This is a genomic window from Bradyrhizobium sp. CCGE-LA001 (assembly GCF_000296215.2).
Taxonomy (GTDB): domain Bacteria; phylum Pseudomonadota; class Alphaproteobacteria; order Rhizobiales; family Xanthobacteraceae; genus Bradyrhizobium.
This window is the reverse complement of the sequence record NZ_CP013949.1, coordinates 1325944-1380511: the sequence shown is the minus strand read 5'-3', so window position 1 is coordinate 1380511 and position 54568 is coordinate 1325944. Positions and strand designations below refer to the sequence as shown.

58 protein-coding genes (2 of these 58 running past the window's edge) are annotated in these 54568 nt (G+C 64.1%); 38 read left to right on the top strand and 20 right to left on the bottom strand.

The features are described from left to right. Together proC and BCCGELA001_RS06650 are read left to right on the top strand one after the other, a co-directional pair. Positions 1 to 3 carry the 3' end of a pyrroline-5-carboxylate reductase gene (proC, locus tag BCCGELA001_RS06655; RefSeq protein ID WP_236840823.1) on the top strand. It extends 825 nt beyond the left edge of the window, so the window shows 3 of its 828 coding nt (coding positions 826–828); its start codon lies off the left edge, out of view; it ends in the stop codon at positions 1 to 3. A 77-nt stretch (positions 4 to 80) separates the two neighbouring features. After that, the gene (locus BCCGELA001_RS06650) at positions 81 to 1517 is read left to right on the top strand and encodes an NAD(P)H-dependent oxidoreductase (protein ID WP_236840822.1); all 1437 of its coding nucleotides are present in this window, start codon (positions 81 to 83) and stop codon (positions 1515 to 1517) included. Here BCCGELA001_RS06650 and BCCGELA001_RS06645 read toward each other — a convergent pair. From BCCGELA001_RS06645 to BCCGELA001_RS06625, 5 genes are all read right to left on the bottom strand, one after another. Continuing rightward, positions 1463 to 1855 carry a thioesterase family protein gene (locus tag BCCGELA001_RS06645; RefSeq protein ID WP_008544451.1) on the bottom strand — a complete coding sequence of 131 codons (393 nt, stop codon included), beginning with the start codon at positions 1853 to 1855 and terminating at the stop codon, positions 1463 to 1465. The two genes, BCCGELA001_RS06650 and BCCGELA001_RS06645, sit on opposite strands and share 55 nt — an antisense overlap. Before the next feature lie 185 nt (positions 1856 to 2040). Continuing rightward, positions 2041 to 2244: a tautomerase family protein gene (locus BCCGELA001_RS06640; RefSeq protein ID WP_008144861.1), complete on the bottom strand. Its 204-nt coding sequence runs from the start codon at positions 2242 to 2244 to the stop codon at positions 2041 to 2043. A 100-nt stretch (positions 2245 to 2344) separates the two neighbouring features. Beyond that, positions 2345 to 3865 carry a histidine--tRNA ligase gene (gene hisS / locus BCCGELA001_RS06635; RefSeq protein ID WP_060734892.1) on the bottom strand — a complete coding sequence of 507 codons (1521 nt, stop codon included), beginning with the start codon at positions 3863 to 3865 and terminating at the stop codon, positions 2345 to 2347. Between the two features lie 204 nt (positions 3866 to 4069). Continuing rightward, positions 4070 to 4594 (bottom strand): YegJ family protein, encoded by a 525-nt coding sequence (locus BCCGELA001_RS06630; RefSeq protein WP_060734891.1) that lies wholly within the window; start codon positions 4592 to 4594, stop codon positions 4070 to 4072. 252 nt (positions 4595 to 4846) lie between these two features. Continuing rightward, the gene (locus BCCGELA001_RS06625; protein ID WP_060734890.1) at positions 4847 to 5929 is read right to left on the bottom strand and encodes a branched-chain amino acid aminotransferase; all 1083 of its coding nucleotides are present in this window, start codon (positions 5927 to 5929) and stop codon (positions 4847 to 4849) included. Between the two features lie 339 nt (positions 5930 to 6268). Here BCCGELA001_RS06625 and BCCGELA001_RS06620 point away from each other — a divergent pair, with 339 nt between their 5' ends. The 3 genes from BCCGELA001_RS06620 to BCCGELA001_RS06610 are packed head-to-tail and all read left to right on the top strand — an operon-like array spanning position 6269 to position 8948. After that, on the top strand, positions 6269 to 6811 hold the full coding sequence (locus tag BCCGELA001_RS06620) for a MarR family winged helix-turn-helix transcriptional regulator (RefSeq protein ID WP_060734889.1): 543 nt from the start codon (positions 6269 to 6271) through the stop codon (positions 6809 to 6811). After that, positions 6808 to 7539, top strand: coding sequence for a response regulator (locus BCCGELA001_RS06615; RefSeq protein ID WP_008544428.1), 732 nt, complete (start codon positions 6808 to 6810; stop codon positions 7537 to 7539). The genes BCCGELA001_RS06620 and BCCGELA001_RS06615 overlap by 4 nt, the downstream gene beginning before the upstream one ends. A 20-nt stretch (positions 7540 to 7559) precedes the next feature. Continuing rightward, on the top strand, positions 7560 to 8948 hold the full coding sequence (locus BCCGELA001_RS06610) for an ATP-binding protein (protein WP_008544426.1): 1389 nt from the start codon (positions 7560 to 7562) through the stop codon (positions 8946 to 8948). A 10-nt stretch (positions 8949 to 8958) separates the two neighbouring features. Here BCCGELA001_RS06610 and BCCGELA001_RS06605 read toward each other — a convergent pair whose 3' ends face one another. The 3 genes from BCCGELA001_RS06605 to BCCGELA001_RS06595 form a co-directional block, all read right to left on the bottom strand. Further along, complete coding sequence (locus tag BCCGELA001_RS06605; RefSeq protein WP_008544424.1) at positions 8959 to 9489, bottom strand: DUF3617 domain-containing protein; 531 nt, start codon at positions 9487 to 9489, stop codon at positions 8959 to 8961. A gap of 43 nt (positions 9490 to 9532) precedes the next feature. Continuing rightward, positions 9533 to 9832 (bottom strand): hypothetical protein, encoded by a 300-nt coding sequence (locus BCCGELA001_RS06600; RefSeq protein ID WP_060734888.1) that lies wholly within the window; start codon positions 9830 to 9832, stop codon positions 9533 to 9535. Positions 9833 to 9993: 161 nt separating this feature from the next. Next, positions 9994 to 10383, bottom strand: coding sequence for a hypothetical protein (locus BCCGELA001_RS06595; protein ID WP_008544419.1), 390 nt, complete (start codon positions 10381 to 10383; stop codon positions 9994 to 9996). Positions 10384 to 10466: 83 nt separating this feature from the next. Here BCCGELA001_RS06595 and BCCGELA001_RS06590 point away from each other — a divergent pair, with 83 nt between their 5' ends. The 11 genes from BCCGELA001_RS06590 to BCCGELA001_RS06540 all read left to right on the top strand — a co-directional run bounded on the left by BCCGELA001_RS06590 (position 10467) and on the right by BCCGELA001_RS06540 (position 19872). Beyond that, positions 10467 to 11108, top strand: coding sequence for a recombinase family protein (locus tag BCCGELA001_RS06590; protein WP_008544417.1), 642 nt, complete (start codon positions 10467 to 10469; stop codon positions 11106 to 11108). A 408-nt stretch (positions 11109 to 11516) separates the two neighbouring features. Continuing rightward, on the top strand, positions 11517 to 11816 hold the full coding sequence (locus BCCGELA001_RS06585) for a hypothetical protein (protein ID WP_008544416.1): 300 nt from the start codon (positions 11517 to 11519) through the stop codon (positions 11814 to 11816). Then, positions 11806 to 12099 carry a hypothetical protein gene (locus BCCGELA001_RS06580; RefSeq protein ID WP_008544415.1) on the top strand — a complete coding sequence of 98 codons (294 nt, stop codon included), beginning with the start codon at positions 11806 to 11808 and terminating at the stop codon, positions 12097 to 12099. Before BCCGELA001_RS06585 ends, BCCGELA001_RS06580 begins: the two co-directional genes overlap by 11 nt. 92 nt (positions 12100 to 12191) lie before the next feature. After that, positions 12192 to 12485, top strand: coding sequence for a hypothetical protein (locus BCCGELA001_RS06575; RefSeq protein ID WP_060734886.1), 294 nt, complete (start codon positions 12192 to 12194; stop codon positions 12483 to 12485). A 260-nt stretch (positions 12486 to 12745) separates the two neighbouring features. Continuing rightward, positions 12746 to 13636 (top strand): DUF1353 domain-containing protein, encoded by an 891-nt coding sequence (locus BCCGELA001_RS06570; RefSeq protein WP_008544410.1) that lies wholly within the window; start codon positions 12746 to 12748, stop codon positions 13634 to 13636. Next, the gene (locus tag BCCGELA001_RS06565) at positions 13602 to 15212 is read left to right on the top strand and encodes a caspase family protein (protein WP_083543308.1); all 1611 of its coding nucleotides are present in this window, start codon (positions 13602 to 13604) and stop codon (positions 15210 to 15212) included. Before BCCGELA001_RS06570 ends, BCCGELA001_RS06565 begins: the two co-directional genes overlap by 35 nt. Positions 15213 to 16179: 967 nt before the next feature. Further along, positions 16180 to 16920, top strand: coding sequence for a hypothetical protein (locus BCCGELA001_RS06560; protein WP_060734883.1), 741 nt, complete (start codon positions 16180 to 16182; stop codon positions 16918 to 16920). A gap of 168 nt (positions 16921 to 17088) precedes the next feature. Further along, positions 17089 to 17550, top strand: a complete 462-nt coding sequence (locus BCCGELA001_RS06555; RefSeq protein ID WP_008544399.1) for a hypothetical protein — start codon at positions 17089 to 17091, stop codon at positions 17548 to 17550. Between the two features lie 103 nt (positions 17551 to 17653). Then, positions 17654 to 18358, top strand: coding sequence for a ribonuclease T2 family protein (locus BCCGELA001_RS06550; RefSeq protein ID WP_060734882.1), 705 nt, complete (start codon positions 17654 to 17656; stop codon positions 18356 to 18358). A 157-nt stretch (positions 18359 to 18515) separates the two neighbouring features. Continuing rightward, positions 18516 to 19376, top strand: a complete 861-nt coding sequence (locus BCCGELA001_RS06545; RefSeq protein WP_060734881.1) for a 23S rRNA (adenine(2030)-N(6))-methyltransferase RlmJ — start codon at positions 18516 to 18518, stop codon at positions 19374 to 19376. Positions 19377 to 19656: 280 nt separating this feature from the next. Continuing rightward, positions 19657 to 19872: a cold-shock protein gene (locus BCCGELA001_RS06540; RefSeq protein WP_008544396.1), complete on the top strand. Its 216-nt coding sequence runs from the start codon at positions 19657 to 19659 to the stop codon at positions 19870 to 19872. 65 nt (positions 19873 to 19937) lie between these two features. Here BCCGELA001_RS06540 and BCCGELA001_RS06535 read toward each other — a convergent pair whose 3' ends face one another. Beyond that, positions 19938 to 20558 carry an outer membrane protein gene (locus BCCGELA001_RS06535; RefSeq protein WP_060734880.1) on the bottom strand — a complete coding sequence of 207 codons (621 nt, stop codon included), beginning with the start codon at positions 20556 to 20558 and terminating at the stop codon, positions 19938 to 19940. A 247-nt stretch (positions 20559 to 20805) separates the two neighbouring features. Here BCCGELA001_RS06535 and uvrC point away from each other — a divergent pair, with 247 nt between their 5' ends. The 7 genes from uvrC to BCCGELA001_RS06500 all read left to right on the top strand — a co-directional run bounded on the left by uvrC (position 20806) and on the right by BCCGELA001_RS06500 (position 27078). Beyond that, entirely contained in the window at positions 20806 to 22863 is a 2058-nt protein-coding gene (gene uvrC / locus BCCGELA001_RS06530) for an excinuclease ABC subunit UvrC (RefSeq protein ID WP_008544387.1), read from the top strand. 97 nt (positions 22864 to 22960) lie between these two features. Next, on the top strand, positions 22961 to 23578 hold the full coding sequence (pgsA, locus tag BCCGELA001_RS06525; RefSeq protein ID WP_060734879.1) for a CDP-diacylglycerol--glycerol-3-phosphate 3-phosphatidyltransferase: 618 nt from the start codon (positions 22961 to 22963) through the stop codon (positions 23576 to 23578). Further along, positions 23575 to 23826 carry a molybdopterin converting factor subunit 1 gene (moaD, locus tag BCCGELA001_RS06520; RefSeq protein WP_008544384.1) on the top strand — a complete coding sequence of 84 codons (252 nt, stop codon included), beginning with the start codon at positions 23575 to 23577 and terminating at the stop codon, positions 23824 to 23826. The genes pgsA and moaD overlap by 4 nt, the downstream gene beginning before the upstream one ends. 3 nt (positions 23827 to 23829) lie before the next feature. Further along, entirely contained in the window at positions 23830 to 24312 is a 483-nt protein-coding gene (locus tag BCCGELA001_RS06515; RefSeq protein WP_008544383.1) for a molybdenum cofactor biosynthesis protein MoaE, read from the top strand. Continuing rightward, positions 24312 to 25271, top strand: a complete 960-nt coding sequence (prmB, locus tag BCCGELA001_RS06510; protein ID WP_060734878.1) for a 50S ribosomal protein L3 N(5)-glutamine methyltransferase — start codon at positions 24312 to 24314, stop codon at positions 25269 to 25271. Before BCCGELA001_RS06515 ends, prmB begins: the two co-directional genes overlap by 1 nt. 88 nt (positions 25272 to 25359) lie before the next feature. Beyond that, positions 25360 to 25947 (top strand): phage holin family protein, encoded by a 588-nt coding sequence (locus tag BCCGELA001_RS06505; protein ID WP_060734877.1) that lies wholly within the window; start codon positions 25360 to 25362, stop codon positions 25945 to 25947. Beyond that, positions 25948 to 27078, top strand: a complete 1131-nt coding sequence (locus BCCGELA001_RS06500) for a YihY/virulence factor BrkB family protein (RefSeq protein ID WP_060734876.1) — start codon at positions 25948 to 25950, stop codon at positions 27076 to 27078. It abuts the gene before it with no gap. A gap of 44 nt (positions 27079 to 27122) precedes the next feature. On the opposite strand, the gene BCCGELA001_RS06495 is transcribed toward BCCGELA001_RS06500, so the two are convergent. Further along, positions 27123 to 27962: a class I SAM-dependent methyltransferase gene (locus BCCGELA001_RS06495; protein WP_060734875.1), complete on the bottom strand. Its 840-nt coding sequence runs from the start codon at positions 27960 to 27962 to the stop codon at positions 27123 to 27125. A 329-nt stretch (positions 27963 to 28291) separates the two neighbouring features. Here BCCGELA001_RS06495 and BCCGELA001_RS06490 point away from each other — a divergent pair, with 329 nt between their 5' ends. Further along, positions 28292 to 29788, top strand: coding sequence for an EAL domain-containing protein (locus tag BCCGELA001_RS06490; protein WP_060734874.1), 1497 nt, complete (start codon positions 28292 to 28294; stop codon positions 29786 to 29788). A gap of 15 nt (positions 29789 to 29803) precedes the next feature. Then, positions 29804 to 30658, top strand: a complete 855-nt coding sequence (locus BCCGELA001_RS06485; protein WP_008544339.1) for a TIGR01459 family HAD-type hydrolase — start codon at positions 29804 to 29806, stop codon at positions 30656 to 30658. A 19-nt stretch (positions 30659 to 30677) separates the two neighbouring features. Here the strand turns inward: BCCGELA001_RS06485 and BCCGELA001_RS37855 are convergent, their stop codons facing one another. Both BCCGELA001_RS37855 and BCCGELA001_RS06480 read right to left on the bottom strand, forming a co-directional pair. Next, positions 30678 to 30827 carry a hypothetical protein gene (locus BCCGELA001_RS37855; protein ID WP_158511608.1) on the bottom strand — a complete coding sequence of 50 codons (150 nt, stop codon included), beginning with the start codon at positions 30825 to 30827 and terminating at the stop codon, positions 30678 to 30680. Between the two features lie 41 nt (positions 30828 to 30868). Further along, positions 30869 to 31264: a response regulator gene (locus tag BCCGELA001_RS06480; RefSeq protein WP_008567674.1), complete on the bottom strand. Its 396-nt coding sequence runs from the start codon at positions 31262 to 31264 to the stop codon at positions 30869 to 30871. Between the two features lie 228 nt (positions 31265 to 31492). On the opposite strand from BCCGELA001_RS06480, the gene BCCGELA001_RS06475 reads away from it, so the two are divergent. From BCCGELA001_RS06475 to arfB, 7 genes are all read left to right on the top strand, one after another. Further along, entirely contained in the window at positions 31493 to 32464 is a 972-nt protein-coding gene (locus BCCGELA001_RS06475) for a bifunctional riboflavin kinase/FAD synthetase (protein ID WP_060734873.1), read from the top strand. A gap of 205 nt (positions 32465 to 32669) precedes the next feature. Continuing rightward, positions 32670 to 35678: an isoleucine--tRNA ligase gene (ileS, locus tag BCCGELA001_RS06470; protein WP_008544319.1), complete on the top strand. Its 3009-nt coding sequence runs from the start codon at positions 32670 to 32672 to the stop codon at positions 35676 to 35678. Between the two features lie 7 nt (positions 35679 to 35685). Continuing rightward, the gene (gene lspA / locus BCCGELA001_RS06465; protein WP_060734872.1) at positions 35686 to 36180 is read left to right on the top strand and encodes a signal peptidase II; all 495 of its coding nucleotides are present in this window, start codon (positions 35686 to 35688) and stop codon (positions 36178 to 36180) included. A 94-nt stretch (positions 36181 to 36274) separates the two neighbouring features. Beyond that, positions 36275 to 37000, top strand: coding sequence for a hypothetical protein (locus BCCGELA001_RS06460; protein ID WP_060734871.1), 726 nt, complete (start codon positions 36275 to 36277; stop codon positions 36998 to 37000). A 202-nt stretch (positions 37001 to 37202) separates the two neighbouring features. After that, positions 37203 to 38594, top strand: a complete 1392-nt coding sequence (locus tag BCCGELA001_RS06455; RefSeq protein ID WP_442855173.1) for a M16 family metallopeptidase — start codon at positions 37203 to 37205, stop codon at positions 38592 to 38594. After that, positions 38591 to 39958 (top strand): M16 family metallopeptidase, encoded by a 1368-nt coding sequence (locus BCCGELA001_RS06450; protein WP_060734870.1) that lies wholly within the window; start codon positions 38591 to 38593, stop codon positions 39956 to 39958. The genes BCCGELA001_RS06455 and BCCGELA001_RS06450 overlap by 4 nt, the downstream gene beginning before the upstream one ends. Before the next feature lie 121 nt (positions 39959 to 40079). Then, positions 40080 to 40496: an alternative ribosome rescue aminoacyl-tRNA hydrolase ArfB gene (arfB, locus tag BCCGELA001_RS06445; RefSeq protein WP_008544296.1), complete on the top strand. Its 417-nt coding sequence runs from the start codon at positions 40080 to 40082 to the stop codon at positions 40494 to 40496. A gap of 60 nt (positions 40497 to 40556) precedes the next feature. Here the strand turns inward: arfB and BCCGELA001_RS06440 are convergent, their stop codons facing one another. Further along, positions 40557 to 40865, bottom strand: a complete 309-nt coding sequence (locus tag BCCGELA001_RS06440) for a hypothetical protein (RefSeq protein WP_008544294.1) — start codon at positions 40863 to 40865, stop codon at positions 40557 to 40559. A gap of 308 nt (positions 40866 to 41173) precedes the next feature. On the opposite strand from BCCGELA001_RS06440, the gene BCCGELA001_RS06435 reads away from it, so the two are divergent. The 4 genes from BCCGELA001_RS06435 to BCCGELA001_RS06420 are packed head-to-tail and all read left to right on the top strand — an operon-like array spanning position 41174 to position 44145. Next, the gene (locus tag BCCGELA001_RS06435) at positions 41174 to 41560 is read left to right on the top strand and encodes a c-type cytochrome (RefSeq protein ID WP_083543497.1); all 387 of its coding nucleotides are present in this window, start codon (positions 41174 to 41176) and stop codon (positions 41558 to 41560) included. Further along, entirely contained in the window at positions 41561 to 41956 is a 396-nt protein-coding gene (locus BCCGELA001_RS06430; RefSeq protein WP_008544290.1) for a VOC family protein, read from the top strand. A 43-nt stretch (positions 41957 to 41999) separates the two neighbouring features. Next, positions 42000 to 42548: a Twin-arginine translocation pathway signal gene (locus tag BCCGELA001_RS06425; RefSeq protein ID WP_060734869.1), complete on the top strand. Its 549-nt coding sequence runs from the start codon at positions 42000 to 42002 to the stop codon at positions 42546 to 42548. A 28-nt stretch (positions 42549 to 42576) separates the two neighbouring features. Further along, positions 42577 to 44145: a GMC family oxidoreductase gene (locus BCCGELA001_RS06420; RefSeq protein ID WP_008544276.1), complete on the top strand. Its 1569-nt coding sequence runs from the start codon at positions 42577 to 42579 to the stop codon at positions 44143 to 44145. A 234-nt stretch (positions 44146 to 44379) separates the two neighbouring features. Here the strand turns inward: BCCGELA001_RS06420 and BCCGELA001_RS06415 are convergent, their stop codons facing one another. Beyond that, the gene (locus BCCGELA001_RS06415; RefSeq protein ID WP_008544274.1) at positions 44380 to 44697 is read right to left on the bottom strand and encodes a ribbon-helix-helix domain-containing protein; all 318 of its coding nucleotides are present in this window, start codon (positions 44695 to 44697) and stop codon (positions 44380 to 44382) included. Between the two features lie 250 nt (positions 44698 to 44947). On the opposite strand from BCCGELA001_RS06415, the gene mutL reads away from it, so the two are divergent. After that, positions 44948 to 46762 carry a DNA mismatch repair endonuclease MutL gene (gene mutL / locus BCCGELA001_RS06410; RefSeq protein WP_060734868.1) on the top strand — a complete coding sequence of 605 codons (1815 nt, stop codon included), beginning with the start codon at positions 44948 to 44950 and terminating at the stop codon, positions 46760 to 46762. A gap of 76 nt (positions 46763 to 46838) precedes the next feature. Here the strand turns inward: mutL and rsmD are convergent, their stop codons facing one another. Next, positions 46839 to 47396: a 16S rRNA (guanine(966)-N(2))-methyltransferase RsmD gene (rsmD, locus tag BCCGELA001_RS06405; RefSeq protein ID WP_060734867.1), complete on the bottom strand. Its 558-nt coding sequence runs from the start codon at positions 47394 to 47396 to the stop codon at positions 46839 to 46841. Between the two features lie 140 nt (positions 47397 to 47536). Further along, positions 47537 to 49594: a pseudouridine synthase gene (locus BCCGELA001_RS06400; protein ID WP_060734866.1), complete on the bottom strand. Its 2058-nt coding sequence runs from the start codon at positions 49592 to 49594 to the stop codon at positions 47537 to 47539. Positions 49595 to 49714: 120 nt separating this feature from the next. Here BCCGELA001_RS06400 and BCCGELA001_RS06395 point away from each other — a divergent pair, with 120 nt between their 5' ends. Next, entirely contained in the window at positions 49715 to 50173 is a 459-nt protein-coding gene (locus BCCGELA001_RS06395; RefSeq protein WP_060734865.1) for a nucleoside deaminase, read from the top strand. A 147-nt stretch (positions 50174 to 50320) separates the two neighbouring features. On the opposite strand, the gene BCCGELA001_RS06390 is transcribed toward BCCGELA001_RS06395, so the two are convergent. The 4 genes from BCCGELA001_RS06390 to BCCGELA001_RS06375 form a co-directional block, all read right to left on the bottom strand. After that, on the bottom strand, positions 50321 to 51223 hold the full coding sequence (locus BCCGELA001_RS06390) for an alpha/beta fold hydrolase (protein ID WP_008544246.1): 903 nt from the start codon (positions 51221 to 51223) through the stop codon (positions 50321 to 50323). Between the two features lie 206 nt (positions 51224 to 51429). Next, complete coding sequence (gene purD / locus BCCGELA001_RS06385) at positions 51430 to 52713, bottom strand: phosphoribosylamine--glycine ligase (RefSeq protein WP_060734864.1); 1284 nt, start codon at positions 52711 to 52713, stop codon at positions 51430 to 51432. Positions 52714 to 53113: 400 nt separating this feature from the next. After that, on the bottom strand, positions 53114 to 53887 hold the full coding sequence (locus BCCGELA001_RS06380; protein ID WP_060734863.1) for a hypothetical protein: 774 nt from the start codon (positions 53885 to 53887) through the stop codon (positions 53114 to 53116). Between the two features lie 125 nt (positions 53888 to 54012). After that, on the bottom strand, positions 54013 to 54568 hold the 3' portion of the coding sequence (locus tag BCCGELA001_RS06375) for a hypothetical protein (RefSeq protein ID WP_144441174.1). It continues 464 nt past the right edge of the window; 556 of the gene's 1020 nt are visible here — the last part of the coding sequence; its start codon lies beyond the right edge, outside the window; its stop codon occupies positions 54013 to 54015.

Genomic DNA, 54568 nt, shown 5'->3' with positions numbered 1-54568 from the left:
TAGACAGATCAAGAGCGCTTCGGCCTCCCGGGCGGCCGGATGCGAGGCGGTCCAGGCTGTTGCCGGCAGGGAGAGCGATCGTGAACCTCTACGCGAAACTTCTCGAACGACAGGCCGAGGGTCGCCCCATCAGGATCGGGCTGATCGGGGCGGGCAAGTTCGGTGCAATGTACCTGCATCAGGTTCTGCGCACCCCGGGCGTCCATCTCGTCGGAATTGCGGACCTGTCACCGTCGCGTGCCCGTGAAAACCTCGACCGGGTCGGCTGGCGCCCGGAGCAATTCGCAGCAAGCTCGCTCGAGGATGCGCGCAAGACCGGCACGACCTTCCTGACCGACGACTGGCAAGCGCTGGTGACGTGCGATGGCATCGAGGTGATCGCCGAATGCACCGGCAATCCCGTCGCGGCGGTCGAGCATTGCCTTGGTGCCTTTGCTGCGGGCAAGGCCGTCATCAACGTGACCGTCGAGGCCGACGCCTTCTGCGGGCCGATCCTGGCGCAAAGAGCCAGGCAGGCCGGCGTGATCTATAGCCTCGCCTATGGCGATCAGCCGGCTCTGGCCTGCGACCTCGTCGATTGGGCAAGGGCCTGCGGTTTCCCGGTCGTGGCGGCCGGCCGCGGCCACAAATGGCTGCCGCATTATCGGGAATCGACGCCCGAAACGGTCTGGGATCATTGGGGACTCACCGCCGAGCAGGCCGCGCGCGGCGGCATGAATCCAAAAATGTTCAACGCGTTCCTCGACGGCTCCAAGCCGGCGATCGAATCTGCCGCGATCGCGAACGCAACCGGGCTGGCTGCGCCTTCGCAAGGCCTCGCATTCCCGCCGGGATCGGTCGACGACATCCCGACGCTGATGCGCCCCCGTTCCGAGGGCGGCATTTTGGAAGCCAAGGGCCAGGTCGAAGTCGTGTCCTGCTTGACGACCGAAGGCAAACCGATCCCCAACGACATCCGCAAGGGTGTCTGGGTCTGTTTCGAAGGCGACAGCGATTACATCCGTAACTGCTTCCAGGAATACAGCGTCGTCACCGATCCAAGCGGGCGTTACATGAGCTCGTACAAGAAGTGGCATCTCATAGGTCTGGAGCTTGGAATCTCGGTGGCCTCGATCGCTCTGCGCAAGGAGGCGACAGGAGTCGCAACGACGTTCAACGCCGATGTTGCCGCGACAGCCAAGAAGAACCTGCGCGAGGGAGATACGCTCGACGGAGAGGGCGGCTACACCGTCTTCGGCAAGTTGACGCCGGCCAGCACGTCGCTTGCAGAGGGCTATCTGCCGCTCGGGCTTGCACACAATGTAAGATTGACCAGGGCGGTCGCCAAGGACTCCTGCATCACCTGGGCCGATGTGGCGATTGACGAGACGCTGCCTGCCGTACGTGTCCGCCGGGAGCAGGAAGCGTTCTATCATCGCCGGCACGCAGTTAGGTTAGGCGAAGTCGCGCCGAACCGGCTGCACTACGCCCCCAACCGCTTGTTGAACATCTCGACGTTGACGAGGCCGCGGGCGTGACGCCCCTCGCCGAGCTTGCGCGTGCCCTCGAACGCTTCGACCTCGAAGCGGATGACGCGGCGCTCGACCGCGACCACCTGCGCGGTGGTCCGCACCGTGGCTCCCACGAGCGCGGCTGCGAGATGGCGGATGTCGACCTCGGTGCCAACGGTGACCCAGCCCGGCTGAAGCGCGGCGCGGATCGCATCGCCCGCCGTCATCTCCATCTCCAGGATCATCATCGGCGTCGCATAGACCATGGGCATGCCGAACACGAAATGCCCGACCGTGCGCTCCGTCGGGACCACCAGCGTGCGGTCTGCGTTCATGCCGATCGTGATGAAATCGCGTGCGTCCATGGGGCCTCGAACTCCGCTGTCGTCCCGGACAAGCGAGCGTAGCGAGCGCTGATCCGGGACCCATAACCACAGGATTGAGTTTGGCGAAGACTCGGAGTTACCAGCTTGCCTCCACAGCTACTTCCTGTGGTTATGGGTCCCCGCTTTCGCGGGGACGACGCCTGTATCTGCCGAAGCGGCCTTGACTACTTCTTCGCCGCCGCCGCGCGCTCAACGAAGGTCTTGCCGCCCTTCATCTTGTGGCGGAGCGGGGCTTCGTTGATCTGGATGACGACGGCATCGGCGTCGACGCCGAGGTTCTTCACGAGCGCCTGGGTGATGTCGCGCATCATGCCGGCCTTCTGCTCGTCGGTGCGGCCTTCGGCCATGCTGACAGTGATCTCAGGCATTTTTCTCTCCCTTGCGGCCGGACGCCGGCCATTGACGGTCGCCATCAAACAAGACGTGGATGCCCGGGACAAGCCCGGGCATGACGGCTTGGCGGAATGGCTATCCCCACTTTACGTCATGGCGCGCCAGGACCTCGCGCACCTTGGCGACGAGATCGGCTTCACTGCACGAGAACTGCGCCGGCCGGGTCTCACGCCATTCCTGGTTGGAGGCGATCGCAGCCGCGGCCTTAGCACCCTCGATCAGGTCCTTGATCTGCACTTCGCCGCGCGTCTTTTCATCCGAACCCTGGATGATGACGCAAGGTGAGTTGCGGCGGTCGGCATATTTGAGCTGGTTGCCCATGTTCTTGGGATTGCCCAGATAGAGCTCGGCGCGGATGCCGGCGCTGCGCAGGGATGCGACCATCTTCTGATAGTCGGCGACGCGGTCGCGGTCGAACACGGTGACGACGACGGGTCCGAATTCGGGCCGCGTGTCGAGCTTGCCGAGCAGCGTCAGCGCGGCCTGTAGCCGGGACACGCCGATCGAGAAACCGGTCGCCGGCACCGGCTCGCCGCGGAAGCGCGAGACGAGGCCGTCATAGCGGCCACCACCGCCGACCGAGCCGAACCGCACGGGGCGGCCTTTGTCGTCCTTGGTCTCGAGCAGCAGTTCGACCTCGTAGACGGGGCCGGTGTAATATTCGAGGCCGCGCACGACGGACGGATCGATCTTGATGCGATCCGCACCGTAGCCCGACGCGGTGACCAGCTTTGCAATCTCTTCCAGCTCGCTGACACCGGCCTGCCCGACCGCGCTCTTGGCGAGGTAAGTTTCTCCCGCGGCGATGGCTTCCTTCCAATCCTCTCGCGCCTTGGTGATGGCGAGAACGACATCGGCCTCAGCTTCGCTGAGATTGGCGCCTTTGGTGAAGTCGCCCTTGCCTTCCTCGCCGCCGTCCCATCGTCCCGGACCGAGCAGCTTGCGCACTTCATCGGCGGAAAACTTGTCGAGCTTGTCGATCGCGCGCAGCACGGTCAGCCTGCGGGCGGCGTTCTCTTCGCCGCCGAGCCCGATGGCTTCCAGCACACCGTCGAGCACTTTGCGGTTGTTCACCTTCACGACATAGGAGCCGCGCGCAATGCCAAGCGCCTCCATGGTGTCCGCGGCCATCATGCAGATCTCGGCATCCGCGGCCGGTGTTGCCGAACCGACGGTGTCGGCATCGAACTGCATGAACTGGCGGAAGCGGCCGGGGCCGGGCTTTTCGTTGCGGAAGACATAGCCCACGCGATAGCTGCGATAGGGCAAAACCAGGCCGTCGGTGCCGTAACGCTCGCCGACATAGCGCGCCAGCGGCGCGGTCAGATCGTAGCGCAGGCTGATCCACTGCTCGTCGTCGTCCTGGAACGAGAACACACCTTCGTTGGGACGGTCCTGATCGGGCAGGAACTTGCCGAGCGCGTCGGTGTATTCCATCGCCGGCGTTTCCACCGGCTCGAACCCGTAGAGCTCGTAGACGGCGCGGATCTTCTCGACCATCTCGCGCGTCGCCCGGATCGCGGCGGGATCGCGATCCTCGAGCCCGCGCGGCAGGCGAGCCTTCAGTTTCTGGGGTTTTTTGGATTTCTCGGCCATGCGCAGCGTTTACCAGCCGGGGCGCAAGGCGGCAACCGGCCTATCCGCAGAACCCGTCATGGCCGGGCTCGTCCCGGCCATCCACGTAGCAGGCCAACGGCAGCAAAGACGTGGATGCCCGGGCCTACGCCTCGCCGAAGCGGCTTCGGCCGCGCAGGCGGGACAAGCTGGCATGACGGAGTGTGCGACAAAGGGTTGAGCCGCCTATGGCTGCTCCATCCGGGCCCGGATGGCATCCGCATCCGCCTTTGGCAGTGACTTCAGGGTCGGCTTGATGGTTTCGCCGCCGACGATCTTGCCGTTGCGCGTGAACATCCAGTCCGAGATGTCAGCCTCGCCGAACGCGACTTTGTCGCCGGCCCGCTTGCCCGGCAGGTCGCGGGGCTCGTTGGCCAAGAGTCCGCTAAAGGTCCCATCGGGTTGCTTCTTCACGTCGCCAACCCAGATGTGCTCGCCGCCCTTGCGGGTCGAGAAGCGGACCTTCAGGGCGTGTCCGGCTTCCGACGGCTTTGGCGATCCATAAGAGCTCCAGAAGGTCGACAGCGTAGCGCGGCCCCGCTCGATCGCCGCATTCATCTCCGCATCGGCGGTCGGCACTGTCACGATCGGCGAGCGGTCTTGCGCGACAACCTCGTGCGTGGGGCCGATGGTCAGGATGCCGATGACGCAGACGCCGGTGATCGCGGCGAGAGCGATCCATTTCATGGGGTGGGAGAGCTTTGCGGCCATGATCGCGATGTCCTGATGTCTGATGTGTCCAGACTTTGTCGCATGTCGGCAACGGCACGTTCAGTGCGCAAAAAACCACAAGCGATGCGCGTTTCCCCTCTCCCCTTGTGGGAGAGGGTGGCTCGCCGCGAAAGCGGCGAGACGGGTGAGGGGTTCTATCCGCGAGTCCAACTCACATTCGAGCTCGTGGAGCCAACCCCTCATCCGGCGCTTCGCGCCACCTTCTCCCACAAGGGGAGAAGGAAGAAAGCCTCAAAGCACCTTGCGGATCCAGTTGTGCGGATCGTTGGTGCGGCCGTACTGGATGTCGACGAGCTGCTTGCGCAGGCCCATGGCGACCGGGCCGGCGGCTCCGCCGCCGATCTCGAAATCGCCGCTGACCGAACGCACCTTGCCGATCGGCGAGATCACAGCCGCGGTGCCGCAGGCGAACGCTTCCTTGAGCTTGCCGGAGGCCGCATCCTTGCGCCATTGGTCGAGCGTATACGGCTCCTCGCGCACGGTCTTTCCGGCATCGCGCGCGAGCGCGATGATGGAATCGCGGGTGATGCCGGGCAGGATGGTGCCGAGCGGCGGCGTCGAGAGCGAGCCGTCATCGAACACGAAGAAGACGTTCATGCCGCCGAGCTCCTCGATGTAGCGGCGCTCGACCGCGTCGAGGAAGACGACCTGGTCGCAACCGTGCTGGATCGCTTCGGCCTGCGCACGCAGGCTCGCGGCATAATTGCCGCCGCATTTGACGGCGCCGGTGCCGCCGATTGCGGCGCGCGTGTAGTTCTCCGACACCCAGATCGAGACCGGCGCAGGCCCGCCCTTGAAATAGGAGCCCACCGGCGAGGCGATGACTGCGAAGATGTATTCGGACGACGGCTTGACGCCGAGGAAGGTCTCGCTCGCGATCATGAAGGGGCGCAAGTAGAGGCTGCCTTCGCCGCCCGGCATCCAGGCGCGGTCGATGCGCACGACCTGCTCGACCGCCTCAATGAAGACGTCTTCGGGGAGCTGGGCCATCGCCATGCGATCCGCCGAGTCCTTGAAGCGTCGTGCATTGGCGTCGGGGCGGAACAGGTTCACGCCGCCGTCGTCGCGCTTGTAGGCCTTGAGGCCTTCAAAGATCTCCTGGGCGTAGTGCAGCACGGCGCCGGCCGGATCGAGCTGGAAGTTGGCGCGCGCCTCGATCCGCGCGTCATACCAGCCGCCCTTGGCCTGGTTGTAGCGGACGATCGCCATGTGGTCGGTGAAGACCCGTCCGAAGCCGGGATCGACCAGCTTGGCGACGCGGTCCTTCTCCGGCGTCGGATTGGATGCGGGCTGGATGTCGAATGTCATGGTCATGTCCTTGGCTCCCGCTGCCGGTATCGGCGCTGTTCTGGCGCCGGCCCGCCCTGTTTCGGGCCGGCTGGCTTCATTAGGTGTCTGGCCGAACAACCGCCAGCCTTGTTACGGCCGGTTTCCCGTGGCCAGCATGTCGCCGAGGACATGCTTTTGCGGAAGGCGGAAGTCCAGTATGTTTTGCCGAAATGCCGCTCGACAATCGCACGGTAGACCTGCTTCGGCCGTCGTCGCCTGTCCGGCTCCTTCCGCCGTCCCTGCTTCGACGCCGCCCGTCACGAAACGATCTAAAATTTCGTGCGGGCTGATCGTTTTGTAACATTGAACCCAAGATACGTCAATATGCCTGACATAAATTTCACAAGCTCTTCACACGACGCCGTCGAGCCCAGGGCGGCGGCAGGTGATGGAGGCAATTTGCGCTGGGATATCATTGAGCTGCTGTTCTTCGCCTATCGCGATTTCGTGGGCGATCCCGACCAGGAGCTTGAGGCGTTCGGCTTCGGCCGGGCCCATCACCGCGTCATGCACTTCGTCTACCGTTATCCCGGGCTCAAGGTCGCCGACCTCCTCGACGTCCTGCGCATCACAAAACAGTCGCTCGGCCGCGTGCTCAAGCAGCTCCTGGACGAGGGCTACATCGTGCAGAAGACTGGCGACAATGACCGCCGTCAGCGCCTGCTCTATGCGACGCCGAAAGGCGAGACGCTCGTGCAGAAGCTCGCCGGCCTTCAGACCACGCGCATCACCAAAGCGCTCGCTGAGATGGCGCCGCAGGATGCCGAGACCGTCAAGCGCTTCCTGCGCGCGATGATCGACCGCGACGATCCGGACAAGGTGCTCGAGACGATCTTCGCTTCCGTCAACAAGGACGCCAAGGAGTGAACGTGCCGCTCGCTGCCACTCTCGCTCGCCCGCCGGCGCGCCCGGCCGACGACGCCCCGCACCTGTTGCTGGTCGATGACGACCGCCGCATCCGCGACCTGCTCTCGCGCTTCCTCGCCAGCGAAGGCTACCGCGTCTCGACCGCCGCCAGCGCCAGCGATGCACGCGCCAAGCTGATGGGCCTGCACTTCGACCTCCTGATCCTCGACGTCATGATGCCGGGCGAGACCGGCTTCGACCTCGCCCGCTTCATCCGCACTTCGTCCTCGGTGCCGATCGTGATGCTGACGGCGCGGCACGAGGCGGAAGCGCGCATCGAGGGTTTGCAGATCGGCGCCGACGATTACGTGGCAAAACCGTTCGAGCCGCGCGAGCTCGCGCTGCGCATCAACAACATCCTCAAGCGCGCCGCGCCGCCGCCGCAGGCGGCCACCGTGGACAAGATCGCGTTCGGCCCCTACGTCTACCATCTCGATCGCGGCGAGCTGCGCCAGGGCGAGGAAGTCATTCACCTCACCGATCGCGAGCGCGAGATGCTGCGCATCCTGTCGGAGACGCCGGGCGAGACCGTGCCGCGCAGCGCGCTGACCGGCAACGGCAGCGTCAACGAACGCGCTGTCGACGTGCAGATCAACCGCCTCCGGCGCAAGATCGAGACCGATCCCGCCAACCCGCTGTTCCTCCAGGCAGTACGCGGCATCGGCTACCGGCTGGTGGCCTCGCCCTAAACCGCAATGAAGCGCGACCGATGAGCACGATCGATTCCGGCCTGACGCTTCTGAAGAGCGCCGCCGGCCGCGTCTCCGCCGCCAATGGCTGGATGGGCAATGCGTTCAAGGGCTGGATGCCGACCGGCCTCTATGCCCGCGCGCTGCTGATCATGATCGTGCCGATGGTGATCCTGCAATCGGTCGTCGCCTTCGTGTTCATGGAGCGGCACTGGAACACGGTCACCCGCCGCCTGTCGGCCGCTGTGGTGCAGGACATCGCCGCGTTGATCGACGTCTACAAGGGCTATCCGCAGGACAAGGACCGCGACCAGATCCGCCGCATCGCGCAGCAGCGGCTCGGCCTCGTCGTCGATTTTCTTCCCGCCGGCGACATGCCGCCGCCGGGACCGAAGCCGTTCTTCTCGCTGCTCGACCAGACGCTGTCGGTGCAGCTCGGCCGCCAGATCGGCCGCTCATTCTGGATCGACACGGTCGGCCGCTCCAACCTGGTCGAGATCCGCATCCAGCTCGACGACGCCGTGATGCGCGTGTTCGCGCAGCGCAGCGCCGCCTACGCCTCGAACTCGGAGATCTTCCTGTTCTGGATGGTCGGCACGTCCTCGATCCTGCTGATCGTCGCCGTGCTGTTCCTGCGCAACCAGATCAAGCCGATCCTTCGGCTCGCGGATGCCGCCGAGAGTTTTGGCAAGGGCCGCGAGGCGCCGAACTTCCGCCCACGAGGCGCGCGCGAGGTGCGGCGCGCCTCGGTCGCTTTCCTCGAAATGAAATCGCGCATCGAGCGCACGATGGAGCAACGCACCGCGATGCTCGCAGGCGTCAGCCACGATCTGCGCACCATCCTGACCCGCTTCAAGCTCGAGCTGGCGCTGATCGGCGACAGCCCCGAGCTCGAGGGCATGCGCAAGGACGTCGACGAGATGTCGATGATGCTGGAGGATTACCTCGCCTTTGCCCGCGGCGATTCCGGCGAGCAGTCGCAGCCGACCGACATGGCACAGGCCCTGGAAGAATTGCGCAGCGATGCCGAGCGGCACGGCCACACAGCGACCGTGGCGTTCCACGGCCTGCCGGTAGTGACCGTGAAGCCGGCCTCGTTCAAGCGCTGCCTCGCCAACCTCGTCACCAATGCCGCGCGCTACGGCAAGGCCATCGCCATCACCGGCCAGCGCGATCACCGTTACCTCACCGTCACGATCGATGACGACGGCCCGGGTATCCCGGCGCATTTGCGCGAGGAGGTGTTCAAGCCGTTTCTGCGGCTGGACAATGCCCGCAACCAGGACGAAGGCGGCACCGGCCTTGGCCTCGCGATCGCCCGCGACATCGCCCGCTCGCATGGCGGCGACATCACGCTCGGCGACAGCCCGATGGGTGGACTGAGGGCGAGTGTGCGGATTCCGGTGTAGGCGCCGTAGCCTACTTCGGCAGCAGCGCCTTCAGCTTGTCCATGTCGCGCACGTTCATCTTGAAGCCGCCGGGCATCACGATGTCGCCGGGCTTTTGGTCCGGCTTGCAGGCCCCGAGCCATTTGGCTTGCAGCGTTACGGTGGTATCGCGGCCGGCCGCACCGGCCACGCCGCCTTTTGCATGCGATGAGGACTTCACCGTGTAGGCCGAATTGAAGTCCCCGGTGATCTCGGCATGCGAGGTCGTGTTGACGCCGGCGACGCTGCACTCGGAATCGCTGACATAGCCGGTCGCGGTCTTCTTGATCTCCTGCTTGGCGCAGATCTGCTTGGCCATCGGGGAGACGTTGTTGCTCATCTCCTTGTCGACGGTCTCGTCGGTGCAATGTTGCATGGTCATCTCGGGCACGGGCGAGCCTGATGTGACCAGCTTCATTTCCCACAGGCCGGGCTTGCGCACCGGAAGATCGTCGGCGCTGGCGCTGCCTGCCGACAATACGAGACAAGCGGCCGAGCCGAGCAAAGCGAGTTTGCGCGTCATGGAGAAGGCTCCCGGCTGAGTGTTGCGGCGTACCGACGGCGCGTCAGTACAGCGTGCGGATCGGCCGCTCGGCGGCACCATAGGGCACCCAGCGGCAGGAGAACGAGATGTAGCCGCCCTCATAGGCCTGCACGCCGAGGAATTTCACGACCTTGCCGTAGCGCGCGCAGTGATCGACCGCGACCTGCCGCGCATCGACCTGGGTCGCCATGGAATAGGCGATGATGCCGCCGGTGTCGTTGCCCTTGAACGGCGGCACGTAATCGGCGCGCGCCGACTGGCTCGCCGTCAGACCCGAGACAACCAGGCTGGCGAGAAGACCCGCGGCCGCAATGATTCGCATTACCGTCACTCCAATTGGCTGGTCCGCAGTTTACGGTGCCGTGATTGCCATGAAAAGAACTGAAGTCCCCTCGGCAGGGACGTTGCGGTCAACTCCTGGCGAAGTGTTGCCGCGCTGCACTTGACCTCTCCTGTTTGTCGTTATCGCTGCAAGTAACCCCTTCAGATGAAAGGATTTTTTTCCTGAGAGCGCTGGGGCGGGAAAAGATAGACGCCCCCAATGGCAGCGAATTTCGCATAGGGCGTGATCTCATACGGCTGGCGATAACCCGTCGAATGCACCACGATCGTGTCAATTACGTTCCGGAACGCCATGCGGGTCTCGACATCGCCATGGCCGTCCAGAAGGCGCTGATGCAGCCGCTCGATGTTCTGCTGATAGACCGCAAGGGCCTTCGGATGGAGTTCAACGACGTTGTTGGCTCCGAGCATGCGGATGCGTTCTTCTAGGGCAACGCGCTCCGCCTCCTTGCTCTTGAGCGCATCGGCCAGCAGCCCCACGGGTTCATCGCTGTCAGTGATTGCATCAACCAGTCGCCCGATCTGCACCACAAGGCGATTGCGCTGCTTTTCAGCGGCAGCCCTTTCGGCGCCATTCTTCCTCGCCTCGGTTGCGATGTTTCAGGGAGTCGACGATGAAGCCCGCTATTGCCTACATCCGCGTCAGCACTCAGAGGCAAGGCAAGTCTGGCCTTGGTCTCGAAGCTCAACAGGCCGCCATTGCGCGCTTTGCAGAGGCGGAAGGCTTCAAGATCGTCGAGACGTTTACCGAAGTCCAATCCGGCAAGGACGACGACAAGCGCAGGCCGCAGCTCAAGGCGGCCCTGGGAGCCGCCGCCAAGGCCAAAGCACCTGTCATCGTTGCCAAGCTCGATCGCCTGTCTCGCGATGTCGCCTTTATCGCGGGCCTGATGAAGCACAAGGTGCGCTTCATCGTCTCGGAGCTTGGCCCGGATGTTGATCCGTTCATGCTCCACGTCTACGCGGCTGTTGCCGAGAAAGAGCGTGCGATGATCTCGGAGCGCACCAAGGCCGCGCTGGCCTCGGCCAAGGACCGAGGCCAGAAGCTCGGCGGCCTCCGCGAGCACGGGCGGCAGGAGAAGGAAGCCGCAGTCGAGAGGGCAAAAGAATTGGTGCCGCACTTCGAGGAGCTTGAGGGCGAGTCAGCTCGCGCCATCGCGCGCGCTCTCAACGAACGCAACGTCAAGACCCCGACCGGCAAGCCGTGGTCGGCGGTGACGGTGCTGCGCGCGAAAACGCGGCTGGCAAAGGGCTGACGATCCGCCCTCCGGGAGGGGAGCCGTCCCCCCTAGGGGGCCGCTAATGGTTCGAGCTTTGAAGAAAAAGGGACCTCACCTCCCTCCGCCTCCGCATCTCCATTTCCCAACAATTATTTTCAGTATTTTGCGAGCATGGTTCTGCGTCTTGCAGCGCCTCCAAGCGGTCGAGATGTCCTTGGGGTGCCAGTCGTCGACGAACAGCCCGTCAGATCGCGCCGCGTGGCGCCTGCCTGCATGATCCGGAGTGCAGGCCCACCACGGCGCACACGCGGATGGCCTCCCTACGGCCTCCCGCTGGCCCGGGAATGGCGAGGCAACACTGGACATGCTCCAAAGGGCTGGCATGGTAGAGCCTCGCCCACCATTTCAACTGTGGTACTGTCGGTAAGCTCGAAAGGAAACAGGATGCCCGCAATCCATAACTTGGAGGCCGCTCCGCTCGTTGTCGGCTCTTCTACCGCGTTGAGGGAGGTGCTGACTCGGGACTTGAACGCACAGAAGCAGGCGGCGGAGGAGGCACTTGCGCAGGCGCGAAAGATAGATGAGGCCCTGAAGAAATCGTCGGATACCAATCCGGAGCTGAAGGAAGCGAAGGAAGCCTTGCTCAAGGTTGCGCAGATGCTTGCCTCGAACACAGCTCACACGTCGAGCGCGGTATTGGAGATCGTCTCGTCGTCTCGTCCGGCAGGCCCAAATGAATCCTGATGAAATCGAAGCCCAATTGCAAAGGGTGAATGACTTCCCCCGGGATTTTAACACGGCCGTGCGTGCTTTGGAGGTTCAACGGCAGGGCAAAGATCGGTCGTTCATCGTCTACGCTGTAGTCGGGCTCTATGTGGCCTCGATCGCACTCACGGTTATGTATCTCGTTTTCTTTGTTGGCATGTACGAGGGCGAGCCGATCTTCAATGATCTATCGGAGGTCGTAAAGGTGGCTATCCTGCCGATCTTGACTTTGGTCATCGGCTACTATTTCGGCAGCAAATGAGCCGAGGGCGAAGGCAGACTGTCGAATACTGGCCGCACTTACGTCTTGTCGCCTTCAATTGAACCATGCGCCGACTGACACCCGGGGGAACAATGAACGCACTTGAGAAAAATATTGCGGTAGCGCGCGGCGAAGCTTTGGCTGCGAGCCTTCTGGCAAGGGCGGCGTTGCAGGCCGTGTTTATGTTTGTACCGCCGCCGAAGCGGGAAGACTTGATTTCGGTTATGAATGAATTTGTTGACGACGCGTTGAACAACGCCGGACCAGCCACAGGGGACTCGCATGACGAGCCCAATACCATGATGCGGGAGGTGGCCCGGTTTCAGGCCATGCAGCATCTGGATCACATGGCGGCGGCGTTCAAAGGTCCACCGGCACAAAGTTGAGACTATGGGGCCGCCGGAGATGATCACTCCGGCGGTGTTTCCGATTTGTCTGGAGTGGCGGCTACGGCCTGCCGCGCACGATCGCGCCGCGTGGTTCAGCTTGCGTTGAATCGTTGTCGGCGTTGGAAAAGGACAGGCCGCCTGCCGTTTGGCGCAGGATAGCGCGCCGCCGAGCCTTAAGCGGCATCGTGTCTCCTTGTCTCCTGCACAACCCCAGATCATAGTAGAGATCAATGCCTCTCTATTGCGGGAGATATTCCGTGAATGAGAAGGACCTCGCTCGCGCTGTTGCAGCCGACCTCGGACCAGAAGTGCTGGCATCGCTTGATGGACCGGCTTCAGACGGTCGTACCCGCACCTTCGGCATCACCGAGGCAATGGCAATCGGTGGATTTCTTGTACAGTGCGCGCAATTGGCGCTCGAAATCTGGCGTGCCCGAGAGGATCGCGCAGTTCTACCGGCGACCCTCGTCAACAACGACGAGTTGATGTCCGCGTATCCTCGCCTTGATCCCGAGAAGCGGCTAGGGCTCATCGCGCGCGTGCTGAACAAGCTATTGCCCGATAGCTTCGGTAGGCCAACTCACGATCGCAGTGGCGATGGTAGCAGCGACAAACGCCAATGGGTGGCGTCGTACTCAGCAAACCGGGGCGGTCCCACCAACCCGAGCGCCCGCACCTTTCATGGTGGCGCAACTATCCTGCTTCCGTTTGGCGATCAGAACTGGTGGGTCGTGTATAGGGCAATCGGCTGGTTGCCAGATGCATCTGATGGACCTGGCGTCGTGCGCGTGGATGTGCCCCAAGGCTTTGTGACAGACCTTGCCTCAGTCCCCAACTACCTCTGGGCCGTGCTCCAAAAGACTGGCCGCTATGGCAACGCCGCCATCTATCACGATTACCTCTATTGGGAACAACAATGCAGCCGCGAGGTGGCAGATCGCGTGTTTGATCGAGCCATGGTTGAAATGGATGTCGATTCTATCACGCGCAATTTGATCTGGGCCGGCGTGCGTGTGTTTGGTAGCAGCGCTTGGAAAGAGAACGCCGCTGAGAAGGCTAGAGGAGGAAAGCGCGTTGTGAAGCGGTTCCCTAATGGCCCGACTATGACATGGGATGAATGGCGGAAGCAGCCGGACGTATTTGCCTGACAACTTGATTGCAACTCTAAGTAACGTGTTTCCAATCCCTTTTTTTGGGATACAAATGGTAGAGCGTGGTAAATCCTACGAAGGGTCCCCGCCGTCGGCCCCGTCGGGCGAAGGTCAGCGACGCCTTGCTCTCGTGATTGGTAACTCGGCCTATCCAAGTGCGCCACTCAAAAACCCACGCAACGACGCCGAACTCATTGCGGCTAAGCTGAGGACTGTATACCCAGCTTTTGACGTCATGGTTGCGTGCGACGTTGGTCGCGAGGCTATGGAGAATGCTATCGACACCTTCGAGGCGAAACTTCGTGACTCCGACGTGGCTCTGCTCTTCTTCGCAGGTCACGGCCTGCAGGTGAAAGGCACCAATTATTTAATACCTGTCGATGCGGACATCCGCCAAGAAAGTCACCTGCGACGCCGCGCTGTCTCCCTTACCGAAATACTCGACATCATGGGGAGCGTGCGCACGTCAACTCTCGTCTTTCTCGATGCGTGCCGAGAGAATCCGTTTGCGCGATCGCTGCTTGCAGGCCTGCCAGATAACGAACGCAGTCGCTCGTTTACGCGCTCGGGTCTCGCTGAGGTGCGTGCCCCATCGGGCACGTTCATTGCGTTCGCGACTGCGCCGGACAACATAGCCCAAGACGGTTACGGCCCGAATAGTCCTTTCACGGCAGCCTTGACCAAATATATGACAACGCCCGGCATCTCGATCTATGACGTAATGACCGACGTTAGCCGCGATGTGCGCAGCGTGACAGGCAACAGGCAGCAGCCCTGGCTCCAATCGAACTTGCAAGAGCACTTTCGATTTTGCGAGTTGCCCACTGCGCCAAAGGAGGCGGTGCCGTCACCGCCACCAAAGCCCAAAGGGGAGGTGACGAGGCAGCAAGCTCCTGAGGCCGAGGAACAGCGGCGTACTGCCGAGCCGGACATTAAGGCTGCCGCTAGGGCGCGGAGAAGACTGGAAGCTGTCGTCTGGGCATCGCTAGCGCAAAGCCCTAATGCCACTTCCTTGCGGGACTTCCTCGATGAGTTTGCGGATGGGCCACATGCCGCAGAAGCGAAGTCGATGCTGACGAAGCTCGAATATCGGGCCGAAGAGGCACGCAGAGTCGAACAGTCCCGTCAGCGCGAGGCGGCACGATGGGAGTTACTACTGCTGCAGCCTGATGCATTATCCCTCCACCGCTTCATCGATGAGTTTGCCGATGGCGAACACGTCGAAGAGGCTAAGTCGATGTATACAAAGCTAACCGGACGCGTTGCGAGAAAAAGCGGGATAAGCAATACGGAGGGTTGGCAAAACTGGACGGAGCTAGCGGTTGAGGCAAGAGACCCCGAAGGGCGCCAGAGAGGCGAGGCGGAAAAATGGGCGAAGTTGGCATCGCTGAAGCGTGAGGCACATGAGGCCGAAGAACACCAGCGAGACGAGACGGAGAAACTGGCGAAGTTGACAGAGCCGGAGCGTGACGCCGAATCGGGTGGGTTCTGGAAGCGGGTAAGCATCGCTGTTCAAATAGGATCGCTGCTGCTGTTTGCCTTGTTCTTACTTCACGCACTTTCACGCTATTGATTTGGTCGGGTGGAGCGGAGTGCTTGAAGCCACTTCGCAGCGTCACAACTCATCACATCGCAACACCTGATCTGGTCGTCGATCGCTCGGCAGTCCACCGCTCGCCGAAGGGCTTGTTCGCCCCGACCAGGCAGAGCGCCCGCCCCCAAGCGCCAGCGTCTTTCCGACCGCGAATCCAATCCGAAATGTCTTCTTCGCGGTAGCAGGTGGGTGCCTACGCTTCTCGACCTGTGGCGATCATCCGTGTCGCTCATCAGCCGATGCCGCCGAGCGAGGATAGACCGCCGTCGTGCGGTGGTCTGCGATCAGGTTGCGACGAGGCGGGCGTGAAGTGCCCTTCCACAGGTGGGGAGATCACTGCCTGTGGATTGGGCGAAGGGCAAGCCCAAGCCGTGCGTTGCCCCCTTGCAGTCGTTTGCCATCTATCGTTTCCCGAGGTTACGCTGTGCAACCGCTGGGACGCACGATGGATATTGCCGAGATCGACGCCTTTATTGCCGAGCAGAAGACCCTTCAAGACCTTGAGGGGGCCTCACCCCAATGGGAGCCCGGTTACCCGGGGAGCTATCGGCCATCTGGAACATCGCGGATTCGGTCGGGATCGTCCGGGCGCAGTTTCGCTTTCGTTGCCCCATTAACAAACCCCAATTTCCCAGCATCTCGCTGATTTATAAGGGAAGTCTGATCACGCGGCTCGACCTAGTCCCTCAAGACGAGTGCAAGCCCAATCCCCCTGATGCTGGCATCTATGGACTGCCGCCACGCGTTTGCGGACCCCACTGGCATCCTTGGGCGTTTAACCGTAGTTATGTAGAGAGCGCGGGGTTCGGCCGCATCCCCGGGAACCGCTTCCGCCACAGGTGCGAAAGCTCCCTCAGGCGATGCTTTGGCTAGCAGACCGTGTTAACTTGTCGATAGCGCCTGATCAGCGACATTTCGATGTCCCGCCACAGGGTGAGCTGTTCCCGTGAGCAATGCCTGCGACGATATCAGGGCGGCACTTTCCGCCTTTGAGATGTGCACCGAGACCGAGCACGGTTCGCGGGTGACGACGCATTGCCTGTATCCTTCTTTTGACCCCGTGAACGTATTCGTCGTGAGGTTCGGGGGCGGCTTTCGAGTCCACGATGGCGGCGGCGCCGCCCGATCGGCTTGGACCCATGGGCGGGACGATAATCTGATCTCGCGGATGTTGACCAAGCAAGTGCAACTATACCGGCTCCAGCTTTCCAACAACGCGCTCACCGTCGAGGTTCGGAGCGTTGACTGGTTGGGATCGGCAATTCTCGCCGTCGCCAATGCGTCAGCCGCTGCCGCGCATGCCGCTGTTGACCGGATGATGACCGCGACGGAAACCGTGCTGAAAGACAAAATCCTGCGGGTCCTGAAAGAGACGGTGCCCCCGACAACCATCGCGGTTGACTATGAGGTTGCGGGCCAGAGCAAGCGGCACAAGTTCGACTTCGCCGTGACGGAGTTCGATGGCAGCATGCTGTTGCTCAACGAGGTCGCCCCGCATCACATCTCGGTCTCCTCCAAGTACGTGGCTTTCTCGGACCTCGTTCACCGGGAAGACGTAAGGACGGACAGATGGGCCGTGCATGATAAAGGTCTCGACCCCAGCGACGTCTCCCTGCTTCTGCAAGTGGCGGAGATTGTGCCCATGCAGGCTCTCTCGGGCGGCCTCAAGCGGCTCATGCTCCAATAGGCCAAGTCACGACCGCATCGACCGCAGGCTGGTCGATCTCAGGCCGCCGCCTTCCAGCGCCCGAGGCAAACGAGGTTTCCTCTCTGGTGTGATATCCCTGCACTTGACCTCCCCCGGCCTTCGCGGCACCGTCCGGTTTCCGCAAGACTTCAACCGTCTGGACTGATCATGCGCGCCCCGTCCCTGAAATCGATCCGCTTTGCCGCTCTGCTCGGCCTCATGTTCGGGGCGCTGTCGCTCGGCGAGGCCAGGGCCGCCAATCCGCTGGAGCTGAATTTCTGGCTCAGCGGACCGCGCTACGACGGCGCCGTGGCCGATTGCGACCGGGCGCTGCCGACGATCGCCACCCAGTTCTGGGAAAAGGAAAGCACGTTCTGGAATTCCTCGCTGAAGATTACCGGCTTCTCCGCCGTTCGCGAGGTCGCATTCCGCCCCTGGCAGTCCGACAACATTCCGCGCCGGTACTGCACTGGCGAGGCGATGCTCAATGACGGCAAGGTGCGCAAGGTGCACTTCTCGGTGATCGAGGATGGCGGCTTTGCCGGCTATGGCAATGGTGTCGAATGGTGCGTTGTCGGCGTCGACCGCAACTGGGCCTACAATCCGGCCTGCCGGGCCGCAAAGCCCTGATCTGACCGATCCGGCCGCTAAGCGACGGTCGCATCAATTTTGTTCTTGAAATGTTCCTGTCGCCTGCTAGGCTCCTCGCACAGTCTAGTTGAGGGGCGTCGTCATGTTTCATTCCAGATTGCATTCGTTCTCCCGGCTGGTGATCTCGCTGACCTTGTCCCTGCTCGTTGTCGCTGGCCTCGGCTCGTTCGCAGGTGACGCAAGAGCCCAGGACAAGCGGCAGAACGCGCCGGGCGAGTTCGATTTCTATGTGCTGGCGCTGTCATGGTCGCCCTCCTTCTGCGAGGAAGCTGCCGAGCGCGGCGGCCGCTCGCACATGCAGTGCGGCGGTCGCCCCTACGCCTTCGTGGTGCACGGGCTGTGGCCTCAATATGAAAACGGCTTCCCCGAATATTGCCAGCGGCCGGCACCTCGGCTGAACCGCAGCATCGTCTCCTCGATGCTCGACCTGATGCCGGCGCCGGGCCTGATCTTCAACGAATGGGACAAGCACGGCACCTGCTCCGGGCTCGAGGGCCGCGGCTATTTCGAGACGATCCGCAAAGCGCGCGCCGCGATCAAGATTCCGGCCGAATATCTCGATTTGTCGCAGGCCAAGACGGTGGCGCCGGCGGAGGTCGAGGAGGCCTTCGTCAAGGCCAATCCCGGCCTGAGCAATGCCGCCGTCTCGGTCACCTGCAACCGGACACGGCTCTCCGAGGTCCGCATCTGCCTCAGCAAGGACCTGCAATTCCGCGCCTGCGACGAGCTCGAGCGCCGCGCCTGCCGCCGCGATCAGGTGACGATGCCGCCGATCAGGGGCGGGTAGTTCGTTCCTCCAGCCTCCGTCATGGCGAGGAGCCCGCGACAAAATTGCGAAGCAATTTTGCGCTGGCGACGAAACTTCCGCCGATAGATTCTGGATTGCTTCGCTGCGCTCGCAATGACAAGGGGTAGGATAGCGCCAGACAACGCAGTCCTGTCCCATGAATTACCGCCACGCCTTCCACGCCGGCAGCTTCACCGATGTCATCAAGCACATCGTGCTGGCGCGCATCCTCACTTACTTGCAGGATAAGCCGGCGGCGTTCCGCGTCCTCGACACCCATGCCGGCGCCGGCCTCTACGACCTCGACAGCGACGAGGCCCGCCGCGGCGGCGAATGGCTGACCGGCATTGCGCGGCTGATGCAGGCGCGGCTGTCGAACGAGACTGCGGCGCTGACCAAGCCCTATCTCGACATCGTCCGTGCCTTCAATCCGAAGGGCGAGCTTAGGGCTTATCCGGGTTCGCCGCTGATCGCGCGCGGCCTGCTCCGGCCGCAGGACCGTCTCGTCGCCTGCGAGCTCGAGCCGAAGGCGCGCAAGGCATTGATCGACGTGCTGCGCCGCGACGAACAGGCTCGCGTGGTCGATCTCGACGGCTGGACGGCGCTGCCGGCCTTCGTGCCGCCGAAAGAGCGGCGCGGGCTCGTGCTGATCGACCCGCCGTTCGAGGCCAAGGACGAGTTCGAGCGGCTCGGCGAAGCCTTCGCGGCGGCCTTCGCGAAATGGCCGACCGGTATCTACGTAATCTGGTATCCGGCCAAGAACCGCCGCGCCACCGACACGCTGGTGCAAACCGTGGCGCAGCTCGCAGCCGCAGCAAAGCCGCCCGGAAAATGCCTGCGCCTCGAATTCAGCGTCGCACCGCAAGCAGACAGCACCGCCCTCACCTCCACGGGCCTTCTGATCGTCAACCCGCCCTACACGCTGCACGGCGAGCTCAAGACGATCCTGCCCGAGCTCGAAATGCCGCTCGGCCAGGGCGGCGCTGCCAGATTCCGATTGGAGGTGCCCAAGCCTTGAAGCCAAGCCTTGAAGCCAAAGCCGTAACACTCCGGCATTCTTGGGAAAAATATGCAGGAGCGGTAGTCAATCTGCAGCGAACCGTATTATGCTGTTTCCGTGACTGGCTTTACGTTCCGCTTCCGCGAATGGTTGCGGCGGAGTGAAGGCCTAAGAAAGATCCGGCCGGACCGACGAGGTCCGCCCAAGGATGGCCAGCTCTCCCGGGCTTCGTAAGGCCCGGTCATGTCGAGACGTGAGTCTGCGTCGCGACGGAGGAGCAATGAGGGGGAGTTTCCCGATGGCCATGACGGGAACGGTCAAGTTTTTCAACGGCGAGCGCGGCTACGGTTTCATCAAGCCGGACGACGGTGGTCGTGACGTCTTCGTACATATTACAGCTGTTGAGCGGGCGGGACTGAAGGATCTTGCCGAAGGACAGCGCATTACATTCGAAGTCGAACCGGACAAGAAGGGCAAGGGACCCAAAGCGGTCAATTTGGTGATTCTGTCCTAGCCTGACGAAAAAAATCCCGGCCGCGAGCGGCCGGGAGTCTGGTCCGGTATTTTCTTCTTCAGCTATCAGAAACGATAGTTCACGCCTGCGCGTACAACGCTGGCGCTATAGCCGTTTGACACGCCCGTAATTGCGAACTGGCTGGTCGACAGATCGAAGTAGAGATATTCGAGCTTGGCGCTCCAGTTCGACGTCAGGCCAACTTCCGCGCCGGCACCGATGGTCCAGCCAACGGTGGTGTGAGATTCCGTCCAGCCGAAGGTCTGCGCGCGCAACTCGCCGAAGGCGAGGCCGGCGGTGCCGTAGAACAGCACGTTGTTGAAGGAATAGCCGGCGCGGCCGCGCAGAGTGCCGAACCACGGATTGGAGAACTTCCACGGCGCGAAGGTATCGTCGGCACCCGCGGCCTGGATGTCGCCTTCGACGCCGAACACGAACGGGCCGTTCTGGAAGTTGTAACCGGCCTGCACGCCGCCGACGAAGCCCGAGGGTTTGACCGGACTGTTGCTGACGGACCCCCACTCGTAGCCGATGTTGCCGCCGAGATAAGGACCGGCCCAGCTATACGCATTGAGCGGCTGATTGACGGTATAGGGCGCACGCTGCCCATAGAGATCGGCGGCCCCTGCCGAAGCTGTCCAGCCGGCTGCAACCAACGCGGCTGCGCCCACAACGAGCCTCTTCATCACACACTCCAACGCAACTGCCGTCCCCGCGATGCCCGCGCCGCCGCGCGAGGCCAGACCGCATGGTTACGGAACCACCACTTTTTCGCGTAAGATTTATCGAGAGTTTTAAGTTAAAGGGCTGTTAAGCGGGGTTACCGCGCTGTTAACAGGCTTAAGCAAGCGTTACCGGGAACTGCGCCGCCATCCTGTGCGTGCGCCACGGCCGGAACTTCAAATCGGCACCCCCAGCGCCTAAATTCACACCATGGTTCACGATTCCCCTGACAATCCGGACGACGCAGGCGTGCGCAAGCCCGTGCGCGCCACGGCGTCAGACGTCCCGGCCGATGCCCCCCCGGACTTCGATCCCGCCACCTCCGCCGGCGACGACGAGGACGATGCGCGTCTGCCCGACATTCTGGAAGAGAGCGGCGCCGTCGGTGAGGGCCCGCTGGCGACCGGTCATGAGGCGATCGAGCGCGCGGTCAGGCTCGCGCCCACCTCACCCGGCGTCTATCGCATGCTCAATGCGAATGCCGACGTGCTCTATGTCGGCAAGGCCAAGAACGTCAAAAAGCGGCTGTCCAATTACGCGCGCCAGAGTGCGCCGCAGCCGGCGCGCATCCTGCGCATGATCGCCGCCACGGTGACCGTGGAGATCGTCTCGACCAACACCGAGACCGAAGCGCTGCTGCTGGAAGCCAACCTCATCAAGCAGCTGCGGCCGCGCTTCAACGTGCAGCTGCGCGACGACAAGTCGTTTCCCTACATCCTGATCACCGGCGACCATTGGGCGCCGCAGATCCTCAAGCACCGCGGCGCGCAGACTCGGCCGGGCCGCTATTTCGGCCCGTTCGCCTCGGCGGGCGCGGTGAACCGGACCATCACCGCGCTTCAGCGGGCCTTCCTGATCCGCTCCTGCACCGATTCTTTCTTCGAGAGCCGCACCCGGCCGTGCCTGCTCTACCAGATCCGCCGCTGCGCCGGCCCCTGCACGCGCGAGATCGACTTTGGCGGCTATACGACGCTGGTGCGCGAGGCGACCGACTTCCTGTCCGGAAGGAGCCATGCGGTGAAGCAGGAGCTTGCCGGCGAAATGGAGAAGGCATCCGGCGAACTCGAGTTCGAGCGTGCGGCGCTTTACCGCGACCGCCTCGCTGCGCTGTCGGCGATCCAGTCGCAGCAGGGCATCAATCCGCGCACGGTCGAGGAAGCCGACGTGTTCGCCATCCACCAGGAAGGCGGCTTCTCCTGCGTCGAGGTGTTCTTCTTCCGCACCGGACAGAACTGGGGCAACCGCGCCTATTTTCCGCGGGCGGAGAAGACGTACACGCCGGAGGAAGTGCTGGGGTCCTTCCTCGCCCAATTCTACGACGACAAGCCGCCGCCGAAGAACATCCTGCTCTCGCACGAGATCGAGGAATGCGAGCTGCTCGCCAATGCGCTGTCGATCAAGGCCGGCCGCAAGGTCGAGGTCACCGCGCCCAAGCGCGGCGAGAAGAAGGAGCTCGTCGCTCACGCACTGACCAATGCGCGCGAGGCGCTGGGCCGCAAGCTCGCGGACACCGCGACGCAGAGCCGCCTGCTGGAAGCCATCGCTGCGACGTTGAACCTGCCGCATGCGCCCAAGCGCATCGAGGTCTACGACAACAGCCACATCCAAGGCACCAACGCGGTCGGCGCCATGATCGTCGCCGGCCCCGATGGGTTCGTGAAGAACCAGTACCGCAAGTTCAACATCAAGTCGGAAGGGATCACGCCCGGCGACGACTTCGCCATGATGCGCGAGGTGCTGGAGCGCCGCTTCAAACGCCTGATCAACCCGCCCGAGGAAGGGGCGACCAAAGCCAAGGACGACGACTTCCCGCAATGGCCCGACCTCGTCATCATCGACGGCGGTCGCGGCCAGCTCAACGCCGTGCGCGAGATCTTTGCAAATCTCGGCCTGACCCAGGTGTCGCTGATGTCGGTCGCCAAGGGCCCGGACCGGGATGCCGGCCGCGAGACCCTGTTCATGCCGGAGCGCGAGGCCATCAAGCTGGAGCCGCGCGATCCCGTGCTCTATTTCATCCAGCGGCTGCGCGACGAGGCCCACCGCTTCGTCATCGGCTCGCACCGCAAGCTGCGCAAGAAGGACATCCGCGAGGCCGGTTTGCAGGAGATTCCGGGCATCGGCCCGTCACGCAAACGTGCCTTGCTGCACCATTTCGGAACCCTGAAGGAGATCGAACGGGCCTCGATCGCCGATCTCGGCAAGGTTCCGGGGGTGAGCGCCGAGAGCGCGCGCAGAATTTTCGAGTATTTCCATCCCCAGCCGGGATGAACTAAAGGGGGACCGCAGTCATATGATCGTCGTGACCGCACCTCATTTGGGGCGCGGGACGGTTGACGTTCAGGCAGCAGCGGTATTGGTAGATCGGATGAACATCGCCACCACACGAGGGACGACCAGCCGCGCGATGTCCCTCCCCAACATCCTGACCTATGGCCGGATCGCCGCGATCCCAGTCGTGGTCGGATGCATCTATGCGCAGTCGATTCTGGATCAGCCGCTCTGGCTGCGCTGGGTGGCGGTGGCCATCTTCATCGGCGCCGCGGTGACCGATTACCTTGACGGCTATTATGCGCGGATCTGGAATCAGCAATCGGCGTTCGGCCGGATGCTTGATCCGATCGCCGACAAGCTGCTGGTCGCATCGTGCCTCTTGATGCTGGCCGCGGACGGCATCATCCACGGCTGGTCGCTGTGGGCCGCCATTGTGATCCTGTGCCGCGAGATCCTGGTTTCGGGCCTGCGCGAATATCTCGCCGCACTCCGCGTCAGCGTGCCCGTGACCAAGCTCGCCAAGTGGAAGACCACGGTCCAGCTCGTCGCGATCGGCTTCCTGCTCGCCGGCCCGGCCGGCGATGAGGTCGTGCCGGTGGTCTCGATGATCGGCCTGGCGCTGCTGTGGGCTTCGGCGATCCTCACCATGTACACCGGCTACGACTATTTCCGCGCCGGCATCCATCACCTCATCAAGGAGGACGAGGGATGAAGGTGAAATATTTCGCCTGGGTGCGCGAGCGCATCGGCAAGGCCGAGGAGACGATCGAGCCGCCCGCGAGCGTGCGCACCGTCGAGGAGCTGATCGCCTGGCTATCCGGCCAGAGCGAGGCCTATGCCTACGCCTTCGAGAAGCCGAAAGTGATCCGCACCGCGATCGACCACGCCCATGTCAAGCCGGACGCCGCGATCGCCGGCGCCCGCGAGATCGCGTTCTTCCCGCCGATGACCGGCGGCTAGGCCATGACCTCCCCTGCCACCGCCTGCCCCGTCACCATCCGCATCCAGGAGGACGAGTTCGACATCGCGCGCGAGATCGCGATCCTGACCAGGAGCCGGACCGACATCGGCGCAGTCGTGAGCTTCTCCGGCATCTGCCGCGCCGACGAGGACAGCGCGAAGATCGCTGCGCTCACCCTCGAGCATTATCCCGGCATGGCGGAAGAGGAGATCGGGCGCCACGTCAGTGAAGCGACCTCGCGGTGGCCGCTGAACGGCGTCACCGTGATTCACCGCGTCGGCCGCTTCATGCCCGGCCAGAACATCGTGCTGGTGCTGACCGCCTCGCAACATCGCCAGGCCGCGTTCCAGGCCGCCGAGTTCCTGATGGATTACCTCAAGACCAGCGCGCCGTTCTGGAAGAAGGAAGAGAGCGAAGCCGGCACCGGCTGGGTCGAAGCCCAGACGCGCGACGACGAAGCCGCCGCACGCTGGACGAAATCCTGATGGCCAAAGCATCGAAAAAGACCGCGCGCGGCCGCGCCGCGCCAAAACCTGCCAAAGTCGGTTCGGGCGAGCTCCTCACGCTGCTCGATTTCGTCCGCTATGGGGTGAGCCGCTTCGTCGAAGCCGAGCTCGCGTTTGCCCATGGTACGACCGATCCGATCGCCGAAGCTGCCTTCCTGGTAAGCGAGGCGCTGCATCTCAATCCCGAGCAGTTCGAGACTTTTGCCGGCGCGCGCGTCACGGTCGCCGAAGGCAAGTCCATTCTCGATCTCATCCATCAGCGCGTCACCACACGCAAACCGGCCGCCTATCTCGTCAACAAGATCTACATGCGCGGCCTGCCCTTCTATGTCGACGAGCGCGTCATCGTTCCGCGCTCCTTCATCGGCGAGCTCCTGGACTCGCATTTCGGCGGTGAAGAAGGCGCCGGCGCACTGATCGACGATCCCACGGGGGTCGAGCGCGTGCTCGATCTCTGCACGGGATCGGGATGCCTTGCCATTCTCGCCGCGCATCATTTCCCGAACGCCGCCGTCGATGCCGTCGACATCTCCAAGGGCGCGATCGAAGTCGCCACGCGAAATGTCGGCGACTACGGGCTCGAGCACCGGATCAGCCTGTACCGCGGCGATCTGTTCGCGCCGCTCCGCGACAACAGGTATGACCTGATCATCACCAATCCGCCCTACGTCGATGCCGAAGGCATGGCGGCGCTGCCGCCGGAATGTCGGGCCGAGCCGAAGCTCGCCTTCGACGGCGGCGCCGACGGCCTCCACGTGGTGCGCCGGATCCTGCGCGAGGCGCCGGATCACCTTACACCCGGTGGCGGGCTGATCTGCGAGATCGGCCGCGGCCGTGACCTGGTCGACGAGGCCTTCCCGGAACTGCCGCTGCTCTGGCTGGACACGGAGGACTCAGAGGGCGAGGTGTTCTGGATCGCAGCCGCCGATCTCGGCTGATCGTCACGACAGGCGCGCTGCTTCGGAACAAGTCAAATATCGCCACGTTCATCTTCCGACGAATTTCTAAACGTCGGAGGATGACCGCATGCTCGCGCCATCGGGCGAATTGCTGCGCGCCGGCATGGCGCTCAAGCTCAACCATCTCAAGCGCGCCGCGCAATCCTACATGCGTGACCGCACCAGCCAGGCCACGGGACGGGCGACGTCCTACGCTATAGCGGCAGGCCTGTTCGCCGTGGCCGGGCTGTTCGCGGTTGCGACCTTCTTCGTCGGCCTGATGGCGCTGTACCGCTGGGTGGCCATCACCTACGGGCAATTCTGGGGATTCGGTGCCGTCGCCGCCGTGCTGCTGGTGCTGGCCGGAATCTGCGTCGGCGTCGCCATGGCCATGATGAAGCGGCCGACCAAGCCGATCGTGCCGCTTGCCAGCCGCATGCGCGTTGCGATTGCGAGCCCACGGATTCCGCGCGGAACGGTCAAGCAAGCCGTGAAGGAGGTCGCGACGACGATCCCCCTGGCCCCGTTTGCACCGGGCGAACGCGGCCACGGCAGACATGCCGGATCGATCCGCACCAACCGGCCCGTGCAGCTTGGCCTGATGCTCGCGGCGATTGGCCTTGCGGGGTTCACGGCGGCGCGCCGCAGGCGTCACAGTCAAAGATTGGACGCTTGAATGCTGGTGCGGCGCTCCGAACAGATCGACTCCTGGCTGCTGGTGGCGGCAACAGCCGTCTTCGTGCTGACCGCGGAGCGCTACTTTCAGAACTCCGGCCTGGTCCCGTCGGGACCTCCCCAGGACCATCGCAAAGGCGAAGCGAATTCACCGGAAACGCATCCGGCGGGCGCGGCCGCGGAGCCCGGCCGCGGCCGTCACGCGAAGAGTCCGTTCACGATCCCCTGGGCGGGCTGGAAGGATATTTTCTGGCGCACCTATCAGCGCATCGACGAGGATCGCCTGCTGGCGACCGCCGGCGGCGTCGTCTTCTTCGGCCTGCTCGCGATTTTCCCGGCCGTCACCGCGCTCGTCTCGTCTTATGCCCTGTTCGCCGATCCCTCGACAATCAGCTCAAATCTTCACATGCTCGCGACGATGCTGCCCGAGGGATCGTTCCAGATCGTCGAGGAACAGGTCGCGCGCGTGCTGTCGAACGCCAATAGCACGCTCGGCGCCACCTTCCTGTTCGGCCTTCTGCTGGCGATCTGGAGTGCCAATGCGGGCGTGAAGGCGATCTTCGACGCCCTGAACGTCGCCTATGAGGAGCGCGAGAAGCGCAGCTTCATCAAGCTCAACATGGTGTCGCTCGCCTTTACCGTCGGCGGTATCGTGGCGCTGCTGCTGATGGTCGGCGCCGTGGTCGCCTTTCCGCTCGCACTGAATCATCTCGGCATGGCGCCCGAAAGCAAGCTGATCGTGGCGCTGGCGCGATGGCCGCTCTTGTTCCTCATCCTGCTCGTGGCGCTTGCGATCCTCTATCGCTTTGCGCCCAGTCGCGATGCTCCGCGCTGGCAATGGCTCAGCGTCGGCGCGGTGACGGCCGCCCTTCTCTGGATCGCCGGTTCTGCGCTTCTGTCCTGGTATCTCTCGGAATTCGCCAATTACAACGCGACCTACGGCTCGCTCGGCGCGGCGATCGGCCTGATGACCTGGATGTGGATGTCGGCCATCGTAGTCATGTTCGGGGCCGAGCTGAACTCCGAGATCGAGCGACAGACCCTGCGCGACACCACCACCGGACAGCCGAAGCCGCTCGGCACCCGCCAGGCCGTCTCGGCCGACACGGTCGGCGCCGCCGCGCCGGCCTGATGGCCGGTCAGGCCGACCCCATCCGGCCTGACCGTTTCAGCATCTCAGCGCTTGGTGATGACGGCTTCCAGATACTCGCTGTGCACGACGATCGTGCCGTCGTCGGCATGGTTGAACTCGCCGAGCAGCGCCAGGAGATCGCGCTTCAGCGCCGCTTGGCCAGTCTCGTCGAGGGCGGCAAACGCCTTCAGCGTCGGACCGTAGAACGTCTTGAAAACGTCGAGCCAGTGGTCCGGTGAGCGATAGCGGAACACGAACATGCGCTGTTCGGCCGCGATTTCCGAAGCCTTGTTTCCGAACATCTCGTCAAGCCGCGCCTTGGTGCCCCACAGAGCCGGTGACTTTACCCCGGCCGGCGGCGGCAGATGCTTGCCGATGGTCTTGAACAGCTGGCCGATAAAACCCTGGGGCGTCCAGTTGGCGAGGCCGATCTTGCCGCCGGACCTGCAGACCCGCGCGAGCTCGGAGGCCGCCTTGTCCTGATCCGGCGTGAACATCACGCCGAAGGTCGAGAGCACGACATCGTAGCTAGCGTCGGCAAACGGCAGCGCTTCGGCATCCGCCTCGCGGAACTCGACCGTGAGATGTTCGGCCGCTGCGCGCTCGCGTCCCCGCGCCAGCAGTGCCGGCACGTAGTCGGTCGACGTGACGTCACACCAGCGCCGTGCTGCGGCCAGCGTCGCATTGCCATTGCCAGCGGCGACGTCCAGCACCTTGCTGCCGGCGCGGATGTCGACGGCCTCGCAGAGCTGCTCGCCGACGATCTGCAAGGTGGTTCCGACCACGGCATAGTCGCCCGACGACCAGGCGCCGTGCTGGCGCTGCTTGACGGCGGTGAGGTCGGGCTGGGGAACGGTCGGCTTGAGTGCGGCGGCTGTCGACATGGGTCATCTCCTGGGGTTGGAAACGCAGGAACGATAAGGCGCATGCGGCTCGCTGGCCTTGAGAGCGGCGTTATTTTACGCTGAGAGCACCTTGATTTCCGACCGGAGCCAGGGGCGCGTGACGTTCAGGTCGAGGACTTCCATACTCGTCCCGATCGCCGCGAATGCGCCCATGCGGGCACCCTTGTCGCGCTCAAGGCCCGCTATCCCCTCGAATCAACAATGATGGTAAGGTCATGGGGCTTGGGGGAGCATGAGACATGACGGGTCGGACGGCGGCCCGTGTTTTCCCGGGTGAGACAGTCAGATCTTGAGGCGTAACGCGCGGCATGATTCGCATTTCGACGATCTTCATCGCCATCTGCATGGTTCTGGTCGCGGCCTCGCTCGGGCTGGTGCTCTATTCGGTCGCCGGCATCAGCGGAACCGAATCCGCGATCGTTGCGCTGACGGCGCTGACCTTCCTGATCCTCTACAACGCAGTGTCGATGCGGCTGCGCGATCGCAGTGACGTCGGCGGCCAGATCGCCGACCTCTCGCGCGGTACCGCCGACCTCGCCCGCCAGGTGGCCGAGTTCGGCCGCCGGCTGGCTGCGATCGAGGGACGCATCGCGTCGTCCAATTCGACCAACTCCGACCGCATCCAGTCGGTGGTCGGCGAGATCAACGAGCTCGGCGGACTGGTCAAGCAGCTCGCCACCACCGTATCGGCGCATGAGGACCTGCTGGCTGGCAGCGCGCCGGCCTCGGCCCCAGCCCCGGCCCCGGCCGAGCAAGAGCCGGCGGCGTCGCTCGACCTGATCGCGACGATCGACGAGCGGCCCGCTGCGCCGGAACTGCCCGCGGCGCCCCCGCCACCTGCAGCGCCTCCGCCTGCCGTGGCGCAGTCGCGGCCGGCGCCGGCTGTTCCGCCCCAGATGGTGGTCAACGGACGCAACCAGACTCAATTGCTGGCGGCGCTGCGCAACGCGATCGACGAGAACCGCATCGACATATTCCTCCAGCCGATGGTGACGCTGCCGCAGCGCAAGGTGCGATTCTATGAGGCCGTGACACGGCTGCGCGACGAACGTGACCAGCTCATCGCGGCCGAGGAGTTCATCAGCATCGCGGAGGCCTCCGGGCTGATCGGGCGCATAGACAACATGGTGATGCTGCGCTGTGTGCAGGTGCTGAGGCGCCTGATGGTGCGCAACAAGGACGTCGGCGTGTTCTGCAATGTCGCGGCCTCCACCCTCGGCAACTCCACCACCTTCGCGCAATGTCTCGACTTCCTCGAAGCCAACCGGGCGCTGGCGCCCTCGTTGGTGCTGGAGTTCAAGCAATCGACCTTCCGCAACCTCGGCCCGGCCGAGTCCGAGAACCTCGCCGCGCTCGCCCAGCGCGGCTTCCGCTTCTCGATCGACCATGTCACCGATCTGCGCATCGAACCGCGCGAGCTCGCCGACCGCGGCGTGCGCTTCATCAAGGTGCCGGCCACGCTGCTGCTCGATCCGAGGCAGGCCTCGGCCTCCGACATCCATCCGTCGGACCTCTCCGACCTGCTCGGCCGCTTCGGCATCGACCTGATCGCCGAGCGGATCGAAGGCGAGCGCGCGGTGATCGATCTGCTCGATTATGACGTGCGATTCGGCCAGGGATTCCTGTTCGCGCCGCCCCGGCCATTGCGGCCCGAAGGGGCATCTGCTACCGGCGGGGCTTCGCCGAACCAGGCGCAGGATATCCAGGGATCCAATGGCTCCGCCACACCCAGCTCAGGCGCGACCTCTTCGGCGCCTCCGCCGCAGCGCATCACCGGCAACGCAGCGCTCGCGCGCCGCATCTGATCGGCCCCACGCATCATGACCACACTGCACTTTGCGCAAAGCCTGCGCGAGCTCGTGGGCGGGGTCGAAGTCGTGCTCAGCGACATCTGGGGCGTCGTCCATAACGGCCTCGAATCCTTCCCCGAGGCCTGCGAGGCGCTGCATACCTATCGCAGCCACGGCGGTACGGTGATCCTGATCACCAACGCGCCGCGTCCGGCCGACTCCGTGCAGCGGCAATTGCGCAAGCTCGGCGTCGCCGACGAGACCTATGACGCGATCGTCTCGTCCGGCGACCTGACCCGGCTCTATGTCGCCGAGCATCCCGGCCGCAAGATGTTCTGGCTCGGGCCCGAGCGCGACAATTCGATCTACCGTGGCCTCGATGCAAAGACGGCGCCGCTGGAGGACGCCGATTACATCGTCTGCACCGGTCTCTACGACGACGAGACCGAGACGGCGGAAGATTACCGCGGCATGATGCTCAAGGCGCGCGAGCGCAAGCTGACACTGGTTTGCGCCAACCCCGACATCGTGGTCGAACGCGGCGACCGGCTGATCTATTGCGCCGGCGCCATCGCGGAGCTCTATCGCGAGCTCGGCGGCGAGGTGATCTTCTACGGCAAGCCGCACCGGCCGATCTATGAGCGCGCGATGGCGCTCGCCGGCGAACGCCAGGGCCATCCGATCGACCGGAAGAAGGTGCTGGCGATCGGCGATTCCGTCCGCACCGACTTAACCGGCGCGCGCGAATTCGGCATCGACTGCCTGTTCGTCACCCGCGGCATCCATGCCGAGGAGTTCGAGGGCCTCGACCAGCTCGATCCGAATTCGGTGATGGAGCTGTTCGGCCACCCGCCGAAGGCGCTGATGCGCGAATTGAAGTGGTGACGGCTGCCGCTTAAGGACGTCAGCTCAGGCGAAGCTCTAAGCCCCAGACATCGTCATGGCCGGGCTTGACCCGCCTGCGCGGCCGAAGCCGCTTCGGCGAGGCGAAGGCCCGGCCATCCACGTCCTTCTGCTGTCCAAAAACGTGGATGCCCGGGACGAGCCCGGGCATGACGATCTCGATGGATAGTTGTTTTTTGCGGTAGGCAGCGCTTACGCGCTCGCCATGTCCGGGAAGACCGCTTCGATCTTGGTCTTCAGCGTCGCCGCGTTGAACGGCTTGACGATGTAATTGTTCACGCCGGCCTTCTTGGCCGCGATCACGTTCTCGGTCTTGGATTCGGCCGTGATCATGATGAAGGGCGTGGTAGCGAGGTTCGGATCCGCGCGCACTTCGCGCAAGAGGTCGTACCCCGTCATCGGCTCCATGTTCCAGTCGGAGATCACGAGCCCGTACTTCTTGCCGCGCATCTTGTTCAGCGCTGCCGAACCGTCGCTGGCATCATCGATGTTCTCGAAGCCAAGCTGCTTCAGCAGATTCCTGATGATACGGATCATGGTGCTGTAGTCATCCACCACAAGAACCGGCATCGACAAATCAACCGCCATCTCGACTCCCCCAACGCAAACCCAGGAATATTACGATCGGACCTGCCCAGACCGGAGCCCGGCAGTTCCACGCTCAAGGACTAACACCAAGGCGTTAAACAGCGCGTTAACTGGGGACGCCCCCAACGGGCTGAATCGCATTCGAGGCAGGCCCACCCTCCCGCTTGACTTCATCCGGCCGGTCGCGCCACGGTCCCGGCCGGTCCTGCCGCTTCGAGAATTCCCCTGATGGCTCCGCATTTTACCGTAATCCGCGACACCACGCCGGACTCCGCCATTCCAAGGGGCGCCGTGGTCGCCATGGGCAATTTCGACGGCGTTCATCTCGGCCATCGCGCCGTGATCGCAGCCGCCCTGGACATGGGCCGGGCGCATGGCCGCCCTGCCCTGGCCCTGACCTTCGAGCCCCATCCGCGGCGGTTTTTCAGCCCCAACACCCCGCAATTCCGCCTGACGGACGAGACCGCCAAGCTGCGGCTTCTGGCCGGCACCGGGCTTGCCGGCGCCGTGGTCATGACCTTCGACAAGGCGCGCGCCGGCACCTCTGCGCAAGATTTCATTCACCATGACCTGATCGGCCGCCTTGGCGTCAGCGGTATCGCCGTCGGCTACGACTTCCATTTCGGCAAAGGCCGCGTCGGCTCGCCGAGCCTGCTTGTCAGCGAGGCGCCCCGGCTCGGCATCGAAGTCGACGTGCAGGCGCATGTCGATATCGACGAGCGGCCGGTCTCCTCCAGCGCCATCCGGATCGCCCTCGCCGAAGGCCTGCTCGATGAGGCCACCACCATGCTGGGCGCCCCCTGGTTCATCACCGGCGAGGTGATCCATGGCGAGAAGCGCGGCCGCGATCTCGGCTATCCCACCGCCAACATCCGCCTGGATGCCAATTGCGGCCTGAAGCACGGCATCTACGCCGTGCGGGTCGGCCGCGGCGCCGAACGCCTCGACGGCGTGGCCAGCTTCGGCCGCCGTCCGACCTTCGACAATGGCGCGCCGCTGCTCGAAATCTTCCTGTTCGACTTCAAGGGCGATCTTTACGGCCAGGCGCTCGACTGCGCCTTCATCGGCTTCATCCGCGAGGAGCTGAAATTCGACAGCCTTCAGGCCCTGATCCGCCAGATGGACGACGATTCCGCCCGCGCCCGTGCCATGCTCGCGGCCGCCCCGGGTGCATTTCCGCGGCTCGGGACCATCGACTGAGCCTCAAACCGGCCCCTCCGGACCTTTGCGCTTCCCCTGGCCCCCTGCTATGGAGTGCCCATGTTTGCGCGGCGCATCATAGGGATTAGCGGCCCGGCTTCCGCCTGAGCCCAAAGCTCGGCGCAAGACCGGGATTGTGTCGTTTCACCCCGCGATTTCCCAATCGCCATCCGTTTTTCCGCGCCCTTCCGAGCCAGTCAGCCTCATGTCCGAAAAGCCGCAAAAGTCCCAAAAGTCTGAAGTCAAAGACTATTCGAAAACCCTGTTCCTGCCGCAGACCGAATTCCCGATGCGCGCCGGCCTGCCACAGCGCGAGCCGGAGCTCTTGAAATACTGGAACGAGATCGGACTCTACGACCGGCTGCGCCAGGCGGCACGGGGCCGCGCCAAATTCGTGCTGCATGACGGCCCGCCCTACGCCAACGGCAACATCCATATCGGGCACGCGCTGAACAAGATCCTCAAGGACGTCGTGACCAAGAGCCAGCAGATGCTCGGCTTCGACTCCAACTACGTGCCGGGCTGGGACTGCCACGGCCTGCCGATCGAATGGAAGATCGAGGAGGAGAACTACCGTTCCAAGGGCAAGCAGAAGCCGGACTTCCGCGACTCCGCCGCGATGGTGGCGTTCCGCAAGGAATGCCGCGCCTATGCGACGCATTGGATCAACGTGCAGCGCGAGGAATTCAAGCGCCTCGGCATCATCGGCGACTGGGACCATCCCTATCAGACCATGACCTACCCGGCCGAAGCGCAGATCGCCCGCGAGCTGATGAAATTCGCGGCCAACGGTACGCTCTATCGCGGCTCCAAGCCGGTGATGTGGAGCGTGGTCGAGAAGACTGCGCTGGCGGAGGCCGAGGTCGAGTACGAGGACCACACTTCCGATACGGTGTGGGTGAAATTCCCGATCACCTCGCCGGCGCATGGCGAGCTCGCCAATGCGGCCGTGGTGATCTGGACCACCACGCCCTGGACGCTGCCCGGCAATCGCGCCATCTCCTTCTCGCCCAAGATCGCCTATGGCCTCTACAAGGTGACGGATGCGCCCGCGGACAATTGGACGAAGACCGGCGACCTGCTGATCCTGGCCGACGCGCTGGCCGCGGAAGTGTTCAAGCAGGCACGCGTCACGGCCTATGAGAAGGTGCGCGACATCCCCGGCGACACGCTGGATGCGGTCGAATGCGCCCATCCGCTGAAGGGCATTGCCGGCGGCTACGACTTCATCGTGCCGCTGCTGGCCGGCGACCACGTCACCGACGACACCGGCACCGGCTTCGTGCACACCGCGCCCGGCCACGGCCGCGAGGACTTCGATGTCTGGATGGCGAGTGCCCGTGAGCTCGACACACGCGGCATCAACACCACGATTCCCTACACCGTCGATGAGAACGGCGCCTACACCGCACAGGCTCCCGGCTTCACCGGAAAGCGCGTGCTCAACGACAAGGGCGAGAAGGGTGACGCCAACGAGGCCGTCATCAAGGCGCTCGCCGAAAGAGGCATGCTGCTCGCGCGCGGCCGGCTGAAGCACCAGTATCCGCATTCCTGGCGCTCGAAGAAGCCGGTGATCTTCCGCAACACGCCGCAATGGTTCATCGCGATGGACAAGGACATCAGCGAGAACGGCCATGCCAGGAAGGGCGACACGCTGCGCGCCCGCGCGCTGCACGCGATCTCGGTGACGCAATGGGTGCCGCCGGCGGGCGAGAACCGCATCAACGGCATGATTGCCAACCGTCCAGACTGGGTGATCTCGCGTCAGCGCGCCTGGGGCGTGCCGATCGCCGTATTCGTGCGCGAGAAGGGCGACGGCTCGGCCGAGATCCTGCAGGACGAGATCGTCAACCAGCGCATCACCGAGGCCTTCATGGAGGAAGGCGCCGACGCCTGGTACATGCAAGGCGCCCGCGAGCGCTTCCTCGGCTCCCGCGCGAGCGAAGACTGGAAGAAGGTCGACGACATCTGCGACGTCTGGTTCGATTCCGGCTCCACGCACGCCTTCGTGCTCGAGGACCGGCAGAACTTCCCGCAGCTCGGCAACATCGTCCGCAAGATCGACGGCGGCAACGACACCGTGATGTATCTGGAAGGCAGCGACCAGCATCGTGGCTGGTTCCATTCCTCGCTGCTGGAAAGCGCGGGCACGCGGGGCCGCGCGCCCTACGACGTCGTGCTGACCCACGGCTTCACGCTGGACGAGAACGGCCGCAAGATGTCGAAGTCGCTCGGCAATACCGTCGAGCCGCAGAAGGTGATCAAGGATTCGGGGGCGGACATCCTCCGCCTGTGGGTCTGCGCCACCGACTATGCCGACGACCAGCGCATCGGTCCCGAGATCCTGAAGAACACCATCGAGACCTATCGCAAGCTGCGCAACTCGATCCGCTGGATGCTCGGCACGCTGCATCACTTCAAGGCGAGCGAGAAGATCGCCTATGCCGAGATGCCCGAGCTCGAGCGCTTGATGCTGCACGAGCTGGCCGGCCATGCCGAGACCATTCGCAAGGCCTATGCCGATTTCGACTACAAGACCGTGGTCGCGAGCCTCTCGGCCTTCATGAACTCCGACCTGTCAGCGTTCTATTTCGACATCCGCAAGGACACGCTGTACTGCGATCCGCCGTCCTCGGTGGCGCGCAAGGCGGCGCTCACCACGATCGAGACCCTGTGCGATGCGCTGCTGAAATGGCTCGCGCCGATCCTGAGCTTCACCACTGACGAAGCATGGCGGATGTTCCGGCCCAATGCGGAGCCCTCGGTGCATCTGACGCTGTTTCCCGAGGGCCTCGAGAAGCTGCGCGACGACAAGCTCGCGGGAAAGTGGGAGACGATCCGCAACGTCCGCCGCGTCGTCACCGGCGCGCTGGAAGTTGAGCGCGCCGCCAAGAACATTGGCTCGTCGCTGGAGGCCTCGCCGGTGATCTATGTTGCCGATCGCAACATGCTGATGACGCTGTTCGACGTCGATCTCGCCGAGGTCTGCATCACCTCGAATTACGAGGTGCGCGAGGGCGATGCGCCGGCCGGCGCCTTCCGTCTCGACGCTGTGCCGGGTGTGGCGGTCATCGTCGAGAAGGCAGTCGGCACGAAGTGCGCCCGCTCCTGGAAGATCTCGCCGATGGTCGGTGAAGACCCCGAATATCCCGACGTCACCCCGCGCGACGCGCAGGCGCTGCGCGAATGGAAGGCGTTAGGGGTGGGAGTCTGATCCCGGCATGACCCCGCTCCGCGCCGGTATCATCGCTGCCCTGATCACGCTCGTGCTCGATCAGGCTTCGAAGCTCTGGCTGCTGAACGTGTTCGAACTCGCCCGCCGCGGCGTCGTCAAGGTGACGCCGTTCTTCGACCTGGTGCTGGCCTGGAACATCGGCATCAGCTTCGGCTGGCTCCAGAACGACAGCCAAGCGGCGCAGCTCGCGCTGATGGCTGTCAAAGGTGTCGCGGTGGTCGCGCTCGCGATCTGGATGGCCCGCTCGCACACCCTCCTGGCCACGATCGCGCTCGGCCTGATCATCGGCGGCGCCATCGGCAACGGCATCGACCGTCTTGCCTATGGCGCCGTGGTCGATTTCGCCCTGTTCCACATCGATATCGGCGGAAAGACCTACAATTGGTACGTGTTTAACCTCGCCGACGTGGCCATCGTTGCTGGGGTGGCCGCGCTATTGTATGATTCCTTCCTGGGGGTACCCGCCGCAAAAGCGCCCTGATCCCGGTCGATACGGACCGGCAGGTGGAACCCGTTTTTGCAGGGGCCAGCCGCGTGCGAGCGGCAATCTGCCACAATATGGAACAGGTACAGTAATGCGCAGCGCGAAGACCAGCGGTTCGATGGTGCGAGACCCCCAATCGGGGTTCTGGCGGGCATTGAAATTGTCCGCTGTCGTGCTCGGCATCGGCCTCGTCATGTCGGCCGGCGCGGCCCGTGCCGGTGACGACGAGGATGAAGATGACGGGATGACCTTCGAAGAGAAGATCATCGACAATCTGATGTCCGGCATCGGCGCCAAGAGCATGGAGAAGAAGGGGATCGAATACCGAGAGCGCTCGCCGCTCGTCGTGCCGCCCAAGCTGGACCTGCCGCCTCCCGCGACCCAGGCCAAGGCCGCACCGAACTGGCCCAAGGACCCCGAGGAAAAGCGCCGCAAGGAAGCGATTGCCGCGCGTAAGAAGGCGACCAAGGAGACGGAAAACTGGCAGGCCGCCCGGCCGCTGACGCCGGCAGAAATGAAGGCCGGCGAGGTCGCAGCAGCGCCCCGCACCAGCAACGATCCGATTCAGCCGGGTACCAATGGCAACCCCTCGCTCAGCCCGGCGGAGCTCGGTTTCTCCGGTGGTCTCTGGAACATGATGAAGGGCGGCAACAGCACCGAAGAGAAGAAATTCACCAGCGAGCCGCCGCGCCAATCGCTGGTTGAGCCTCCGCCCGGCTATCAGACGCCGTCGCCGAACTACGCCTATGGCGCCGGGCCGGACAAAACGCGGCGGACCTATTTCGACATCATGTCGGGCAAGGACAAGGAACAATAGCGTTCCCGTCGCGCTGCGACATCCTGAAAGAATCGAACCTCGTACCGGCGGCTCGCGCACGCCGGACGCGGTCCTTAAATTGCTTATCAGTAACTTGCCTAAGCGTTGAGTTCTCTGCTTCGTGACGCGAAGCCTCAGCCGCACGGTGTAGCATGCCGTGCTTCCGAGCCGGACATCCGGACCTCGGCCTCTCATAAGGATGATGATGTCCTCATACCGATCGGCTGCCTGCCTCCTTGCCGCGCTTTCGACCAGTGTCCTGACGGCTGGCGCGTCCCTCGCCCAGACCACGGTGACATCGCCTCCACCCGCTAGCTTCACGCTCAGCAACGGTATGCAGGTCGTGGTGATCCCGGATCACCGCACACCCGTGGTCACGGAGATGATTTGGTACAAGGTCGGCTCGGCCGACGAGACGCCGGGCAAGTCCGGCCTCGCTCACTTCCTCGAGCACTTGATGTTCAAGGGCACGGCGAAGCACCCGGTCGGCGAATTCTCGCAGACCGTACTCCGCGTCGGCGGCAACGAGAACGCCTCGACCTCGGTCGACTACACCAATTACTACCAGCGTGTTCCGAAAGAGCAGCTGCCGACCATGATGGAGTTCGAGGCCGACCGCATGACCGGCCTTGTCCTCAAGGACGAGAACGTGCTGCCCGAGCGCGACGTCGTGCTCGAAGAATACAACATGCGCGTCGCCAACAACCCGGACGCGCGGCTGAACGAGCAGATCATGGCCGCGCTCTATCTCAACCATCCCTATGGCCGGCCGGTGATCGGCTGGCATCAGGAGATCGAGAAGCTCGATCGCGAGGACGCGCTCGCCTTCTACCGCCGCTTCTACGCGCCGAACAACGCGATCCTCGTGATCGCCGGCGACGTCGACGCCGCCGAGATCCGTCCGCTGGTCGAGCGCAATTTCGGCTCCATCCCGGCGCAGCCCGCGATCCCGGCCCGGCGCGTCCGACCGCAGGAGCCGGAGCCGGCCGCGCCGCGCACCGTCACGCTGGCCGACCCGCGCGTCGAGCAGCCGAGCATGCGGCGCTATTATCTCGTGCCTTCGGCGACCACGGCTGCGGCCGGCGAAAGCGCCGCGCTCGACGTGCTCGCGCAACTGATGGGCAGCGGCAGCAATTCCTATCTCTACCGCGCCCTCGTCGTCGATAAGCCGCTCGCGGTTTCCGCCAACGCCAGCTATTCCAGCATCTCGCTCGACCCGACGCAGTTCGCGATCTCGGCCGCGCCGAAGCCCGGAATCAGCTTCGCCGAGGTCGAGCAGGCGGTCGACGGCGTCATCGCCAATGTCGCGCAGAACCCGATCCGCGCCGAGGACCTGGAGCGGGTCAAGACCCAGCTCATCGCGGAAGCGATCTACGCCCAGGACAACCAGGCGGTCCTGGCGCGCTGGTATGGCGGCGCATTGACCACAGGCCTGTCGATCGAGGACATCAGGAGCTGGCCCGACCGCATCCGCGCGGTCACCGCCGAGCAGGTCCGCGCGGCCGCGCAGAAATGGCTCCAGAAGAAGCGCTCGGTGACGGGCTATCTGATCAAGGACACTACGGCTGCCAAGCCCGAGGAGAAGCGTTCGTGACCTATCCCTTCCTCCGACGCCTCGCATTCTCCCTTGCTACCGGCGCGACGCTCGCGCTCGCTGCTGCCTCGCCGTCGCAGGCGGCCGCAAAGATCCAGCGCCTGGTCTCGCCCGGGGGCATCGAGGCCTGGTTCGTGCAGGACGCAACGGTGCCGTTGATCGCCATGGAATATTCCTTTGCCGGCGGCTCGGCGCAGGATCCCAAGGACAAATCGGGCGTCGCCAACCTGGTCGGCGACCTCCTCGACGAGGGCTCCGGCGATCTCGACTCCAAGACCTTCCACGAGCGGCTCGACCGCCGTGCCATCGAGCTCTCCTTCAACGCCACCCGCGACACTTTCCGCGGCAGCCTGCGCATGCTGCGAGACAACAAGGACGAGGCCTTCGACCTGCTCAAGAGCGCGCTGACCTCGCCGCATTTCAACCCTGCCGATGTCGAGCGTATCCGCTCGCAGGTCGTCTCGGGCCTGCGTCGCGAGACCACCAATCCGACATCGCTGGCGAGCCGCAAATTCCTGGAGGTCGCCTTCGGCAGCCATCCCTACGGCCGACAGACCAATGGTAACCTCGACAGCGTGCCGACCATCACGGTCGCCGACATGAAGGATTATGTCGGCCGCGTGCTCGCCAGGGACGGGCTGAAGGTCGCGGTCGTCGGCGACGTCGATCCCGCGACGCTCGGCAAGCTGCTCGACCACACCTTCGGCAGCCTGCCCGCCAAGGCCAACCTCACGCCGGTCCCGGATGTCGAGGCCGCCACGCCGCCGCAGCGCGCCTTCGTGACCCTCGACGTGCCGCAGACCGTGATCACCTTCGGCGGCCCGGGAGTGAAGCGCAGCGATCCCAACTTCATGGCGGCCTACGTCGTCAACCACATTCTCGGCGGCGGCGGATTGTCCTCCCGGCTCTATCGCGAGGTCCGCGAGAAGCGCGGGCTGGCCTATTCCGTGTACGAATCGCTGCTCTGGATGGAGCATTCGGCGCTCTTCATCGGCAACACCGGCACGCGCGCCGACCGTTCTGGCGACACCATCGACGCCATCGAGAAGGAAGTGCGCCGCATCGCCGAGGAGGGCCCGACACAGAAGGAGCTCGACGAGGCCAAGTCCTACCTCAAGGGCTCACAGATGCTGGCGCTCGACACCTCCTCCAAGCTGGCGCAGGCGCTGCTGCAATACCAGCAGGACAAGCTGCCGATCGACTACATCGAGAAGCGCAACGCCATCATCGATGCCGTGACGCTTGATGACGCCAAGGCGGCAGCCAAGCGGCTGTGGGGCCAGGGCCTCCTGACCGTCGTCGTCGGCCGCGCCCCGCAGGCCGCCGCTCAGCCGGCGTCAGCACCGGCGACGAAGTCGAACTGACGGCCGAAGTCCGGTACGTCTCCTGAAATGGCCGGGTTCGCCCGGCCATTTGCATTTCCAGCACCACCATTGCCGAACGCGGACGTTCGCGATATGTCCGAACATCAGGAATGGTGCCATCATGCTGCGGATATCCCGCGATCTCGTCATCGACGAGGACGACATCGAGATTGGTTTTGTCCGCGCCTCCGGGCCCGGCGGGCAGAACGTCAACAAGGTCGCGACCTCTGCGCAACTGCGCTTCGACACGCGCAAACTGACTCTGCCGGAGGATGCCGCCATCCGGCTCGCCCGCATCGCGGGTCAGCGTATGACCAAAGACGGCGTGATCGTGATCCACGCCCAGCGCTTCCGCACCCAGGAGCGCAACCGGCAGGATGCCATCGACCGGCTGGTCGAGATGCTGCGCGAGGCGATGGTGCGCCCGATTCCGCGGCGCGCGACGCGGCCGACCTTTGCGTCCAAGCAGCGCCGGCTCGAAGGCAAGAAGCGCCGTAGCGATGTCAAGGCAAAGCGCGGGCGCGGCTTCGACGACTAACATACGCAGAAAAACTCCGGCCGCGAGGCGACCGGAGTTTCGCCGTATCAAACCGCGAGACTAGTAGCGCTTGGATGGGGCAGCACCGCCCGTCGTGGCATCGTCGGCGGTCCCCTTGTGCGCAGCGCTGCCGGTGGTACCGACCGTGCCCCTGGTGCCTTTGGTCGACTTCATGCCGGTCTTTTCGCCCGCCGCGCCCGGCTGGGCATTCATCTCCTCATCGCCACTGCCCATCGTGCTGCCCTGCATGGGCTTGCCTTGCATGGTGCCGCCTGGCTTGGCGGTGGGAGGCGCGCTTTGCGCGAGAACCGGCGTCGCAATGAGGGCCGACAGAGCGCATGCGATCATCGAGGTCTTCACCAACTTCATCCATTTCTCCTGGATTGTTCGCGATGAATGGCCCGGCGGCTCCCGCGCCGCTCGTCTGCACCGAACCATTGCATTGCGTAAAGAGTTCAAGCGGCGCGACCGTCATGCAATGCGCATCGTATGGTGATCGTTTAGGGATTTGACGGCGGTTTCGCGGAATTGTGCTCCGCATATAAGGCAGCGCGGAACAACACGCGCAGCAAAACATCTCGGCGCACAGCGAAATAGCCCGCTACTACCACCGCATCTTCGACGCCGCCTAGAGTTTGCGCAGATTGATTTTGATGCGGATGGGCGGGTTTTTGGTGATGCGCGCAATCGTGCTGGGATTGTGCACCGCGATGGTGCTGGTGGTGCAGGTCGCCGACGCGCAAATGCCATTGCCGGCCGCAAAGCCGCCGGATGGCGCCACACTCTTCAAGCAACAATGCGCAGTGTGCCACACGTTGAGCCTGTCAGAACCGATGCGGCAAGGTCCGGCGCTGGTGAAGATCGTGGGACGTCCCGCCGGCAAGGTCGAGGGCTTCAGATATTCGGAGGCCCTGTCGAAGGCTGACTTCGCCTGGGACGAGACGAAGCTCGACGCCTGGCTGAACAATCCGCAAGCCGTCATTCCCGGCGTGAACATGGTGTACCGGCAGGCCAAACCGGAGACGCGCGCCGCCATCATCGCTTACCTGAAGGAGCAGAACTGAATGGCCAAGCCCGTTCATTCCATGATCCGCGTGCACGACGAGGCGCGTTCACTCGACTTCTACAGGCGTGCCTTTGCCCTTGAGGTCGCCGACCATCTGAAGTTCGCGGATTTTGCCCTGATCTATCTGCGTCATCCCTCCTCACCTTTCGAGGTCGAGCTGACAGTGAATTTCGATCGCAAGGAGCCGTATCAGCTTGGCGACGGTTACGGCCATCTCGCCGTGGTGGTCGAAGATCTCGACGCCGAACACGCCCGCTTCGAGCGCGAGCAGCTCGCACCGGGTCCGTTGCGGGATTTCAAGCACGACGGTCGGACGCTGGCGCGCTTCTTCTTCGTCAGTGATCCCGATGGCTACAAGATCGAGGTGATCCAGCGGGGCGGGCGTTTCGGCTGATCAAATTACAAGAACAAATCACGAGAATTGAAGGAGGAATGCCATGAGAGAAATCGATCGTCGAAGCAAGCACAGCCGCCGCGTCTTTCTCAAGGGCGCAGCAACCGCCGTACCGGTCGTCGCCGTGGCGACCAGCGTTGCCGTCAGCATCGAGGACGCCTGGGCCGATGAAGCGAGCACCCTGTCGCCGGCGACGATGAAGACGCTGCTGAAGGTCGCGCGCGACATCTATCCGCACGATGTCCTCGGCGACAGTTACTACATCACCGCGATCAAGCCGTGGGATGGCAAGGCGGCCAAGGACGCGGCCGTCAAGTCGCTGATCAATGGCGGCATCGCGCGGCTCGATCAGAACGCGCGGGATCGCTACAAGGTCCCCTATGCCGACGTGCCCTGGGAGGCCGACCGGGTGGTTCTACTGAAGGAAATCGAGCAAAGCGACTTCTTCCAGAAGGTGCGCGGCGACCTCGTCGTCTCCCTCTACAACCAGAAAGAGGTCTGGCCGCGCTTCGGCTACGAGGGCTCCTCCGCAGAGCATGGCGGCTACATCAACCGCGGCTTCGCCGACATCGACTGGCTGCCGAAGGCTTAACGTCACCCAACGGTTCAGGAGAACGCATATGGCAAAATTCGATCTGAACGATTCCGGCGTTGTGGTGATTGTCGGCTCCGGTGCCGGCGGCGGCACGCTGGGCAACGAGCTCGCGCAGAAGGGCGTCAAGGTCGTCATTCTCGAGGCTGGCCCCCGCATCGAGAATCACGACTTCATCAATGACGAATGGGAGAGCTTCTCGCAGCTCGCCTGGACCGACGCGCGCACCACGTCGGGCACATGGCGCGTCGCCAAGGATTTCTCGGGTCTCCCTGCCTGGATCGTCAAGGCGGTCGGCGGCTCGACCACCCATTGGGCCGGCGCCTCGCTGCGCTTCGACGAGCACGAGTTCAAGGTAAAGACCACCTACGGCAACATTCCCGGCGCAAATCTCCTGGACTGGCCGGTGACGCTCGCGGAGATGGAACCGTGGTACGCCAAAGCCGAGAACAAGATGGGCGTGACCCGCACCAACGGCATTCCCGGGCTTCCCGGCAACAATAATTTCAAGGTGCTTGAGGCCGGCGCCAAGAAGATCGGTTACAAGACCGTGCACACCGGCAACATGGCGATCAACAGCCAGCCGCGCGACGGTCGAGGCGCCTGCCAGCAGATCGGCTTCTGCTTCCAGGGCTGCAAATCCGGCGCGAAATGGTCGACGCTCTACACCGAGATCCCGAAGGGCGAGGCCACCGGCAATCTCGAGGTCCGTCCCGGCAGCATGGTGGTGAAGATCGAGCACGATGCCAGCGGCAAGGTGTCCGGCGTCGTTTATGCTGACGAGGGCGGCGCGATGCAGCGCCAGAAGGCGCGTATCGTCGCGGTGGCCGGCAATTCGATCGAGAGCCCGCGGCTCCTGCTCAACAGCGCCTCCACCATGTTCCCCGACGGACTCGGCAATTCATCGGGTCAGGTCGGCCGCAACTACATGCGGCACATGACCGGCAGCGTCTATGCCGTGTTCGAGAAATCAGTGCACATGTATCGCGGCACGACCATGGCCGGCATCATCCGCGACGAGTCCGTCAACAACCCCAAGCGCGGCTTCGTCGGCGGCTACGAGATGGAGACGCTGTCGATCGGACTGCCCTTCATGGCGGCGTTCCTCAATCCCGGCGCCTGGGGACGCTCGTTCACGTCAGCGCTCGACGGGTATCCCAGGATGGCCGGCATGTGGCTGGTCGGGGAGGACATGCCGCAGGAGACCAATCGCATCACGCTCGATCCGGTCGTGAAGGACAAGTTCGGGCAGCCGGTTGCGAGCGTGCATTTCGACGATCATCCCAACGACGTCGCGATGCGCGCGCACGCCTACAAGCAGGGCGCCGCGGTCTACGACGCGGTCGGCGCCACCGTGACCTATCCGACGCCACCCTATCCGAGCACGCACAACCTCGGCACCAACAGGATGAGCGAGAAGCCCAGGGACGGCGTGGTCAACAAGTTCGGTCAGAGCCACGACGTCAAGAACCTGTTCGTCTCCGACGGCAGCCAGTTCACCAGCGGCGCGGCCTGCAACCCGACGCTGACCATCGTCGCGCTGGCGATCCGGCAGGCGGACTACATTGCGGGCGCGATGCAGAAGAAGGAAATTTGAGGCCGGATAGGTAAACCGCTCTCTCCCCGTCATTGCGAGCGGAGCCAAGCAATCCAGAATCTCTCTGTAGCAACAGTCTGGATTACCTCGTCGCAAGGGCTCCTCGCAATGACGGCGGATGGAGTCTTGTAGCCCGGATGGAGCGAAGCGTAATCCGGGGCCGCCGTCACGTGTGGCCCGAAACCCGGATTGCGCTTCGCTCCATCCGGGCTACGCACTTCTTGTTGCGAGCAGCTACTCGGCTGCGTCGAGAATGGGCGCGACGGTCGCCTTGAAGTCCGGCACCGGCACCATGCTTCGGGACCGGTAGATAAGGCAGGAGCAGCGCAGCAGCGAAGCAAAATTGTTGACCTCACCGTGGTGGTCGAGCACCTCGTTGTAGAGCGTGGTCAGGAACTTGCCGAGGCTCATGCTCTCCTTGGCCGCGATTTCCTCCAGCGTGTCCCAGAACGCCATTTCCAGCCGGATCGAGGTGCAGTGCCCGCCGATCCTCAAAGAACGGGTCTGGGATTCGTAATCGCGTTGGGGCTGGTGTGCGAAGAGATGGCACATGGCGTCCTCCCGTCCTGTTGCCATTTTTTCACGATGCTACACCGCGGCCCGGCACCTCACAATCAGGACGGTGGCCGGATATCCGTTCGCCCGGGTTGCGCGATTCTCTCGAACGCCCAATGTCTTCAACGCCATAGAGGGCCGTTTTCCCCAGCCCGCGACGCCGCTGTTGCCGAACCCATGGTTTTGACGCAACACGGCCTAGAATAGTGCTGCCAGCGAATCCCCGTTCGAGCCCAAGATCGAGTTCATGCCCGTCCGCCAGCTTCCAGAGCAAGTCGTCAACCGCATCGCAGCTGGCGAGGTGGTCGAACGCCCGGCGAGCGTGGTCAAGGAGCTGGTCGAGAACGCGATCGATGCCGGCGCGAGCCGGATCGACGTCTTCACCGACGGCGGCGGGCGACGGCGGATCGGCATCACCGACGACGGCGGCGGCATGACGGCGAAGGATCTCGCCCTCGCCGTCGAGCGCCACGCCACCTCCAAGCTCGACGACGAGGATTTGCTCCAGATTCGCACCCTCGGCTTCCGGGGCGAGGCGCTGCCCTCGATCGGGTCGGTCGCGCGGCTCTCCATCACCACGCGGCATGCGAGCGAGCCGCATGCCTGGGCGCTATCCGTTGAAGGCGGCGAGAAGTCCGGGATCATGCCGGCGGCGCTGGCGCATGGCACGCGCGTCGAGGTTGGCGACCTCTTCTACGCAACGCCGGCGCGGCTGAAGTTCTTGAAGACCGACCGCACCGAGGCGGAAGCGATCCGCGAGGTGGTGCGGCGGCTGGCGATGGCGCGGCCCGACATCGCGTTCACACTGGCAGGCGAGGAACGCGCACCGGTGACCTGGGCTGCCGCGCTGCCCGGCGCCGCTGGCCGCCTGACGCGGCTCGGCGATATCCTCGGCGCGGAGTTCCGCAGCCACGCCATCGAGGTCCATGCCGAGCGCGAGGGCGTCGTCGTCGCCGGCTATGCCGCGGCGCCCGCGCTGACCAAGGCCAACGCGCTCGGGCAATATCTCTTCGTCAACGGCCGACCGGTGCGCGACAAGCTGATCCTCGGCGCTGTGCGCGCGGCCTATTCCGACTATCTGCCGCGCGACCGCCATCCGGTCCTGGCGCTGTTCGTCACGCTCGATCCGCGCGAGGTCGACGCCAATGTGCACCCGGCCAAGACCGAGGTGCGCTTCCGCAATGCGGGCCTCGTGCGCGCCCTGATCGTGCACGGCTTGAAGGAAGCTCTCGCGCGTGAGGGCCGGCGCACGGCCGCCAATAGCGGCGAGAGCGCCCTGTCCGCGTTCCGGCCCGCCTTCACGCCGCAGCGTTCGGCGAGCTGGGACTGGCGCGCCTCGCCATCCGCCCCGGTCGCGCCGATGCCGTCGTTCGAAGGCTCCGCAGCGCCTGTCTTCGCCGAGCGCGCGCAGGCCGCCTTTGATGTCGGTGCGCCCAGCGCGGACGTGCGGATCGAGAGCCAGCCCGCCGGCGATCTCGTCGACCGCCCGCTCGGCGCCGCGCGCACGCAGATCCACGAAACCTACATTGTCTCGCAGACCCGCGACGGGTTGATCATCGTCGACCAGCACGCCGCGCATGAGCGCATCGTCTATGAGCGTCTCAAGGCCTCGCTGGCTACGAACGGCGTGCAGCGGCAGATCCTCCTCATTCCCGAGATCGTCGAGATGGATGAGGCGACGGTCGAGCGCCTGATCGAGCGCAGCGAGGAACTGGCCTTGTTCGGCCTCGCCATCGAATCCTTCGGGCCCGGCGCGGTCGCGGTGCGCGAGACGCCGTCGCTGCTCGGCAAGACCAATGCGGGCGGGCTGCTGCGCGATCTCTCCGAGCACATGGCCGAATGGGACGAGGCGCTGCCGCTCGAACGCCGGCTGATGCATGTCGCGGCGACCATGGCCTGCCACGGCTCGGTACGCGCGGGGCGCCGGTTGCGGCCGGAGGAGATGAACGCCCTGCTCCGCGAGATGGAGGACACGCCGAACTCCGGCCAGTGCAATCACGGCCGGCCGACCTATGTCGAGCTGAAGCTGAGCGATGTGGAGAAGCTGTTCGGGCGGCGGTGAAGGTGCCGTAGGGCGGGTAAGCGCAGCGTAACCCGCCTCTTCTGCATCCGCAGCGACGATGGCGGATTACGCTGCGCTAATCCGCCCTACGCAGGAACACGAACTCCGTGTCGTCATACGCCCGCCGCTCCAACTCCCCGTATCCCGCCGGCGTCGCGAACTGCGCGTCCTTCGCCTCTTCCACCACCAGCAGCGCGCCCGGCGTCAGCCAGCCGCCATCGCGTAGGCTCGCGAGCGCCTTCTCCGCAAAGCCCTTGCCATAGGGCGGATCGAGGAACACTAGCGAGAACGGCTCGACCGGATGCGCCGGACCGAGATCGGTCGCATCGCGGCGATAGACTTTTGTCACGCCGCCGAGGCCCAGCGACTCGACATTGTTGCGCAGCAGGGCCCGCGCCTCGGCGCCATTGTCGACGAACAGCGTGAACTTCGCCCCGCGCGAGGCCGCCTCGATGCCGAGCGCGCCGGTGCCGGCGAAGAGATCGAGCACGCGTGCATCCACAATCGGATCGTCATAGGCATGCACGAGGATGTTGAACACGGACTCGCGCAGCCGGTCCGCCGTCGGGCGGATGTCGCGCGAGGACGGTGAGGCGAGATTGCGCCCCTTCAAACGACCGCCGACGACGCGCATCACACGGGTCCGTCATGCCCGGGCTTGTCCCGGGCATCCACGTACTTCAGCGATGGGCGCATGCAGGACGTGGATGGCCGGGTCGAACCCGGCCATGACGACCGCTTGCACGGTATCGAACTCGCCCCGACCATTGAAAGTTACTCGCCATCCCGCGGCGTCAGATCGCGCTTGCCGTGATAGCCGCGCTTGGGTCGGCGCGGCGGGCCGTAGCCATTCGCTTCCATCTCGTTGCGCTCGCGCGCCTCCTCGCTGCCGGTGCGCTGCACCAGCACGCGACGGCCCTTGCGGTCGTTGATCACCGCGCGCTTCATCGGCTTCTTCGGTGCATCGTCCCCGCCCCCGGCGGATTTCGCAGGCACGTCGAACTCGGCCCCCGACTTCTCGATCACCTTGTCGCCGAGCTGCTCGCGCAGCACGCGCGAGCGGATCTCGTCGACTTGGCCTTCGGGAATCTCGCCGAGTTGGAACGGGCCGTAAGACACCCGGATCAGCCGGTTCACCTCGAGCCCGAGATGGGCGCAGACGTTGCGCACCTCGCGGTTCTTGCCTTCGCGGATCGCGAACACCAGCCAGACATTGGCGCCCTGGTCGCGCTCCAGCGTCGCCTCGATCGGACCGTATTTGACGCCCTCGATCTCGATGCCGTCCTTGAGGGCGTCGAGCTGCGCCTGCGTAACGTCGCCATGGGCACGGACGCGGTAGCGCCGCAGCCAGCCGGTGTCGGGCAGCTCGAGCGTGCGGGCGAGGCCGCCGTCATTGGTGAGCAGCAACAGGCCTTCGGTGTTGAAGTCGAGCCGGCCGACGCTGATGAGGCGCGGCAGGCCTTCGGGCAGATTGTTGAACACGGTCGGACGCCCCTCGGGGTCGTCATGCGTCGTCATCAGCCCGCGCGGCTTGTGATAGAGGAACAGCCGCGTGCGCTCGCGCGGCGGCAACGGCTTGCCGTCGACCATGACGACGTCATTTGCGGTGACGTCGAGCGCCGGCGAATTGATCACCCGGCCGTTGACGGTGACACGGCCCTGCGTGACCATCTCCTCGGCATCGCGCCGCGAGGCCAGCCCCGCACGCGCCAGCGCCTTGGCGATGCGCTCGCCGGCCTTCTTCGGCTTCGGTGCGTCTTCGCGACGCGGCCGACCCTCGAAGTCGCGATCGCGCTCGCGATAGGCACCGCGGCCGCCGAAGGCGGGGCGCTTCTCGAAAATCCTGCTGTCATCCTCATTGTCGCGTCGCGGACGATCGCCGAAGCGGCCCTCGCTACGCGGATGCTCGTGCCAATCGGAGCGGCCCTCGGAGCGCTCGCGTGGACGACTGAATTTCGGGCGATCGCTGCCGCGCCCACTGCGCTCGCCGTCGCCGTCACGACGAGGCCGATCGAATTTGGGACGATCCTCTCGCGGGCGATCGAATTTCGGGCGGTCGCGGAACGGGCGGTCGCCGGAGGCGCGATCGTCACGCGACCGCGAGAAGCGCTGACGATCCTCGCCACCTTGCCGATCGTCACGCTTCTGCCAGGGCTTTTCTTCGCTGCGGTCGCGGCCGCCGAAATCCTTGCGAGGACCTTTGCTGAAATCCTTGCGCGGCGGCCGATCGCCCCGCGGAGCCGCGTCGCGCTTCTGCCAGGGTTTTGAGTCGCCGCGCTCGCCGCGCTCGCCGCCGCGGGAAAACTTCCGCTCGCCGTCGAACTTGCGCTCCGGGCGGTCGCCGCGCGGCGCATAGGGCCGTTTGTCGCCGAACTTCCGCTCACCGGTCCGGCCGGCCGGACGGGCATCGTCGCGATCCCGGCTGCGCGGCGGGCGGTCGTCGCGGCTATAGGAGGGGCGATCACCGCGCGGCTTGAACGGCCGCTTCTCGTCATCGCGCGAAGAGCGATCGGAAAACGGGCGGTCGCCGCGCGGCTTGAAGCTGCGCTCGCCGCGGCCTTCGCCGCGATCGTCGCGCTTGAAGCGCGGGCGGTCGGAAAAATCGCGGCGCGGGGCATCGCCCTCCTCGCGGCGGCGGAACGGGCGGCTGTCACGGTCGCCGCGGGGCGGACGACTGTCGCGGTCGCCCCTCCCCGCACTCTTGCCCTCGAAGCCGCGCTTGGCGAATTTCTTCTCGGGCCCGCGCGGCTTGCCGCTGCGGCCCTTCGATGGCCCCTTGGCCGGGCCTCGCCGGCCGCGGGAGTCGTTGTCTTTGTCGCTGTCGCGAGGCATGAATGATCTCACTCAGGGGGTCGTGCGATGAGCATTGTGCGCGCTCGCTGCGAGCCGCATGCTCAGGCAAAATCGGTATCCACTCTTGCTGAAGGCGGAGCTAGTAGCAGGTTTCTGGCGATGATACGAGGCATGAAAGCCCCTTCTTTCATGGATTTGGCGCTTGAGGCGGCCGAAAATGCTGGAAAATCGGGCGAAGTTCCGATCGGATGCGTGGTCGTGCGCGCGTCCGAGGTCATCGCCACCGGGGCCAACCGGACGCTGACCGACCGTGACCCGACCGCCCATGCCGAGATCGTCGCGCTGCGCGAGGCGGCAAAGAAGATCGGCAGCGAGCGCCTCCCCGAGTGCGACCTCTACGTGACGCTGGAGCCCTGCACCATGTGTGCGGGCGCGATCTCCTTTGCAAGGGTGAGGCGCCTCTACTACGGCGCGGCCGACCCCAAGGGCGGCGCAGTGGACTCAGGCGTGCGGTTCTTCGCCTCCCCGACCTGCCATCACGCGCCCGACGTCTATTCCGGCGTCGGCGAGAGCGAGGCGGCCCGGCTGCTGCGGGAGTTCTTTCGCGAGCGGCGGTAGGAGCTATGCACTCCACTGTCATGCCCCGACTTGACCGGGGGCATCCAGTACGCCGCGGCCTGTCGAGTCGATCGCTGGCGTCACGGAGTACTGGATCGCCCGGTCAAGCCGGGCGATGACAGTTGTGGGTGTGGCGCACCGCGGTGCCTAAGCCGCGAAGAACTCGCGCAACGCCCGCGCGGTATCGTCCGGATTCTCCTCGGTCAGGAAGTGCCCCGAATCCACCGGCATGCCCGCGACGTTCGTGGCCCATTGCGTCCAGGTGTCGAGCGGGGTCGAGGCGGCCTGGGCGATGCCGGCATTGCCCCACAGCGCCAGCATGGGGATGGTGATCTTCTTGCCGGCCTCGAAATCGGCCTTGTCGAGGTCGTAATCGAAATAGGCGCCGGCGCGATAGTCCTCGCACATCGCATGGATCCGGGCGGGATCGCGGAACGGGGCGAGGTAGTGCTCGAGCGCGCGCGCGTCGATGGCGTCCAGCGTCTTCGACTTGGTCTGGCTCGCCATCTTGAAGCGCAGGAAGAACTCGCCATTGCCCGCGATCAGCGTCTCCGGCAGCGGATAGGGCTGCGCCAGGAAGGTCCAGTGATAGATCTTCAGCGCATAGGCGCGGTTCATCCGCTCCCAGTAATCATAGGTCGGCAGGATGTCGAGGACGGCGAGTTTCGACAGCCGGCCGGGATGGTCGAGCGCGAGGCGGTAGGCGACGCGGCCGCCGCGGTCGTGGCCCGCGAGCGCGAAATGCACGTGGCCGAGGCGCTCCATCACCTCGATCATGGCCTTGGCCATGGCGCGCTTGCTGTAGGGAATGTGCAGCGCATCGCTGGCGGGCATGTCGGACCAGCCATAGCCCGGCAGGTCGGCGATGATCAGCGTGAAGGCGTCAGCGAGCTCAGGCGCCACCTGGTGCCACATCACATGCGTCTCGGAGAAGCCGTGCAACAGCAGCAGCGGCGGGCCCTTGCCCGCGACGCGGGCGAAGATGCGGCCGAAGGAGGTGTCGACCCATTCGGCGGCAAATCCCGGATAGAGGTCAGCGAGGTCGGACATCTTTTTGCATCCTTGTCTGGTCAGGCGAGGGCCGCCTCGACACACCAATGGTCGAAAACAACCCCATGCACAGTACCGGTATTATCGTCGGGGCAGCTAACCCCAACGACTGATTGTATATTCTGGAATGTGGATGTGGCGGCGCGGTGACACAATGCCTCGAGATTCCGGGTCCGCGCGTCTGTCGCGCCGTCCGGATCGGCAGCCTATTTCCCAGCCTTCTCCGCCTCCACGGCCTGCCAGCCGATGTCGCGGCGGCAGAATCCTTCCGGCCAGTCGATGCGGTCGACGGCCTGATAGGCACGGCTTTGCGCCTCGGTCACGGTCGCACCCAGCGCGCAGACGTTGAGCACGCGGCCGCCATTGGCGAGAATCGCGCCATCCTTCTCGACGGTACCAGCGTGAAAGATCTCGGCGGTCTCGACCTTCGCGGCCTCCTCCAGGCCAGAGATCCGCGTGCCCTTCTGGTAGTCGCCGGGATAGCCCTTGGCCGCCATCACCACGGTGAGCGCGGCTTCCTTATGCCAGCGCAGGTCGAAATTCTTCAGCTGCCCGTCGCAGGCGGCGAGGAACGCCGGCACGATGTCCGACATCATGCGCAGCATCAGCACCTGGCACTCGGGATCACCGAAACGGACGTTGAACTCGAACAGTTTTGGGCCCTGCGTCGTCAGCATGATCCCGGCATAGAGCACGCCGCGGAACGGCGTGCCGCGCTGCTTCATGCCTGATACCGTCGGCAGGATGATCTTCGCCATGATCGCGTCGTGGACGGCAGGCGTGACCAGCGGCGTCGGCGAATAGGCGCCCATGCCGCCGGTGTTCGGGCCGACATCGTGGTCGAACACGCGCTTGTGGTCCTGGGCGGACGCCAGCGGTATAGCGGTCTCGCCGTCGCAGAGCGCGAAGAAGCTGATCTCGCGGCCCGGCAGAAACTCCTCGATCACGACCTCGGTGCCGGCCTCGCCGAAGGCGCCCTCGAACATCATGGCGATGGCATCCTCGGCCTCGCGCACGGTCTTGGCGACGACCACGCCCTTGCCGGCGGCAAGGCCGTCGGCCTTGACCACGATCGGCGCGCCCTGGCTCTGCACATAGGCGCGCGCATCATTGGCATTGGTGAAGCGCTTGTAGGCGCCGGTCGGGATGCCGAATTCGGTGCACAGCGCCTTGGTAAACCCCTTGGAGCTTTCGAGCTGCGCCGCCACCTTGCTCGGCCCGAACGCCTTGATACCGGCCGCGGTGAGATCATCGACGATGCCGGCCGCCAGCGGCGTCTCCGGACCGACCACCACGAGCTCGACCTTGTTCTTCTTGCAGAAGTCGATCACCGCAGCATGGGCGGCGACATCAAGCGCGACGCACTCCGCCTCCTTCGCGATGCCGGCATTGCCGGGCGCGCACCAGAATTTAGTCACCAGGGGGGAAGCCGCGATCTTCCACGCCAGAGCATGTTCGCGGCCGCCGGAACCGAGCAGGAGAATGTGCATCGAAGGCTCAGGAATGAGGGGTTTGGCTGGGGCGGAGGTCGCATGAATCGGGGTGCGGCTCAAGGGGGATAGGCCCGAACTTCCCGTCATTCCGGGGGGCCGCTGCGCATCGGTGCCGATTGATGTGCCCTCCCCCTTGTGGGAAGGCTTGGTCACAGAGAGCGTCGGCTCGCTCGGATGCGAGGTCTGCTTCCCTGGATGGAGCCCTCATCCGGCGCTTTCGCGCCACCACCCACAGAAGGAGAGAATTTGCCTTCTGTAGGCTCCACGCTTCCACAGGTCTTACGACGAGGTCAACGACCCGCTCGCCTTGCTAGTTTGGCCGGCGCGGGACGGTCCCATCGAACGTTCGAGAAGCTGACTATCGAGAATTCCGAGAACAAGGCGCGTATCGCTTCGATCAGACGGCAGCGGCCTGTTGAGTGAGCCGCGACCAGTTTTTCTCACTGTACTGTGCCAACTGCAGTAGCTGCGTGAGCGCTGCCCAAGCGTTCAATTCGCCTATCTCGGATGTTCGGCCGTGCGCAGCTTCATCTCTCCAATAGCTCATGATCGAAAGGGCGGACGAAAACTGGATATCGGGAGTAATGGCCTTTAGAAGCTCCGAACGTCCTTGCGGCCGCCGGTACCTTTTCAAGGTCTCAGTTTCGCCGAGTTTGACGAAACCAATCGAAAGTAAGACAGCTTCGGCGGCTGCACCGCTCATGGCGCATGACGCCAAGTAATTTCGGGTCCTGTAAGTTCCTACGGCCTCTGTGGCTCGCTGACCAAAGGCGTCGCCGAACTTCGTGAACTCATCGAACAGTTCTGCCATCCGGCCTATTTCAATAACCTGTCGATCACCGGCGCTTTCGACCCAACGAATGCCGTTGGCCGTCAACGAAAATTTGCGATCAATGTCGCCGCCAGACGCGACCCCGGTCTTTGAGGGGTTCCTGTACCCCATTCGGAGCACGCCGAGGCGGCATAGCTCAGCGACGGCATCGTAGAAAGCACTAACGTGCGCATCAGTTTGTTGGCTAGAACTAACGCCTTGTAGAGACCAATATCGGTCCAACTGATGGGGAACATATAGGTCGGCGCCGTGGCTCTGCCGCCTAGCTTGATCGTCGTGAGCGATACGAGCCAAGTACTCGATGAGAAACTCGAAGATTGTGTCGACGTGAATGCTCATTTTGGTCTCTATCAGGAACGGCGTTCGTCGACCAGCCGGTCGCGTATCTCAAATATCTTCTCATCGCGACAGCAGACCGTGAGCGCTGGCGGACCCCAGTTTGTAGCGGCTTGCCAGGTGCTGTCCTATGCACCCCTAACCTCCAACTGGTCTGGCTCAGAAAATTCGGTCAGAACCAAATCATCACCAACGGCGCGATTGAATGCGTCGAAATCTGCGGCGGTCCTCAAATAAAACCGCAGCCCGCGCTTATCATTGACTTCTTTCACGTTAGGTGCCGAAAGCCGCGTTTCCCAAAATTGCTCGTCAACATCAAATCTACCAAGCTGCCAAACATACCCGAATGCCGGTCGGCACGTTACCCAGAAGCGTCGCTTACCGCCAATGCGATAGATAACTTGCCGCCGATAGAGCCGCGTTTCCTGATTGCTCGCAAGGGCAGCTCGTATGAAGTCGGAGACGGCAGGATTTTCGATAGCCTTCAGTGCATCGTCCCAATCTTTCCACGAGGCGGAGGTGCGACCAGCTTTTTCGGAGCCACGAGTGAGAGCCGCTATTTCAATGGGCGGATACACACACGTACACGTTAGGTAGTCATTCCCACCCTCCTGAGACAGCGACAGCCGGTAGCATCGAATATCGACTTCAAAGATTTCGTGAAGCCATTCGGCTGCGATCAGG

Excerpts from the sequence above, each read along its gene's own strand:
- BCCGELA001_RS06645 (WP_008544451.1), bottom strand. The coding sequence starts at position 1,855 with ATGGACGCACGCGATTTCATCACGATCGGCATGAACGCAGACCGCACG.
- BCCGELA001_RS06640 (WP_008144861.1), bottom strand. The coding sequence starts at position 2,244 with ATGCCTGAGATCACTGTCAGCATGGCCGAAGGCCGCACCGACGAGCAG.
- hisS (WP_060734892.1), bottom strand. The coding sequence starts at position 3,865 with ATGGCCGAGAAATCCAAAAAACCCCAGAAACTGAAGGCTCGCCTGCCG.
- BCCGELA001_RS06630 (WP_060734891.1), bottom strand. The coding sequence starts at position 4,594 with ATGGCCGCAAAGCTCTCCCACCCCATGAAATGGATCGCTCTCGCCGCG.
- BCCGELA001_RS06625 (WP_060734890.1), bottom strand. The coding sequence starts at position 5,929 with ATGACCATGACATTCGACATCCAGCCCGCATCCAATCCGACGCCGGAG.
- BCCGELA001_RS06620 (WP_060734889.1), top strand. The coding sequence starts at position 6,269 with ATGCCTGACATAAATTTCACAAGCTCTTCACACGACGCCGTCGAGCCC.
- BCCGELA001_RS06610 (WP_008544426.1), top strand. The coding sequence starts at position 7,560 with ATGAGCACGATCGATTCCGGCCTGACGCTTCTGAAGAGCGCCGCCGGC.
- BCCGELA001_RS06605 (WP_008544424.1), bottom strand. The coding sequence starts at position 9,489 with ATGACGCGCAAACTCGCTTTGCTCGGCTCGGCCGCTTGTCTCGTATTG.
- BCCGELA001_RS06600 (WP_060734888.1), bottom strand. The coding sequence starts at position 9,832 with ATGCGAATCATTGCGGCCGCGGGTCTTCTCGCCAGCCTGGTTGTCTCG.
- BCCGELA001_RS06590 (WP_008544417.1), top strand. The coding sequence starts at position 10,467 with ATGAAGCCCGCTATTGCCTACATCCGCGTCAGCACTCAGAGGCAAGGC.
- BCCGELA001_RS06585 (WP_008544416.1), top strand. The coding sequence starts at position 11,517 with ATGCCCGCAATCCATAACTTGGAGGCCGCTCCGCTCGTTGTCGGCTCT.
- BCCGELA001_RS06580 (WP_008544415.1), top strand. The coding sequence starts at position 11,806 with ATGAATCCTGATGAAATCGAAGCCCAATTGCAAAGGGTGAATGACTTC.
- BCCGELA001_RS06575 (WP_060734886.1), top strand. The coding sequence starts at position 12,192 with ATGAACGCACTTGAGAAAAATATTGCGGTAGCGCGCGGCGAAGCTTTG.
- BCCGELA001_RS06565 (WP_083543308.1), top strand. The coding sequence starts at position 13,602 with ATGAATGGCGGAAGCAGCCGGACGTATTTGCCTGACAACTTGATTGCA.
- BCCGELA001_RS06555 (WP_008544399.1), top strand. The coding sequence starts at position 17,089 with ATGCGCGCCCCGTCCCTGAAATCGATCCGCTTTGCCGCTCTGCTCGGC.
- BCCGELA001_RS06550 (WP_060734882.1), top strand. The coding sequence starts at position 17,654 with ATGTTTCATTCCAGATTGCATTCGTTCTCCCGGCTGGTGATCTCGCTG.
- BCCGELA001_RS06545 (WP_060734881.1), top strand. The coding sequence starts at position 18,516 with ATGAATTACCGCCACGCCTTCCACGCCGGCAGCTTCACCGATGTCATC.
- BCCGELA001_RS06540 (WP_008544396.1), top strand. The coding sequence starts at position 19,657 with ATGGCCATGACGGGAACGGTCAAGTTTTTCAACGGCGAGCGCGGCTAC.
- BCCGELA001_RS06535 (WP_060734880.1), bottom strand. The coding sequence starts at position 20,558 with ATGAAGAGGCTCGTTGTGGGCGCAGCCGCGTTGGTTGCAGCCGGCTGG.
- uvrC (WP_008544387.1), top strand. The coding sequence starts at position 20,806 with ATGGTTCACGATTCCCCTGACAATCCGGACGACGCAGGCGTGCGCAAG.
- pgsA (WP_060734879.1), top strand. The coding sequence starts at position 22,961 with ATGAACATCGCCACCACACGAGGGACGACCAGCCGCGCGATGTCCCTC.
- moaD (WP_008544384.1), top strand. The coding sequence starts at position 23,575 with ATGAAGGTGAAATATTTCGCCTGGGTGCGCGAGCGCATCGGCAAGGCC.
- BCCGELA001_RS06515 (WP_008544383.1), top strand. The coding sequence starts at position 23,830 with ATGACCTCCCCTGCCACCGCCTGCCCCGTCACCATCCGCATCCAGGAG.
- prmB (WP_060734878.1), top strand. The coding sequence starts at position 24,312 with ATGGCCAAAGCATCGAAAAAGACCGCGCGCGGCCGCGCCGCGCCAAAA.
- BCCGELA001_RS06505 (WP_060734877.1), top strand. The coding sequence starts at position 25,360 with ATGCTCGCGCCATCGGGCGAATTGCTGCGCGCCGGCATGGCGCTCAAG.
- BCCGELA001_RS06500 (WP_060734876.1), top strand. The coding sequence starts at position 25,948 with ATGCTGGTGCGGCGCTCCGAACAGATCGACTCCTGGCTGCTGGTGGCG.
- BCCGELA001_RS06495 (WP_060734875.1), bottom strand. The coding sequence starts at position 27,962 with ATGTCGACAGCCGCCGCACTCAAGCCGACCGTTCCCCAGCCCGACCTC.
- BCCGELA001_RS06490 (WP_060734874.1), top strand. The coding sequence starts at position 28,292 with ATGATTCGCATTTCGACGATCTTCATCGCCATCTGCATGGTTCTGGTC.
- BCCGELA001_RS06485 (WP_008544339.1), top strand. The coding sequence starts at position 29,804 with ATGACCACACTGCACTTTGCGCAAAGCCTGCGCGAGCTCGTGGGCGGG.
- BCCGELA001_RS37855 (WP_158511608.1), bottom strand. The coding sequence starts at position 30,827 with ATGCCCGGGCTCGTCCCGGGCATCCACGTTTTTGGACAGCAGAAGGAC.
- BCCGELA001_RS06480 (WP_008567674.1), bottom strand. The coding sequence starts at position 31,264 with ATGGCGGTTGATTTGTCGATGCCGGTTCTTGTGGTGGATGACTACAGC.
- BCCGELA001_RS06475 (WP_060734873.1), top strand. The coding sequence starts at position 31,493 with ATGGCTCCGCATTTTACCGTAATCCGCGACACCACGCCGGACTCCGCC.
- ileS (WP_008544319.1), top strand. The coding sequence starts at position 32,670 with ATGTCCGAAAAGCCGCAAAAGTCCCAAAAGTCTGAAGTCAAAGACTAT.
- lspA (WP_060734872.1), top strand. The coding sequence starts at position 35,686 with ATGACCCCGCTCCGCGCCGGTATCATCGCTGCCCTGATCACGCTCGTG.
- BCCGELA001_RS06460 (WP_060734871.1), top strand. The coding sequence starts at position 36,275 with ATGCGCAGCGCGAAGACCAGCGGTTCGATGGTGCGAGACCCCCAATCG.
- BCCGELA001_RS06455 (WP_442855173.1), top strand. The coding sequence starts at position 37,203 with ATGATGTCCTCATACCGATCGGCTGCCTGCCTCCTTGCCGCGCTTTCG.
- arfB (WP_008544296.1), top strand. The coding sequence starts at position 40,080 with ATGCTGCGGATATCCCGCGATCTCGTCATCGACGAGGACGACATCGAG.
- BCCGELA001_RS06440 (WP_008544294.1), bottom strand. The coding sequence starts at position 40,865 with ATGAAGTTGGTGAAGACCTCGATGATCGCATGCGCTCTGTCGGCCCTC.
- BCCGELA001_RS06435 (WP_083543497.1), top strand. The coding sequence starts at position 41,174 with ATGCGCGCAATCGTGCTGGGATTGTGCACCGCGATGGTGCTGGTGGTG.
- BCCGELA001_RS06430 (WP_008544290.1), top strand. The coding sequence starts at position 41,561 with ATGGCCAAGCCCGTTCATTCCATGATCCGCGTGCACGACGAGGCGCGT.
- BCCGELA001_RS06425 (WP_060734869.1), top strand. The coding sequence starts at position 42,000 with ATGAGAGAAATCGATCGTCGAAGCAAGCACAGCCGCCGCGTCTTTCTC.
- BCCGELA001_RS06420 (WP_008544276.1), top strand. The coding sequence starts at position 42,577 with ATGGCAAAATTCGATCTGAACGATTCCGGCGTTGTGGTGATTGTCGGC.
- BCCGELA001_RS06415 (WP_008544274.1), bottom strand. The coding sequence starts at position 44,697 with ATGTGCCATCTCTTCGCACACCAGCCCCAACGCGATTACGAATCCCAG.
- mutL (WP_060734868.1), top strand. The coding sequence starts at position 44,948 with ATGCCCGTCCGCCAGCTTCCAGAGCAAGTCGTCAACCGCATCGCAGCT.
- rsmD (WP_060734867.1), bottom strand. The coding sequence starts at position 47,396 with ATGCGCGTCGTCGGCGGTCGTTTGAAGGGGCGCAATCTCGCCTCACCG.
- BCCGELA001_RS06400 (WP_060734866.1), bottom strand. The coding sequence starts at position 49,594 with ATGCCTCGCGACAGCGACAAAGACAACGACTCCCGCGGCCGGCGAGGC.
- BCCGELA001_RS06395 (WP_060734865.1), top strand. The coding sequence starts at position 49,715 with ATGATACGAGGCATGAAAGCCCCTTCTTTCATGGATTTGGCGCTTGAG.
- BCCGELA001_RS06390 (WP_008544246.1), bottom strand. The coding sequence starts at position 51,223 with ATGTCCGACCTCGCTGACCTCTATCCGGGATTTGCCGCCGAATGGGTC.
- purD (WP_060734864.1), bottom strand. The coding sequence starts at position 52,713 with ATGCACATTCTCCTGCTCGGTTCCGGCGGCCGCGAACATGCTCTGGCG.
- BCCGELA001_RS06380 (WP_060734863.1), bottom strand. The coding sequence starts at position 53,887 with ATGAGCATTCACGTCGACACAATCTTCGAGTTTCTCATCGAGTACTTG.